Raw genomic sequence first — 56,858 nt, forward strand, 5'->3', positions numbered from 1 at the left:
CATGTATCTACCCGCTAGACCTGCAGGCCGCCCTTGAACAGGCGCGCTCTGAAGGCGCCAGTTGGTTGACGATCAGCAATATGGATGGCCATCTCATTCCCGAAAACGAGACCATCCACTGATATCGTATGAGGGCCCGCACCTGAAAAGGTAGCGGGCTTTTTTTTGGCCAAAAAGGGGTCAACGCACGGGTTCTGCGGCGTTGCGCGGGATTAATAAACGCCTGCAGTCCATAGCATTGGTACGCCAGTGCACGCTCAAATCTTTCGCAATGAATTTCATGCTTCATCGAAACGAAGCCAGTTATCGGAAGCTCCTGCGGAAGCAGGGCGTAACACTGCGCACCCCGGGTCATCGATTTACTCCGGCCAATTCCCAGGCACAGCTCTAGCGTGTCGCAAAACTAGAAGGCCACCAACGTGCAAATTGATGCTGGCCCTGAAGGAAAACCGGGCTCGGGATGGCGCAGCAGCACTGAACCGATGGCCGAGGAGTTATCGAATCTGTAATGCAAAAAGGGAACTCATCATGCAAACACTCACATCCATCCGCCACGCCCTCGGCACATCACTTGTTGGTATCCTCCTGGCGACCGGTGGCCACGCATTTGCGGCCGGTGCCGGTGCAGCTTTTATTGACATCTGTGCCAATGGTCAACAGGGGCCACACCCCTACAACTGCGAGTCTGAAACGAATGAATTGGTCAAGCAACGCGTGATCGTGTCCATCACACCGGACTCGCAGCATGGCGGTCGGATTGGTGCGTTCTATGTGGGTCTACGCACCGATGGCCAAATCCGCGGCAACTTCACCTCCAAAGGCTGGTCGGGCTGGAGTGGAGGGCTGTTCGAGCCTGTTGCCCTGTTTGAATCCATGCCGGGAAGCGCCCAACAATATGTGGTTCTTGACGGTGGCCTCTTGTGCCCTCAAATCGGCGGTGGCACCTCCGAGCTGTGGGCTGGCTATGGCATCCTCAATGACAACGGCGAAGTGATGGTCAAGAACTACAAGAACTATCTGAGCAAGGGCATCACATACGAACACCTGGTTCGCACCTATGTTCAACGAGAAATGTCTGAGAGCGAACGCGCGTGGAAAGTTTTGGAAATCACTTGTCCTGTCGGTAACAGCGCCGGCGACAATTGACGTATTGCCTCGTTCACACCTTTCACTTCAGTTCATGGACCTCTATGGGCTGCTTTCGCGCATAGGTATTGCAGGCTTGGCTGGCGTCACAGAAGAGATTTATAGTGGCAATCCCGCCACCGGTGTGCCCTCTACAAAAGCGACGTAAGATTCAAGCATGTGCAGCCGTCAGCAGGCTGAAAGTTTCTGGTGCCAGCGAATTTTTTGAGGACGACTGATGTCTGAAAAGTCTCCAGCCGAGGTCGGCTTTGATTCTGTGGTCATCCGCACCTGGATGGTTGAAGGTTCTGGCGAGGGTGGGGCCAACCCGCGCTGGTTGTCGAGCTATGCGCTCCGTGGGGCCCCTGCAGTCGACATGCGTGGCCCGGGTGTCGAATCGCAAGAGGCTGCAATGCTAGCCGCCCTCGATGCGGTCCGGGCGATCGTGCATGCGGACGAATGGAGACGTGTCTTCGAGTGGACTATCTATGACGCCGTCGGAGAAAAGTCCGATACGTCGTGGGTTTATGGGCGTGGCGCCCAATTGCAGCCGGCCAATGGTCACCGCGATGCGGCGGAGGTGGCCAGGGAAGAGATGGCGAAGCCCTCACACCACGACAGTTGAAAGTGATGAGTGCGATGGGACCCAAAACCGAAACCCATCCCGGCGAGACTCCCGAGATCATCTGGGCGGTGATTTTCGCCAACGTCTACCTTTCTCTCAGCCAAGGCGAGGGTGACATTCATCACCTTATCGATCTGGGCTACGAACTTTGGCCAATGCACGGCAACCGAGCTGCCGCTGACGTGGCGAGAGAAGAGTTCGCCAAAGCCAATTCTTGATTTTTGGGGCCTGCCATCACCCGGATGTGCCCGCGCGGTGGTGTGGGGAGGCAAATGCAAACGTCCCGCCAGCGCTGGCAAGGCAAGGGTATTCGGCGGAAGTGACCTGCCTCTGCAGCCCTACCAGAGGAATATCCCCAGTGGGCCGTTCTTCAGGTGAATGGCTCATTCAGTCGGCCATTATCTGAAAGCCTCACTCTCGAGCATGCGGCGTTTCTCGCAGCGCGTCCCAAAGGAACTGCGTAGGCGAGCTCAACGTCACATCGCGTCGGCGGATGAGGTGGACGGCGCGCTGGATGCGCGGCCCCTCGAGCGCGACGCACGCCAGGTGCTCGCCGAATGCCATGGCGAGAGCCGGCAGCACGGCGACCACGTCGCCTCCTGACGATATGTTTCTGGCCCTGCTGCACACCAGTGACTGGGCGCACTGCCTGCTGTCACCCGCCGACGACCACGCCCCGAGCATGGAGTGGCTCGATGTGGTCAAGCGCTGAAGGCGTTCACAGCCGCGTCCGTCTTGGGCATCAACCCTTTTCCCTGCAGCACGGCATTGATGCTGGCCATGATCTATTCGCATCAGTTGATGCGCTTCAAGCAACTGGTGCCCAGGGCGGCCTGCCCCAAAACAGAGATTGTTTAGGACAGGCCAAACTGGACAGCAGCCATCATTTTGACCAGCTGGAAATTGACCCTCAGAACATCCAGGGGGAGTTCGGGTTTGGTGAGATCCCGCAGGTTCAGCTCGTCCACCATACGGTTCAGGTGGCCATCGCACTCTTTACCTTCGCCCCAAAGAGACACATCAGAGCGATGGTCCAGCTTGAGTAGCTTCAACTTGAGCAGATCGCGACCTGCAGGGCTGTCCAGAAGCCAGTGGCGGTTCGGGCCATCAACAGCCATTGCTGGCTCAGGAACGTAGTTCTGGCGAAAGTCTTCTGCGGTCAGCTCTTTATCAACACGAGTAGTCATATGTACCTCTCAATTTGCGTTTGACACGTACAGAATCTCACAGAAACTGCCTACGTCAACCCCCCAAAATGCAACGGGCAAAAGAAAACCGCCTTAGGCTAATCACCCGAGGCGGCTGTCAGCCAGTCCAGATTATTTGGCAGCTTTTGCGGCTTTGCGCTGCGCTGCCTTGGGGTCCACCACTGCCTTGAACTTTGCGCCAGCCACAAACTTCGGCACCGTAGTGGCCGGGATCTTCACTGCTTCGCCCGTGCGTGGATTTTTCCCGGTGCGTGCCGCGCGTTTAGTTGACTTGAAGGTGCCAAATCCAACCAGCTGCACGCCATCACCTTTCTTCACTGCTTTCTGGATAGTCTCAAGCAGCACCTCCAGCACGCGTCCAGTGGCGGCTTTGGAAAGGTCAGTTTCTGCGGCGATGGTATCGATCAGTTCGGCACGGTTCATAGTGAGAAATTTCTTAAAGTAAAAGGAGTCGCAATTCTATAGGCGCGCGAATTTCGACATATCGCGCAGGGTACAGCTACCGTGCATAGGCCTGTCTCAGCCATGCCCGCGGCTTTCTACACCTAAAAAAAAATGGCCGGAATTATCCGGCCACTCCTGCATCTGATCTCAAACTCGCTCTAGTCAGAGTACGCGATTGGAGCACCTTCAAAGTAGCCAGCATCCAATCCAGTCATCTCTGCGAAGTCACCACCAAATGGAATATCGGCTGGGGTACCCGTCGCCGAAACCTGAGCCGGTACCGGTGCTGCCGGCGCGGGCGCCCGATTCAATGACGATGCGCCCCCATCAGAAACAATTCCAACCATTGGCAGCTTACCGTTGAGCATCATTTCCATTTGCAACCCAAGTCGCAGCAGGTGAACAATTTCGCGCGCCTGACGCTTCGAACCAGTCAACCGCGTCACCAACTCCGGGGTGTCACTATCGAGAGTCACGCGAACGCGTACTCCAGCGGGGCTTGCATCGCTCATGGCTCAACTCCCAATTAGATAGTCCTGGACTTCGACATGATTTCGCCCGCCACGTGGAAACCCTTCACGTTGGAAAAAACGGGGTCGTCATCCATGAACATGATGTTGGTCAACTTGGGGTTGCGCGACTTGAAGAAGTCGAAGTACACCTTGGCACCACCACCAGTGAACAAGATCAGGTCGAGATTGTCCAGCGAACCGAGGCGAGCAACCATCTTGTCAGTGGATTCCTTCAAGACGGCCTCGATGGCGCTGGTGTAAGGAGCCAACTCATAGGTATTGCCGGCGGTCATGAAAGACGGGGCCTTGTCACGGATTGCCTTGTCAATTCGCTCGATGATCTCGAAGTTATCACGCCAGGTGGGGTCAATCCGGTCAGCCACCGCGTAGGCGCAGGCCAGCATGCTTTTCGGATATGCACCTGAACGCTGCCAGTTCGGGAGGCGACCGCGGGCAACGTACCAGTCGAGCGTACCGCCTCCCGGATCCACCACCAACACCCACCCTTCTTTGAAAATCTCCCTATGCGTTGTACCGTAGCTCACCAATGCGCCCTGGGGTTGAACAATGACTGAGGCCTTTTCAACCGTGATCCGGCGCATGGAGCCAGGATTGGACGGATCAGGCAACAGGTGCTCACCAGTTGCGCGAGCGGCCAATCGGTCACGGTTCTCACCAAAGGTGTTCAATGGCAGACCCATAACGAGGTGTCGAATCACCAACTCGCTGGTAGCCTTGGCATCCTGGGCAATGTAGTGGAACGCACCGCGCATTAGTGCGTGGTACTTGTCGGTCATGCTGTAGTCGGCCAGCACTTCGCGGGGTTCGCGACCGCTGCTGTACAGAATGGCATCACGTCCAACAAAGTAGTTCACGTCATCCACGTCGACCACGGAGCCATCAGGCTTGCCGTGCAACGCTGTCTGCATACTCATGCTGGCAGGCAGTCGGGGTGCCAGGCTGGGGAAGAGGGCGGTAGCAATAGTGCTGGCGTTACCCACCAACTTACGGCCCAGAGTCAGTTTGGTAGAGAAATAACCAATGTCCACCGCGCGAACGTCCACCACCACAGGGGTTTCAGGTTTCATAGAAGCAATAGTGCTGGCGTTACCCTCCAGGTTACGGGCCAGAGTCAGTTTTGTAGAGAAATAGCCAACGTCCACCGCGCGAACGTCCACCATAGGGGTTTCAGGTTTCATAGAAGCTCTCCAGTTAAATGCAACACAAGGTGTGTTGATAAAAATTCTAGGTGAACAAGTAGCTTCTGTGTGGAGGTCTGGACAGAAAAGTCCATAGACAGGACATTTCTGTCCAATCAAGTAGCGCCGTCGGGAGGTTGGACAGAAATGTCCAGCTTGTGGACTTTTCTGTCCACTGAATCACGCCTGTTTTGAATCACGCAGTGAGCTATTCAGTGATTCCAAATAAGAGGGCACAAGCAGGTACTCGAATGTGCATGTGCGAGGTCCAGCATCGCAATGCCCAGCCCCACTAGCCACCTTCCAAAGCCTTGCCCTTGGCTGTATATCCACAGCTCATCTTGGAACCGAATCAAGAGGATTATTAAAGCCTGAGTGATGGGGAAACCCGCGCCACCACTGACTCTCCATTGAACCCTAAAACCCTGTAACTGCGCCTGAGAGAAAAGTTGAACCCATGGACAACACAAACACCACCACGATTTATCCACAGTCCGCTTGCAACGCAAAACACATTGCATTAAACTCGCGGCTGTGTCGGCCCCGTGCCGCTCGCAGTTCAACTGACTGCATTCAACAAGCCCAGATACGCATACGTGATTTGGCCCTTCAAACGAAGGAACTCCAGGTAGTTGAACTACCGCCGCCGTTTCGGCATGCCGCGAGGCAAAAACGCTCACAAGAGCAGTCCCTTTTTGAGTTTTGGTTGGCGTTTCGCTAATCAAAGTCACACTGAGGCATTCAGGTTATGAGTCTTGATACTCATAGAGCCGCGAAACAAGTCACCGACTCTGTTGTCGTCGGAAGTGGTGCGCCTCGTTTTGAGGTCGGCCCGTTAGCAAACTCTTTATGTGCTGGTACCCCCAGCCTGCCTGTCTTAGTTCCTCTGGTGAGGGCGAAGCGGGAGCCGCGCAAGCGGCACGCGAATAGACACCTACGTTCCATGCTTCTGCTCTTCCCCCCTCAAAGGCACTGCCTTGTAAGAAGCGGGTATGAGACAACCGATCCGCCTGTCCGCTTGAGGATGGGAGCCCACAGGGGCCTACAAAGGGATTTGGTCGTAAAACAGAAGTATTGGGGTCTCCACGTCAGAAGGAGATCAAGTAGGTGATAGACACCGGCGACGAGCCGAGTGAAGCGTGGTCCTCTTAAAGGACTCTGGAGAGATCCAGCAACCCCTTGCGCCCTCCCATCACGGGGCGCAGGAGACTCAGCAATGAGTTGCCCCCCTTCGCACGGGTCAGGCAGGAGAGTTTGCTAACGAGCCGCGACCAAACCTGACACATGCCCACCTGGGGCCGCAAAAAAACAGAAAACCAATCACCAGCGTGCCATGGGACGAAACACCGTGGAGGGACAGGTGCGCCCTTGTGAGGCCAGTGACGCCAGCACCAGAGGAATTTTGGAAGCGAGATTGAAAAGCGCGATGCCTTTGCCAGCGACCAAGACAGACAACAGCACGCTATTCCCACGCGTGGACACAGACACGGCCGCGGCCAGCTATGGAACAGCACACACCTACCTGATGGGCTTCGTGCCTTCCAACGCAAACCAATAAGTACATCTAAACCGGAACAGTAGATATGACCCAACAGCTCCAACTGCCTCTCGACGGCGGCAAAGAACCCAGCGCCCGGGAAGTCAACCGCCAGATCTCCGCAGAACTAAAGAGCGCCAAGCGCAGCGCCCAGGCCAAACGGGCAGGCACCGGTGCGGGTTTGAGCGTCCTGCAGCGCGCCCAGCAACGCCACAAAAAGAACCCCAAGGCGCAACTGGCCATGTTCCTCGGGGAATTCACCATTCGTGCCGGTACCGGCCGTGCCCGCCCCATATCCGAGCGCACCCGCACCCACTACGGCGACGAACTCATGCGCATGCTCGATGAACTGCGCGAGATCCGGGCCGGAGTTCAGAACATCGGCGAAATCGGAAAAAGCCACGCCGTCAAACTCATCAAACACTGGGGCAGTAAGGGCCAGGCCGCATCCACCATCCAGAACAAGATCAGCATCCTGCGCCGCTTCCTCACCTTCATCGGGAAAGACAGTGCCATCCCCAAGGGACAGGACCTGAAAACCTGGCTCAACCAGCAGGGCGTCACCGCACCCGTTACCCGCCAGAACATCCCCACCGAAAGCAAGGCATGGGATGAAAACCAGGTAGACCTGCACAAGGTACTGACCGAGCTGCGCAAGGAAAGCGCCATCACCGCCATGCAGTTGGAGGTACAGGCGGCATTCGGCCTGCGCATGAAGGAATCCCTGCAGCTCAATCCCCAGGCGGCGGACTGCGGAACCTTCCTGCGCGTCGTACACGGCACCAAAGGCGGCTTGCCACGCGACGTTGACTTTGAAGACGACCCCGTCATGCGCGAGTGGCAGAGAGATGTACTCGAGCGGGCAAAACTCTACGCCCAGCGAAATCGCAAGGGAACTCTGTCCATCCAGGGCAAGCGCCTCGACCAGAGCAAGGCCCACTTCTACTATCAGTGCGGCAAGGTAGGTATCACCCGCAACCAACTCGGCGTCACCGCCCACGGCCTGCGCCACCAGTACGCCGCCCGCCGGTATGCCCGACTGGCAGGGATGGGGGCGCCAGTGACCAGGAACGCCCCTCTGCACGTCACCGACGAGGTGCGCAGCGCCGATCTGGCCGCCCGGGAACAGATCAGCCGCGAACTCGGCCACTTCCGCCCCGACATTACCCAGGCTTACACCGGCTCCCTGCCCATGATGGAAAAGGGCCGCAAACAGCGTATCCGTGACTGGGTCGAACGCACAGAAGAGAACCCTGAATTCCAGACCGCCATGAAAGACGCCGGCGTTGTCTCCGTCTGGATGGGGGGACGCTTTGCCATGGGTCTGGAGGCCGAAGCCAGCGAAAAATTCCGGCTCATCGTCCGGACCGCCAGCTGCCAGCCCCTGGATGGGGATGCCCGCTTCATGCTCAAACAGCGCCTCATGGGCATGTACGACCGCGCCATCGACCTCAGCGAGCACTTTGAAGCCGGTTCGCCCGACGACACCTTTGAACTCATGGTCCGTTGATTCAGATCGACACCAGCCCCTCATCCCACATCAACCATTGAAAGGAAAACATCATGCCCAGAGTAACCGTTGCCATTGCAACAAATAGCATGCGATCCGGCTGGATTTGCTCACGGCCACAAACCGGAAATGCCTCGGTCGTTCAAGGCTGATCGCCCAATTGCTCAACCAGCCCCACGTCGTCGATCACTCGCCAATCCCGTAGACCCCACCAACCCTTCAAAAAGGAAATCACTATGAGCCTATCCGTAAATTATGTTGATCTTCAACGGCACCTTGCGCAGCGCGATGATGGCGGCGGCTATGTGGTTCAGCGCAACGAAGCTGCGTTTGAGCTTCTCGTATCGCACCAGCAGCTTGCGGAAGCGATTGAACCAGCTGTGGCAGACCTCGACCACCCAACGCCGAGCCTTCTTTGTGGGATCGCGCCGCTTGGCATCGGCCTCCTTGCCACGATCAACGACGTGAGGAATGTAGCCGTGGGACTCGATGATCTCCAACGCGCGCCGGCCTCGGTAACCGGCATCGGCGCACAGATGCTTGCTGCGCCGCGCGCCTGGTGTCTTGCGCTTGACCATGATGGTCTGCAGCACGGCATCGAGTTGCGTCACGTCATGCTCATTGGCTCCGGTCACGACGAGCGACAACGGGACGCCACGGCCGTCCACCAGCAGGTGGCGCTTGCTCCCCTTTTTTCCCCCGATCGGTCGGGTTGCGTCCGACCGCCTCTTGCGCTAATGGAGCCTTGAACATGGCCCCGTCGATACTCTGCCAACGCCAAGCGATGCCTTCCATCTGGTCGTACTCGGCAAGCCCGGCTTTCCAGATGGCCTCGAACACGCCAGCGGCCTCCCACTCCAGGAACCGCTTGTGCACCGCACTGGCACTGCCGAAGCGCTCCTTGGGCAGCGCCTTCCATTGGCAGCCCGTGCGCAACACGTACACGACCGCCTCGAACACTTGTCGTGCTGGCTTGGGTGGCCGCCCAGCTCCCGCCTTGCGCAGGTACTCCTTGTCCGCGCTGCGCTCGCGCACCGGAATCAACGGCTCGACGCGCCGCCAAAATTCATCGGTCACCACCCACGATTCGACTCGCTTGCGTGTCGCCATGCATTCGCCCCGACGCCGTGTGAACTACGGCTCAGGACCAGAGTGTACTATTTACGGATAACTTCTATGTCATCCAACACCCTGCCAGAACAAACCAGCAACCAACCTCCCGCCGGGGATGTCCGCATGGCCTTCACTGTATGCACGCATGAACTGCGCGCAGCGCGCCTCTTCATGGACTACGACGAAAAAGCTACACCTGGCCTGGTGCTCAGCGCCTGTGCCTTGAACGCCCGCATGGTCGCCCATGACAAAACCAGCATGTACTTCCAGCGGCTGTGCCCCGTCCAGATCCGCGGCTGGGATGGCCAGGACACCGTGGTGGTTGTGCCCCTGGAACTCATAGACAGGGCGCTCGCCTACGAAGACCAGTTGGGCGAGGGTGGGGACCGCTATGGCACTGTCCAGATCCTCGTCACGCCCGGCATGCCCAATCCGTTGGGGCAGGTCGACCACGCGCAGCGTCGCCAGGTGGAAATTGTTTCAGTCCACCGCACCTTTGCCGATCGGGAAACCATCTGCCGCGTACATCACTTTGAGCGCTTCCTCCCGCGTAAGGAAGAAGCAATCACACAGGCTGAGTATTCCTTTCTGCACCACAGCCGCATCCAGCAGGCCTACGAACTCTTCGCGCTCATTCCCGACCCGCCTGCCATCAAATCCCACGGCGCAAAGCCCGGAATCGTCGCGATCAACGAGAACACCCTGCTGCTGGTCATGCCCATGAGCAAGGAACTGCCTGAAGACACCCCCGATTGGGCCTACATGCAGGCCACGCCCCGATTTGAGCTCGACCCAAAGGCACCGGTGCGGTACGGCAAGCCATGGGGGCAGCCATTCGCAGACAGTACCCCCGAGGACCTGGCGGGTGAAGAAACACTCGCCCTGCGCGCGCAACAAGTGCGCGCGGAACAAGCCTCGAACGATGCCACGGCGTCCAACACCATCTTCCAATAACACAGCCCCACCAGACAAGGAAACACCGTGCCAACTTTTACCCACGCCCCCGCCGCCCAGATCGAGAAACACATCCTGGAGAACCCCGGCGCCTCCAACTGGCTGCGCTCCACCTTCGAACTCGCCATCCAGCGCGACCCGGTGGATGCCCTGCAGGATGCCGAGGTGCTGGTGACCGCGCTGCGCACGCGGTCCCTGGATGCCTACTCCGTTGGGGCACCCTTCAACGCCCAACTCACCGCCGCCTTGCTCCAGCAGCACGCCGATGCCCTGGGCCAGCTGGGCCAGCTGGGCAAGAATCCCGTTCAGGACGTGCGCCCGAGCGACAACGCCAGGCTCAAGGGAGACATCACCGTGGTGGTGATGCAGCTCGACCAGGTTGCTCGTGAACTTTGCACATCCGCCGAACCTTCGCAACCTACGGATGGGGAAACCTCTCCCCAGTCCGTGACAGGGCAGTTGTATTGATCGCCCACTGGACGGAAGCCACTAACACAGGAAATGGATAACACCATGCAAGTCCAACCTCCCTCAGCACTCGATCTGCGCTGCCCTATGGCGTTGGCAGTCTGTAGCTCGGATCACTCGGTAATGGAAATTTGGGAACGCACAATTCGATGAACGTACTCCTGATTGATGCAGAAAACCTCAACGGTGAATCTTTCGTCTTTGAGGCGTATCGCCACGTAGAACGTGCCTATGGACCAGTGCAGATGTGTGCAGCCTTTGGCGCAAAGCTCCACCTTCAATACCTCGACAAGGCAGATCGCCTGCTCGGAATTTCGCGCATTGAGACGGAGTTTGCAATAAAAAACAGAGCTGATCAGGCGCTGATACGTCATGCGAAAGCGCTCACCAATCAACCCCAAAAACCGAAGCTGATTGCAATTGCGTCTGGTGACAAGGACTTCTTGGACACGGCTTTATGGCTACGCCACAGGGGGGTAGCAACAGCATGTCTTGCCCGTGCGAACATCATGACCAAGCTCGCGGTGAGTTGCTACGACAGTTGCTATCCCATGGACCAAAGGCGCATGGCCATGCCATCGCCGCAGCATCGAACGATTGCAATCCTGGACTGTCTGCATGAATTGCATGCTGGCGAAACAATTGAACTCAATGAGGCGGTTCGTCGCTTGCGAAAGTGGCGGATAGCCGCTAAAGGCACCGCCGGAATCAATGCACTGACGGAAGTAATGGATGAGTTTGACGTATTTGAAGATCAAGGCAGGCAATGGCTCAGACTAAAAGCCACAACCACCTCACAGCGGCCTGGTGGACGCAAGGACCAGGGAAACCATTTCCGTCGGTGCATTGACAGGTAGCCAATCCGGTCTACCTTGAATCCATCCATGTAAGGCATGTCAGCAGCATGAACACCACCGCCAGCCCCGTACCCATTGGGGCCCGAGCGCGCCAGGACGTGCGATGCCCTCGCCGCCGTAGTGCGGGCCTACCGCAACGAATTTCGCCAAACCCTTCCATTGACAAACCCGCAACCCGTGTGAAGCTGGTTTCAACCCTTTAGCCATTTCATAGATTCCAACAGGAGAACCCCATATGACCCGTACCGCATCCTTGTTCAAAGCAGCCATGGTGTCCGCGCTGATGCTGGCCTGCAGCCACAGCTTCGCTTTTGACATCTCCTCCATGTTGATGAAGACCGCTGGGCACGCCATCTTCAGCGAAGGCAAGAAATTCAGCGAGGGAGTCTCCAGCAAGCCTTCCCACACCGTTGCGGCCGCCGGCACAGTCGAAGTGGCGTTTTCCCCCAACGAAGGCGCCGAAGCCCTGATTGTGAAAGTCATCGACAGCGCACAGCGCGAGATTCGCGTTCTGAGCTACAGCTTCACCAGTGCGCCAGTGACCCAGGCCCTGCTCAACGCCAAAAAGCGGGGAGTGGACATCAAACTGGTGGCCGACCACAAGAACAACGTGGCCGAAGATCGCAGCGGCAAGGCCCGTGCCGCCCTGTCTGCGCTGGTGAATGCCGGTGTGGACGTGCGCACCATCAACGTCTACGCCATCCATCACGACAAGGTGATTCTGGTGGACGGCATCACCACCGAGCTGGGCAGCTACAACTACAGCGCCGCCGCGGCCAGCAGAAACAGCGAAAACGTGCTGGTGAACTGGAACAACCCGGCCCTGGCAAAGGTGTACCTCGACCACTTCCAGCGCAATTACCGCCAGTCCACCCCGTATGAACTCCGGTACTGAAATGGAAACCTTGACCATGCAAGAAACCATCGACGCTATCGAAAAAGCAAAGTGGGAAGTCGTCGCAGCGATCCACCGGGCCGGCCGTGCGTTCGACACGCACAGCGAATACCCCGTCCTTTTGGGGCGCCTGCAGGATTGCCTGAAAACGTTGGAGGAAACGAAGAACCAAGCCGTACGCATCAAGTCGGCTGCCGATTCAGACCCCGGCGAACCTTACTTCGCGGGCCGCGACTCCGAGTTCGATGCCGCCAGCTGACGTGAAGTCCTGCCGGAAGCTGACTACCTATGCTGCTCACCGACAGCACCCACGCTAGCCTCACTGCCCAATTCGGGGGGACGCCGAACCATGGGCGACAACATCAGCCGTGCAGATTCAGTGCTCACTGACGTTGCCCATACGCCATTGACAGATGCGGGTTCCATGCGACTCTGAGTTACAACCCATATCTCAACACCCTACATGAGCAATTCCAGCCCCACAGCACACGCACGTAACCCGGATCGGCTTTCAGTGGCCGACTACCGTGTTCTGGTAGCCAAGGGCACCATCACCTTGCCCAGCTCCAGTGCATCCGAAAAGACCTCCAAAGGCGCGAAGCGCGCCAGCCCCGAGGAGGATTTGCATCGTTCCTGCTTCGAGTGGGCCGATCTGCAGACCATGCGCCATCCGATTCTCCAGTACCTGGTGCACGTCCCCAACGGCGGTGCCCGCTCCAAAGGGGAAGCCGGAAAACTCAAGGCCATGGGCACCAAACCCGGCATCCCCGATTTCGTTCTCCCGCGCGCCCGCGGCTCCTGGCGGGGCCTTGCCATTGAGCTCAAGTCCGATACAGGGCGGCTTAAGGAAGAACAGAAATTCTGGCTTCGGGGGCTGGAGGCCGAGGGCTATCTGACAAGCGTTTGCCGATCGCTGGAGGCCTTTGAAGCGCTGGTACTGGCCTTCCTGAACGGCAAACCAGAACCGGCCTGCGTGGAACGGGGCTGGAATGCGTAGCCCACGAACTTCGAACTTTGGGAGATTCCCATGAACACATCAACCGACACCACACCGGCCCCTACGAGCGAAGTTGAGGGATTGCGTGCCGAAGTGCGCCGCCTCGAACAGCTGCTGCAGGGTAAATTCAACAAGGAAACCCTGCTGACCAGCATGGAGGGAAACCGGCTGGCACTGCAGGGTGGCGCTGCGTCCCTGCTGGCTGAAATGTTCGCCGCGCAGTTTGACGGATGCACCGCTGAGAACTACCTGGAAGTGACCTTCACATCCAGCCAGATCCTGCCGGGTGAGCGCTTTGTCGTGACTGTCCAGAAATGCTCCGGGCAAACACCTCACGAGCTGCGACAGGCTGCGGAGGATCGCTGCACGGAGCTGGCCCGCCAGGTCAACCTGGGCAAGTGCATCGTGCGCGAGGACATGCAGACCGGGATGGAGCGCACACAGGAGTTGATCACGATCCGCGATCAGACTTCCAAACGCGAAATCATCGTGCCCCTGCTGATGGAACTGGATAACGAGGTCTTCACCACTGAACAGATCAATGACATTGGCCGCCACATCCGTGACAACTGCGGCCCAGCGACTTCGAGCAAGGTGAAGGCCCTGATGGGTGTGCCCGCCTTCCAATACCGCGTTCGGCCGTGGCTGCTGGAGTGCTTCGGGGCAGCGATTGCCGGAGACAAGACTGAACGGTCGAATCGGTTTCTGGAGGAGGCCATCGAGCTTTACCAGTCCGCAAACCGCACACGCAGCGACGCCCACCAGCTGGTCGACTATGTGTTCGACCGGCCGATCGGCGAAAAGCCTCAGGAAGTTGGCGGTGTCATGCTCACGCTGGCCGCGTTTTGCCTGGCCCACAAGTTGGACATGCACCAGTGCGGAGAAGTCGAGCTGGCCCGGGTCTGGACCAAAGTGGAGCAGATCCGCGTCAAACAGGCCGCAAAGCCCAAGGATTCGCCTCTCCCCGTGCACGTGGCCGCTGGAGGATGGCTATGAGCGCGAAGTTGGCCTACTCCGTGGTGCTGCCACTTGGGCCCCCATCAAGCGCATACGCCGGCTACTGCAGGCCTCCGCTCCCTGAAACCAGCCCATTCCTGAATTGAAAAACCCAATCTCAAAACCAGCAATGAACAACAGCCCGACGCCAGCAGCCGCAGACATTCCCGTCACCGACAACCTTGAAGATCTGCTGCGCGAGGTCCAGCGCCGCTACACCCGGGATGACGATCTACCGGACGACCTGCTGCAACGGATTGAGCAGCTGCTCTGCGCGCTGCAAGCCTCCGATTCCGCCGCCACGCCTCAGCCCGTGATGGAAATCACCATACGCCAGGCGTTGGAACTGGTGGGCTTCTTCGGTGGCCACCGACCCTTGCATGAACATTCAACCGTCCAGGGCTGGATTGATGGCGTGGTGCACGGAATTCCGCCGGTGATAACCGCGCCGCCCGATGGACAGGGCAAACCGGAGTAATCATGGTCAGGGCCACGGTGATCACAGAACTGGGCGAAGAGATCCAGTGCGCGAAGTGGGCTAAATGTGCCCATCGCCTCGAAAAGGTAAAACGAGCGGATTCTCACTCTGAGGCCGGGTGTCAGCCGCGGACTGAAAGCGCGTAAAACTGGCGGTTGAGGGCGGTTTTGATTTAACCGACGTGAAAATTGAAGGTCGGCAATGGTGGTAAACGTAGACCCGCAAAGCAGCGGAGGATGCCGGTCGTCAGTGTCGGCTTACCAGCACCTCAATTGACTTCCAGTCAACGGTCATTCATGACCGGCTCTTGCCGACCCTGAAGGAACTTGCAAGGCATCGAATTCGTCGCCCTAAAGCCGCCGGTCGGACATCCCCCGGTAGTCCGTAGGAGGCCAGCCCCGTCGAGAAGTGCATTACAGCCACGGCTGGAAGTGCCTGCGCCGCAGTCGCGTCCAGGTAGATATGCGCAAACCGGCCAGCCCTTTGACACGTTGTTGCTGCTCTGTCATTATCTGACCAAGGGGGTCACCACATGCCAAAGATTCGCTTCAGCAAGACCGACGCTGCAGTCCTGCAACGAATACGCAGGATCGAAAAGCTCGGCGACGAAGGAGCTCGTTTCATCCTTGGCGCATCAGTGGTTGATCTCCTATTAGCGATGGGTAACCCAGTCGAATTTACAGTCACCTTTGCCAATTCCGATTTTGACTCCATGGCTAAAGGTGCGATGAACATCCAGAAGATTGCCGCGTGTGCCTCTGCGGAGATAATTCTTTTGCATCTTGAAGTTGGTCCCAATTCTCCGACTGACGATGCCAAAGACTACTTCGAGCGCTTGCTTGATCAAGTCAATAAACGCTGCGAAAGCTCGTGAATCGCGACGCAGTGACGATCGACTTATCACAGGCTAGGTTCGAGGCGTAGCGACCATTTTTCCGCATCTTCTCGCCTGCTCGTTTCATCCGGACGTTCGTGCGATGCGTATTCTGGGACGAGGCTGGCCTTTAGCAAAATACTACGGCTTAGGGATTCGCCCGTGTTGTAAACATGGCACCATCGGCCCCACACAACGAACAAGCATGGAGAGTCCATGAGCGAAATCCACTTCGTGTCTGTAACGGTAAGCGCGGCATTGGTAATGTCCGTAGTGCTGACCTCTCCTGCTCATGCACAACGCGCAATCAACGATCTAAGGCCTATCGAGCGGGCGTATCCATTCCAAGGCGCCTACCTTGGCCAAGGGTACGATTACGTGACTGGCCGATTCCTTCCAACGATCTGCGTGACTGGTGGCGATGAAGCGCTCCCGACGCAATCAGCGTCGGCGAACTACAAGCTTCTCGAGGACAAGGAGACCCTCTTCGAGTCGATGAAGCTTAGTGCCGAGGGTAGCTACGACGCCGGCGCAGCTTCAGCAAGCATCAAGGCGGAATACGCGAAAAGTGTGACCATTGACCATGTGCGCAGAAACGTCCTCGCGAACATTGAGTCGATGAACGGCGGCAAGCAATTGATTCCAGCCGCCAGCAAGGCCAGCCTTCTAATCAACACGTTACTTGCGAACGAAATTGCGAACGACACGAAAGCGGGATCAACTACGGCCAAGTTCCGCGCGAAATGTGGTGACGGATTCGTTGCCGCAATCCGCCATGGCGTCAGGTACCACCTTGTATTTTCATACAAGCTCGATGCAGAGGAAATTCAGGAGAGCCTGAAAGTGGAGGCGTCGGGCAAGTACGGCGCCGCCAAGGCGAAGGCGTCGATGGAAAGGATCAAAACGAAGAAGGGATCGGCAGCGCAGACGGAGGTGTCGTACTTATCTGATGGCGGAGGCAAGAAAGAACTTCCGATAGACGCAGCTGGCGCAATCGAGTGGATTAAGACCTCCGTCAATGTTGGCAAGGACGACGTATCGCCATTGGAAGTGGTCGTCATGCCTTACTCGACGATCCCTGACTTCAGCGAGAAGCTGCGCTCCAGGGCTCTGCCGTCTGCGGATATGCAGTACCTCGGGTCCCATTATTGGAGAATCGTCGACCTTTTGGGTCTCTATACAGCCGCCGTCAACGCACCTGCTAGCTACTACAGACCATTCATGACGCCTCAGCAAGTCAGTGACTCCGCGGATGCATTGCGGTCGGCGGCGTTCTGCATTCCTGAGATACTCAACTACTGCGCCGCTACCGGGAAGTGTCAGTCTGACGACATCGAAAGGTGGGCGAAGTCAGAGAAGCCTGAATACTGCAGGGCCGCCATCCCAGGCGGGTCCGAGAGTGAAGAGCAAGCGCAGAGGAAAACGGAAGTCGCAAGGCTGATTTTCGGAACGCAGTACCTCCGTCGCGTTGCAAACATCGCAGCCGCAAACAGTGTCTCCCCCCCGTTCTCAGTTCAAGGACTTAAGGCGTTGCAACCAGTGACAGCCGCTCCACTGATTGCCGCAGCCGCTGCAAATGAGGCCGCCGACAAGAAGTCGCCTTTCGTATCGGCGCTGATTGTTGCAGACAAGGCTGATGAGCCGTGGGACTCCTCTCCCTACGATGTATATCTGCAATTTCTTGTGCGAGCGCCTCTCAAGCGTGATTGGACCGACAACAAACAAGGTCTCAAGCCGTCAGATGAAGTTCAGTTGATCATCGACTATTGCAAGGGACAAGATCTTGCATGCGGTTCGCTGACCTACCCCGCCTTTTCCCAGAATTCGCCCAATGCCGATACTGTCAAGCTGATCAATGAGGCAGTTGCCATGTATCTTGCCCGCGTTAAGTTGGCCAGTATTTCCAATGCAATGTGTGACATAGAACTCAGCCATCCGCTCTGCCTAACGCCTAATCAGCTTATTGGGTATGTGCAAGACGGCAACAACTTCAGGAACGTCAGGAACGGAAACGCTGGTGCTTTTGTGGCACTTGTGACGCCTCAAGCGCCTGCTAAGCCTCCAAGGAAGGAGCCGCCACCGCCGCGATGCGGTGCAAAGCCAAGTGGAGCGGCGTGTCCGCCGACGTAATCGCACCCGCCGATAAGCCGGTCTGGCACAGCAAGCTCGTCACCGACGACTGTAGCGGTTACAAGGCCTTCCTTGAGCTTGAAGTGACCGAGGTCGGCTGCATAGCACCCGCTCGGCTCAATTTCAGAACCAGGGGATACAACGACAGCCAAGTCATGAGCAGTACCTGAAGTTCTGCGTTGAGCTGCAGGACGTCGAGCGGGAGAGACGTTTCGCCAGACACGGTGGGACCGCTAAACGCTTGCGTTCATGCCGCGGTGGGCGGAGCGGTGCCGCGCGCGATTGTTACCAACTGGACGACCAGATAGCAGCCGGTCACTAGCGACTCTTAATGGCCGGGTGCGGGTGCAGCAATCCTCGAAATCGGCGCCACATTGCCGACACCCAACCTGTCGATATCAACGTCGGGTATGGAGCGAGCAGCTTGAATAAGCCTATGTCAGCAGTCAGTCTGAAGCAGCCTTCTGCTTTTCAGCGTTTGCTGCCGATCGTCGGTGTCGGCTTACCGGCAACCCAATTGATTTCCAGTCAAACGGTCGTTCATAACCGGCTCTTGACGAGACAAAGCGGAAGTCGGTGCCCCATAAATCAACACCATAAAGCGGACGTTCGCATAATCGCCCTAATGGGGAATTGGCAATCACTGCACTGCCCTCCAGAATGACCGCTATTGCAGTCATTGAAGATAGTTACCCGCTTAAGCAGGCAGTTAGTTCTTTGTGTTCCATTACCCAAAATATTCAAAGAATCTAAGAGCTATTCCGAAGTGTCTTGCAAAACTTCAATGCGTTGATTTGCCAATCGAACATTGACGCCTTCGGCTACGGCGTCAACCAGATTCTGCAACTCATCAGATATCTCGTCATATAGCGTTGCGTCAAGTAATCCATATGGCGTAGTAAGTTCAATGACAGTGCCATCGAACGGCAACCCCTGTGGACGTTCTTCGACGGCCAGGATCAATTGCTGACCGGCAGGTGTCCGCTTGACAATGAAATTCAACATCTGCGAAAGATGTTCCGCGTCCTGACCTTGCTGATTGGGCGAATCAACAACTACAGGAAAAATCTTTGCATCGCCCTTTTCCTTCGCCGTGTGCAGTACAGCGAACTGATACGCCAATAATGATCTAGGCAAGGCGCTTCCACTGGCAGTGATGCCTGCATCAGGCTTCTTCTTAACGTCGTCACGTAAGTCTTGAACGCCCAGCTCGCTGGCGAAGAGTTCAAAGCGTTCGGCATAGAAGGCATTGATTTCTTTTGTTCGTTCAGGCACGTCAAATTTGGCGGCCTTGTCCTTCAGGTCTGCAGATAATTCCTCGTGCTTTGCAAGTTGCTTTTTGAGGGAGTCCATATCCTTTGTAAATGCACCACGAACGACTTCCGAGCTTTGACTGTCCACCACATCCTGCAGGCGCAATGCGCCTTTTTTCACCTGCAAAGTCTTTTCTATCTCCAACGACTTAAGCTTCACCCTATTTAGCTTCCCCTGAATCCCGGCGAGGGATTCATCAACCTTCTGCCTTTCCGACTCCAGCTCGGCGGCAATTTTCCTGAGAGTCACCGCGTCATCTACAAGCTCTAGACGGATGGGGAATCCATTTTCATGGGTAGTACCGCAGGTAGGGCACAGCAATGTTGGATCAACTTTGCTTTCGGTGAGGTACTTCAAGTCACCTTCAAGGTCACGCAAGGCATCCTTAGCCATCGCTATTTGCGTACTCAAGGATTCCTTGACGGAGGCCAACTCAAAAGCCTTGCTTCGCAGTGACTCTTGCTCTTGTTTCAGTTGGGTTGAATTGCGCAATAGGTCGGCAATCTCCTGCTTGAATGCACCAGTATCCATGCGCACGGTTACTCGTGGCAATGCTTTTTTTACCCGAACAAGTGCGGCTTGCACAACGCCTAGTTCATGGGACACCTTACCAATTTCAGCCTTAGCCTTTGTTTCTTCAAACTTGGCAAGGTAGTAGCCGTTTGGTCGTTGCCCGGTCACGTAAGAAGTAAGCGGCTTCTGCCACGTAGAAAACTGAGTGAGCTTGTCAAAGGAGTTCCACTGCTTCTGCCAGCTACCATCCTGATCGAAATAGAACGGCAAAAAAAGAAATGGAGGCGTGGCCTGTGCCAACGTTTCCTGGTGCGTTGGCAGCATCAACCGAAAGTCGAACAGATGCGCAAGTATCTCCGACCATTCGCTGGATTTTGTTGTGACCTTCATGGTGCCCGTTGATTCATTCCTCAAGGCAAATACATTGGCGCGCCGATACGCTAGGTAATCGACCCCATCCAGATCGAAGCGAAGAACGGATATCGCCAGGTTGTCCCAGCGATCAGTCTTACCCTTGGTCTCGCACCCCAGCGTCTTGAATATGTGCTTGACCAGCGTCGATTTCCCCGTGTGATTCTTGCCCACCAGCAAGGTCATCTTCGGGTTGAATTCGACGCTGCGCGCTGCTCTCGATGCTTCTGATACTAGCCAGAGCTTTTTGAATCGCAAACTTTTCATGCTTGCCCTTCCTTAAATTTCTTACCAAGCGGAGTGCGTTCGTTAGCTTGCTCATTGATTGACCCTGTACAGGATCGCTGCAAGCAAGTAGTGCTTATCGAGCATGGTGAAAGTTGAGGCTTGCGCAGATGTTGCTATTTCGCCCTCGATCCAATTTGCGACATCCCAAGACCGTACAAGGTTGCTCGGTATCACTGGAACGAGTCGATCAATAGACTGCTCAAGCGCTGCCACAACCGCTCCACCCCTACCAGCTTTGTCAATCAGGTAGCGGCGGGCTTCATCTTTCACTTTGTTGCGGTCAACGAACGGAACGTTTTCTTGAACTAGCGCAGCGATGGCGGATTCAATGATTTCGCTATCCGGCTTTCGCGCCAGCGTGGTTGCCAACATTTCATTGAACTGACTCTTTGCGATACCCCTGATCTTGCAGAGTTCTTCAAAAGTGACTGCGTCCTGCGTTGAGGTAGCCCGAATCTTCAGTTCGCCGTAGAGGGCCTTACAAAATACATCAGCCCGAGCGCTGTGCGTTGGGAACTTCTGTCCCAAATATGACGATACTTTCCCAATGGCGTGATTTTCCAAATCATCCATAGCCAGAGGGCTTTTGATGAACGTCAGTGACCCAAATTCAATTTCCTGCTCAGTGCAACTGAGTTCGCCAGCAATCGACTTCTGCAGTGACTCTTTCAAGTCCTTTTCTATTTCGCTGGCACTGAACTGTTCATGATCGGTGGATGCCTTCCCGTCATGCAGAGTCAAGTCAACCGGCGCATTGCTCACGAAAGCAATTGACGCGCTCGAATCGGGCGATATGCGTTTAGATTCATAAAGCTTCGCAAGAATGGACATCCCGTCTTTGGGGGGCTTTGACAAGGTTGTCTTCGTCCACTTGACGCCGGTAGCACCTTCCTTCTTCTTGATCTGGAAAAGGTCGAGTTCCGTAGGTGTGCTGGCAGCATTGAGCACCGCAACATCTTCGATGAACTCAATGAGCAGGAGGTAGTCATCTTGTTCGAGGTCAAGCTTGAGTAAATGGCAAAGTGCCCAGTAGCGCTGAAACTCATGGCCTTTGCCGCCATGCCGCCCACCGCGCTCCTTTGTGAGCGAATCATTTAGATTTTCATGAAATGGCATCCACTCCCCTTTTTCTTCTGACGACTACTCAATCCAGCTTTCACACGGCACACAGGATGATTCATTGATGATGGTACGTTATCGTATTGGTGACCGCAAATTTGTCCCCCAAAATGAGTGGTTCTGTGAATGCTCGCTTCCACCACAAGCGGGACACTGAGCACGCCGCCTAAACGCAGACATTAGCCAATTACTGCTTCTGGCCGGGTGCAGGTGCAGCGAACATCTATATCGACGCCACATTGCTGACGGTCACGCTGCTGATGTGTCAATGTCGGGTATGGAGCGAGCATTTCGGGTAGCCCTAAGTCGGCAGTCAGTCTGTACCTGGCATTCAAGCGAAATCTTGCACAACACCCCGCCCACTGACTCTTGAAGACTGACTCCAGACATTCGGGGCGGCCGACAGCAGTCGTTCAACGTCGGAGATGACCGGCGTCCTATAGGCGGGCGAAGCCCGCCTATAGGACGTCCGCGTCGATCGACCTGTTATGCCTCAGCGCGGAGTTCTGCGACATGGCCATTGTCACTCACGAGAAAAATTCGCTTAAAGCAATGCTGAAGCCGGAGCGCCCTGAATGCAAGCTGGTATGAGTCCGCATCCGCCAACCAGTAGTCATTGAAGAGTGCCAGCCAAATCGAACCAGGAAGGTCTTTGCAGATATCGTGCTTCGTATGGATCCTGTCCTCCAAGAGCAGTCGCGCATTGAATCCAACGTCGGGAGAAGAATGGTCATTCCCAACAAGACCAACGATTCTCTTCTCCGAGAGCCGCCGTCGAATGACCCGGATGCGTACATACGCACCTTCGATGCGCCGTTCAGCTTCGAATCCGAGTTCGGGCGCGGCAACGATCTCTTGGATCCAGGAAAAGAGCCTTGTCCTGAATCGGCCGCCGCTATCAGCGGGCATCTCCAAGTGAACGAACACGTCTACATCATCGGGCAAGAGCGGGCCGAGTCTGCTATTCAGGTCGTCAACCACCCTCAGCCCGAAGCTGTCGTCTGTGGCCCGGTTGCCCAAAGATCCGTCGGGGCGGACGGTGAACTGAGCTAGTCGAGTGACCTCTACCCCGACGCGCTGCCCATCAATCACGAGCACCAAGTCGGGCGGATCCTCTCCGTCTTCGAGTCGTACGCGATTCGCGCCGCCTAGGTGACACACGAGAGAGCGCCCGACGAAAGCCTCATCCTCACGCATCCTGCGCTGCTCCCCCTGAAGCGTGACGTTGGAGGTCACCGAGCGACCTGTTATGCCTCATGGAAGAAGGCCTCCGCTTGCGCCTCGCCAACCCGGGCAGGAAGTCCCAGTAAAGGGTTAGGTCGCATTCTGTGCGCTCCAGCCAGTTGGCGTTGCCTGGCGCCAGAGCACTACAAGCTCCATTCGATCGGCCGGCCCGGTGTCATATTGCTTCGCACCGGCTGGAATGGTCACCCACGGCAATGCGCTTCGCGTCCATAGATGAGCGACAGGCTCGAACTCCCGATGGTTGTGGAGAGTGCCAGGCAGAAGAATCGCCAGTTCAGGCTTGTCCTCAGGCTCGGCCCACAGGCGAGTGTCGCAATCAACGCAGATCTTGGCTCGGCGGTGGCGCCCCTCACCAAACGAGAAAGTCCGTAGCTCCGGCGACCCTTGCTTCACCGTCAAGGCACTACGCTCCACCCACATGGCCAGACGCATGGCTGCACCGGACCGACGCTGGCAATCTGTGCAGTGGCACGCGTAGTAGGTGATGGGCCAACCCGTGAGCTCGTATTGCACCTTGCCGCACAGGCAGGCACCTGTGTACGGTGGTGGGGTGCTTGGAACTCGCATATGCGACCTAACGAATAGCGTTTATCTGCCGCAAGGCGATGCGGTATAACGTGGCAACTTCAACTACAAAAACTGGCATTTAGGTTTGTCTCACTTGGATTGTTTGCTCCATTAAAAATAGCGACAAACCCGTCAACTGTTAAGAAATGGCTCGCTCCACATTTGGAACGATTCTCGACCAAACGTTGTGGTTTGAACATCCCCCAATTGAGGGGACTGCCGACAGACCGCTCTCGCTGCATAGCGCTGTTGGTGGATTCAGAGTTCATTGCCACCAACCTGGTTAAAACAGGCTGGAACTGCGAACAGTATTTTCCAGCGTACGCATCTGACCATTGGTGACAACTTTTGTTATTAGAAAAACACGGGAATCACTCTTCTTCAAAAAATGACATGATTTCGAAAAATTGTCATCCCTATGGAATTTTTGACAGCTTTTATTTATACGATCATGGTGCACTCATTACGGGAACTCCTTTGTGCCGGCCGCAGCTGGTGCCGACAGGACTGTCAAATCCTTTCGTTCCAGCCAGGCGCTCTGCACGAACGGGTCTGTGACCGCATAGACGCCATGACCCTTGCGCATGATGATATTCGCATCACGCAGTTCCTCCGCAACGCGCTGCACTTGGTCAGCGGTCACCTCGCGGCGGACGACATTCGCGTACTCTGCGAGGGCTTCCCCAGCAAACAGGCCGGTTGCATCACCGCCGGCGCGGGCGATCCGGTCGAAGATGGCGGCCGCCAGCGTCCCGAGGTCTTCCACCTTGCGCAGTTCGACGTCGGCGGCCGCACTCTTTAGGGTGGTTGCGATCACGGGCAGCAACTTGTCGGCATCTTCTTGTGCGTGCTGTTGCAGCTGCCGCAGGGCCCGGTTCATTTCTTCCGGCCGGCACCCGAGCGTCCTGAACGCTTCGACGGCCACAGCCAGGCTCGGAACCGTCTTGGCGCCTTCGGCAGTGATGCCCATGAGCACGTACTCGACGTAGTCGTTGCCCAGGGTGGGGTAGTCCACCGACGTCGCGCCCACGAAGGCTTGGTTGCGCTGGCGCGTCATCTCGGCGACCTGGGCCCGGTGCGACCCCGTCCCAATGAAGAGGAAGTGCCCCGGCGTTTTTGGCCGCGGGTTGATAGCGTCGCGTGCGGCTTTAATGGCGAGCAGCATCTGGCTGCCATCGTCGCCGGCAAGCGCCTGCTGAACCTCGTCCACAATCAGCACAACGTCCGTCTTGGCTAGGTCGACGACTTCGGTCAGGGCCTGCGCCAGGGTTGGCCCGTTTTTTCCACCGACGTCGTGCAGCTGGAAGCCAAACTTAAGCCCCACACCGCCCAGCTCGAGTCCCTTGAGCCGCTTAAGGCGAACGAGCACGCTCGAGGTGGGCCTTTGCAGGTCTTCCAGGCTCTTGCGGATCGCAGCGTGGATGAGGGTGGCGGGGTCCGCCTTCGTATCTGCCCACAGGTCCACGTAGATCACCACGGCACCCATGGCCTCCAGCGCGGGAATCAGGTCCTGCTGCAGAAAGGTCGTCTTGCCGGTGCGTCGTTGCCCGGAAAGGAAGAGCCCAGAGCGTAGCCCCTGGTCCAGCATGCCAGGCTGCAGTAGTTGCTTGGCCATACCCTCGGCGAGGGCGGTGCGTTGGTAGTAGTCCATTTACTGTGATTTAGTCAAATATGATAATTAGCAGTATTGACTAAAATGCGCAAAAGTCAACTCGTGAAGCGAGATCCCCCCACCACCAGGGTAGGTAGGAATTTTCAGTGAAAATCGTATACTGGATGGATGTACAGTACAGTTGCACCAATGACGCCAGTAGCGGCATCGCATGCGCCGATGCCGGTCAAGCGCATCCGGGGCACAGTCAAGGCGGGCTTCCCATCACCAGCTGAGGATCTGGGCGCCGAGCGCCTGAACTTGGCCAGCCTGCTCGGGAGCGACAAGGAAGACGCCTTTTTTATGATGGCCAGCGGCCACTCCATGGTCAAGTTCGGCATCTTCGACGGCGACCTGCTGCTAATCCGCAAGCGCAAACGCCCTCGGGATGGCCATATCGTGATCGCCGACGTTGACGGCGAGTTTTTGGTCAAGATGCTCTACAAGCGCGCCGGCCAGGTCAAGCTCGTGTCAGGCAACCCAGAAATCCCGGATCTCGAGCCAAAAGACGGTCAGACCATTCGCGTCTGGGGAGTGGTCACCAGCAGCATCAAGACGTTCACAGCGTGAGGTATCCGCTGTGTATGCATTGGTGGATGGGAACAACTTCTACGTGAGCTGTGAGCGCGTATTCCAGCCCAGGCTGGAGGGCGTGCCAGTCGTCGTCTTGAGCAACAACGACGGATGTGCGGTGGCCAGAAGCAACGAAGCCAAGGCCTTGGGCATCGCCATGGGAGCTCCCTGGTTCAAGATCAAGCACTTTGCCGATGAAGCGGGGCTGGTCGCCCATTCGGCAAATTTCGCGCTCTACGGAGACATGTCAGATCGCATGATGCGTCTGGCCGCCGGCATGGGGCCCCGGCAGGAGATTTACTCCATCGATGAGTCCTTTATCGAACTCGGCGGCGTCCAGGGTGACCTGGTGGAACGAGGCCACAAAATTCGTGACCGCATCCTCCAGGGCATAGGCATACCGTGCGGTATTGGCATTGGTGCCACCAAGACACTTGCAAAGCTCGCAAATCACGTCGCCAAGACCGCGGAGCGCAAGCCGGGCAGCTACCCGGATCACTTGGCCCAGGTGTGCAACCTTGAGGCGTTAAGCAAGGGTGAGCTTGAGGCGGTCATGGCCAGAACGGACGTGGGGGAGGTTTGGGGAGTGGGTCGTCAGATCGGCAAGCAGCTGGTCGCCGGCGGCATCAAGAGCGTGCTGGATCTGGTGCGCATGGATTCAGGGACGGTTCGGCGCAGATGGTCCGTGGTACTGGAACGCACAGTGCTGGAGCTGCAGGGGGTCTCATGCATCGAACTGGAAAATGCCCCGGCCCCAAAACAGGAAATCGCGTGCACGCGCTCGTTTGGGCATCCGGTCACCAGTCAGCATCACCTTGCCGAGGCGGTAACCGACTTTGCGTCCAGAGCGGCCGAAAAGCTGCGCAAGCAGCACAGCCTGGCTGGCCAAGTGCTGGTCTTCATCCGTACGAGCCCGTTCCGGCAGTGCACGCAGTACAGCCGATCGGTGACCGTACCCATGCGCCGCCCCAGCTGCGACAGCGCCGTGATCGTGAATGCAGCCTTGCTGGGCCTGCAGGCCATTTACCGCGAGGGGTTCAACTATGCCAAAGCCGGGATCATGCTGCTGGACCTGCAAGGGAACACAAACCGGCAAGGTGAGCTGGACTTGGAGGGCGACGAAGCACAAGACCGCTCCACATTGATGCTGGCCATGGATGAACTCAATAAGCGCTTTGGCAAGGGAACGGTGCTTCTGGGTTGCGCGGGGCTGGGCGGCAACCGGCGCGCATGGTCAATGAAACAGGAACGCCGCACGCCGGGGTACACCACTTGTTGGGAAGACATACCCGTTGCGAAAAGCTGACGAGACTATCGTGGCCAGGTCGAAATGGGTGATGAAGCTCACACCGCAATCCTTGGCAAGCCAGGATTGCTGTTGACCCGTAAAGTCCAAACTTTCTGGCATTGCAAATTCGACAGGTGGCGATCGGCTTGAAGTAAGTAGAGTCCGTGGTAATTTCAATACACGAACTTTCTTCACAACAAGAGCTCATGCATTCAATCAACCCATCAGACGGCGCCCAAGCGATAGCGGCAACCGCCACCGGCAACACGGCAAAGCTGCTCGCAATTGTCGAGGTAGAAGAAGGGCAAAAGGTTCAGTGTCAGGAGCCTGGTTGCGGCCACGGTGTCTACAAACGCATCCATGTTGTGGCCACTGGCGGCAACATCATGGTGATGGGTTCTACTTGCTTCGAAAAGCGTTTCGGTTCCGCGCAACACCTACAACCCGAATACTCAGGGAATGGGGCAGGGCGCCGGCTCACTGAAGAGCAACGCCAGATGCTGCTGCAAAACACTGCTCATCTGATCGCCCTTTTCGATGAGGAGGCAACAGCCAACCGGGCAAGGCAGCTTGAGGCCCTGGAACGCAGCCGCAAAGCGCTTGCGGATCGTCAAGCCCTGTTTGATGCAAGAAGCGCAGCCCTGCGCCAGATGCGCGCGGCCGAGATGCCGTCGCAGATAACTATGCCGACCATGCCGTGGCGATGGGTGAAGCCCATGTCCTCCATGGCATATTTCCACTTGCCAGATGGGCAGGGGTGGATTCGAGTGATGCATGGCACCGGTACCCATTATTTGATGCCATGGCCAGCGTCGGAAGGATGGGATGAGGCGCTCCCGCCCACAGTAGGTAGCCCAGACTTGGAGCTGGGTGGCTATCGAGTCAACAACATTGTTGCCTGCGTCGGATTCCTGCGTAAACACGCCCTATGGGAGCAGGTTGGCATATGGCGCGACATCATGGACGCTATATCCAAGCACAATAAAAGGCTCATAACCTAGCAATCACCAAGATCATCGTTGCCTGGGAAACGAATGTCTCTTTCTCAAAGCAATGACAAGCTCCGCGCTGATGGCTAGAATGAATCCACTTTGGCTAACTGCCAATTTGCTGGTCATGTGCCAGCCTTCAACTTTGTTTTTAGTTTTCACCCATTGGGCACCGTCCCAATGGGGATGTGCCCTTAACCAATAGGACACATCATGAAGATCATCAACAGCCCCGTACGTAATGTTAGTCCCGACATCGAGTCCTCCAATGACCCTCGATCCAGGGGCTGGGCTTCCAAGCCGAAAGCAATTGCCCAAGCGAAGAAGATCGCGCGTAAGCGTGAACGTGCCATGCTGCGTCCTTTGGCAACAAAGGAGCTGCTGCGAGAGCATTTGGTCACCGTCGCTGAACAGCGGGCGGCGGCCCGTTTTGAGCGTGAATACGCTTACTACGATTTGATGCGCAAACTGACCAGGCAGAGCCGCAAGCACGCATCGCGTGCAAAGCAGCACAAACCGGAATGTGGCGTCGAACTTCCGATTGGAGAAATCCGCGTGGAAATTCGTATTGAGTACGTGGTAGCTGGTGAGCGTCGCGAGTCTGCGCTCCTGGCGTCATGTGCAATTGACGATTGAAAGTCACCTCAACGGTGACGTTCCGAAAGGCCCTCGAACTGTTCAAGTTCGGGGGCTTTTTCATTGGATAAATCGAACGGACCGACTGCGCAACAACGACGAAACGTTGGTCATAAATGCGTTGCCTACGCATTGCGCGCTATGAGCGAATGGAAAGCGGATGGTGAACTGTGACCCGGCAACACAGTCCGATACTGCCTCGGAGCCGCCGGCCACTGCCTAGAATGGGCTGCGAGCAGCAGAATTCCACAGGCCCCATAGAGAGCCACTTAACTTTTCAGGGACGACATGCCTCACCAGCTCCGGCGGATCATCGCCATCAATATCAGGAATCCAAACGGAGGATTGCCGTCCGGCCGTATCGCGGAGCTTGACCCCCGTGGTGGCGTCCTTGCAGTCGGCGACAACGGGGTAGGCAAGACGACGTTCCTGCGGCTGATGCCAATCTTCTATGGAGCCACCCCAACCCAGGTGCTCAAGGGTACCGGCCGCTCCAGCATGATCACCTACACCCTGCCAGACCCAAGCAGCGCCGTAGCCTATGAGTACGAGCGGGAAAGTGCCACTGACCTGCGCACGGTAGTGATGCATGCCCGCGCTGGTGAAGAAGCTCCCCAGTTCCACATCATCCACGGCGGCTACCAGGAAACCTACTTCTACGACGAAAACAATCAGTACGTGGGGCGGGATGAATTCAAGGCCCGCGTCGAAGCCATGGGTGTGGAAGTCACCCGCCGGCTCAGCCTGCATCAGTACCGGGCCGTGATCCTCAATGAGCGCCTGTCCACCAAGGAAGGGATTGAGCTCCGCCGCCTGGCGGCACTGCATTCCCTCGGGCCCCGCGCGCTGTACAACCTGGACCAGATTTCAGCGGCCATGGCCAATGAAAGGATCAACTTCCGCGACCTGCAAAACATCGTCCTGGAGCGTGTGTCCGATGCCCACACGGTAGGGGTCAAGCCCACCAACGTGCGCGAACTCAAGCAGAACAAGGAATCCGTGTCCCGCTGGATGGAAGCCCGCGCCCATCTGGCCGACATTCTCAAACGCAAGCCTGATGCCCAGCGCATCAAGGAACGGGTGGCAAGGATCAAAGGACTGCACCTGGAGCTGTGTTCCCTGCACGTGGCCGTCAAAAGCGCCTTGGGGCAAGCCAACATCGAGCATGAGCAGCTGCTTGCCCAGCACAAGGACCACACCAACCGGTTCAAGGAACAGGACGATGCCATTCAGGAATCGATTCGGGGGCTGGTAAACACCAAGGAACAGGCAGATAGCGCGTTTCAGGCTAAACGCGCCATGGTGGCCAGCGCGGTGGACCGGCAAACTCATTTCGAGCGCATTGACGTTCCAACGATGGCCGTTCTGGACGACACCGAGGCCGACCTGCAGGCGCAGAAGGCCTCCAAGGAAAGTGAGCGCGACACACTGACCAAAGCCGCGGGCGACATCACCAGGAAGCGGGATGAACGCAAGGGCATCATCGAGCAGGGCGCTTCTACCCAGATTGCGGACATCGACGCACGTAGCCAGCAGTCATTGCGCGACTCGATGGTCAGCTTGAAAGCCCTGAATCAGGCGCAGGAAGATGCACTACTGGCGCTGGCCACGCCTGCTAGGTTGGCTGAAATTGCGGCCGATCGGGTCAAGATCGGCATCGCCGAAGGCGAAGTAAGACAAAAGCTCCAGAACCCAGTGGCCACGGCACAAACCCGGGCTGATCGCAAAGCTGCAGACGAAGATGCCACCCGCTGGGCCGACGAGCTCACAAAGGCACAACGTGAAGTCAACAAGACGCGGGACGGCCATGACACCGCGCGCCGTGCCACTGACCAGTCTCTTGCCCAGCTACGGCTGTTGGAACAGGAAGCCCAGGACCTGACCGGTCATATGGAGCAGCTGCAGGCCTCGTTGACCCCGGAGGCAGGCTCCCTGCTGGAGTTCATCCGAGGGGGTGACCCGTCCATGTGGGCCAATACCGCAAAACTGCTGGAACCCGCCTTGCTGGCGCGTACCGACCTTTACCCCACGCTGGCGCCAGATGCCCTGGATGGCGTATCCACCGATGGATCGGTCACAGTAGGACCTGTCAGCATCCGTGTGCAGGAGCTGGACGTGCCGGCATGGTTTGACATGCAGGAAGTGCGCGATGCACTGGAGCGCAAACAAGCCCAGGCCAACCAGGTCGCGGACGCACTCAAGCAGGCCACGGAGACGGCGAGGAAGCTCGGCGCCCAGGCCAAGCAGGCTGAAACAGCCTATGAAGGCGCCAAAGCCCACGAATCCCTGACCCAGGCCGCTTTGGATTCGGCACGCCAGAAGAAAGGGCGGCTGGACAAGGTGGTACTGGAAGAAGAACGCGCATTCAAGGAATCCGCGACGGCCGAACGCAGCACCTTGCAGGAGCGCAGCCGGTCATTGGACGCCGAGGAAAAGCGCATTTCGCAGGGCATTGAGGCAGCCCGTCAGGCCATACGAGACGACTTCAAGGCCCAGCGTGATCGCCAGGACCAAGCCGACCAGAATGCCGAGTTGCGATTCAAAACCGAGAAGCAGGCAGTGCAGTCCCGCAAAGACGATGACTTGGCACGCCTGCAGGACGACTATGAGCGCAGTCTGGCCGGCATGGGACTCGACCCGCGCCGGGTTTCAGATCTGGAAACCGCAATTCAGAAGCTGGGGGCCCAGCTCGACAGCATTGCACGCAATCGCCATGAGGTGAGCGCGTGGCGGGAGTTCTGCCGCGAGCAGCTTCCTTCGCTGGAATCCGACAAACTGGAGCGCGACCGCCTGGAACAGCGCGCGCGCGATGTGGGCAAGCAGCTGCAGGGGGAGCGTGAGCGATCTGATGCTTTGGCGGCACAGGTGAAGCAAACATTGGATGACATTGACCGCAGCATAGAAGTCCGTAAGCGGGAAGCCCAGCGCCTGGAAGACTTACTGACACATGGTCTCAAGGACTTCCTGGACCACGTGCCGGCACATTTGCATGTGGACTGGAGCGTGCCTGACCTCGAAAACTCCATCAAGTCCCGGCGCAGCGCAATGGAAACCGAGGCAGACGAGCTGCAAAAGGACAACCGTTCTCTGCGCAATGAGTTGGTCAAGCATCCCGGCGGCCCAGCTGACTGGCTGGACCACAAGGAACGGGACTTGCCGGACCGCCAGATCCTGTTGCCCCATCAGTACCTGTGTGCCCAGGCGGAGGTGTTGTGCGACTGGTTTGAGCCCATGGAGAGTGGCCCCTATATCGACCAATTGAACAAGGAAATGCAGGGCTTCTTCAGCCTGGCGGGCGAGTTCGTCCGTGTTCTGGATCTGTTTGAGCGCCGTGTTCAGACCTTCAACAGCGATTTGAGCAAAGCCCTGTCTGCGACCAAGCGCTTTGAACGCTTCCGGGACTTGTCCGTGACGGTCAGCTCCAGCGTGAGCCAGCTGGACTACATCAAGGTATTGCGCCAGATGCAGGACAAGGGCAATCGCAATCCCATGGCCTACCGTTCGGTCATGCGTACTGAGCAGGATCTGCCATCCGACGGAGATGCAGTCCTGGTGCGAACATTTAGGGACATCCTGCAGAACGATGGTGGTTTCAAGATCAACCTCAATGAGCAGGTAAAGCTGGAGTGCACTCTGTACGAGAATGGGCAACGCCGCACCATCAGCAATGAAGAAGAATTCCGATCGGTGTCGTCCAATGGGAACTCCGCGCTCATCACGGCCATGTTTCTCATGGGATTCGTGCAGATGATCCGCGGGGACTCCCCGGTACGTCTCACCTGGGTCACAGATGAAGTTTCTCGCTTCGACCCTAAAAATTTGGGCGCGTTTCTCCAGACGCTGGACCAGCACAAGATCGATGTCATCAGCGCATGCCCGAGCATCGACCCCGCTTTAGCGCGCTTCTTCCCCCGCCTGTCCATCTTTGAAGGCAATGGCGCCATCTATACGACAGAGCAACAATTCGCGGGAGCCACACATGGCCAAGATTGAATCAGCCCTCAAGCACCTTGCCAAAGGTGACTTCATCTGCCCCGTGCACTACCCGGAAGAGTTCGACGCTCTCCAGGACCCCATCGGTCGGAACAAGGCTACGGAGTGGCTGCAGACCATTGGATACCGGCTGGCCCGGTTGAGCGATGACGGCGCCTTCTTCATGGCTTACGAGGTGCCAACGGTTGAAATGCGCAACCGCTTCCGTGAAGACCTCAAAACCATCCGCAACCGCCTGGAGCCCTATGTGGGGTTCATGGAAACTTTGCGTCAGGCCCAGGGCCGCAATCCCCAGATCCATGCAGGCGACATGGTGTGGCTCACTGAAATCAGCGAACAGGTGCGCGGCTCAGCGCTGCTGGACCGCCGCCTGTCAGACATGCGGGAATTAGCCGATGCACGGGTGGCAGACGGTGGGGCGACCATCCACCGCGTTCAGCGCATGTTCAACTTGCTGGAAAACGAAGGCTACCTGGTGGAAACAAACACGACCAGCAAAGGCTACACGTTCACGGGCAAAGTCGAGTATTTGTACCAGCTCATAGCCTTCATAGCTGAAAACACACCGCACCTCTCCGATGACGAGGTTGTAGACCAACTCGACAGCCAGACGCGGATCGACACATCGGGCCCTGCCGCTGGGGGAGCGCCCCAGTCATGAGTTCGCCCATCAAGGATGTGCTGAAAGCGCTTCACCACAACGCGGACGTGGTGGAGCAGGCCTTACATGGGGTCATCGAATCCGAAGGCACGAACAGCAACCCATCCATTGCCGCACTTCGACAGGCAAGCGCCCTGCGTGCCGCCGGCGAAGATGGCTACCGCTTACACCCGCGCCTGCGCGAATACCTTCACGATCATCTGCAGCTCTTTCCAGCGTTCCAGAGCTTGGCTGAAATCGGCTCTCGTATCTCGCAGGTCAACAATCTGTGGATGGAGGTGGACGATGTACGCCGTTCCGCTGACACCGAGACAGTGAACACCATCGTGGACACTATTCAGACCACGGTCTTCGACATTGCCGATAGCGTGGACCGCAACATGCTGTTCCTGCAGACCCTGATGTCCACCAGGTATGGCAACGTGCGCTCGCTGGAAGCCAAGAAAAGCCAAAACCGGTTCTACCAGCAGCAGACCAACACCTTGGCCGATGATCTGACGCGCTTGTCCAGGGTGTGCGACAAGGTGGAACACGAAGCCAGCACGCGGGGGATGGAAGACCTGGCACGTTTCATACGGCGAAACCTGCTTTCCCGCATCCTGGTTTGGCAACAGTCCATGTCCGAAATGCAGACCCATCTCAGCAAAGAGATATACCGAATGCGGGAGGTCGAGCGCAACCACAAGCTGCTCGCACGCATGGATATGCTTCTCCGGCAACAGCCAGGATGGCGTGGATTTGAGGCCGATTTGGGAGGTGACATACCCGATTTCCTGATGGCTGCGTCGTTGCCTGCGATCGGGGCCCATGTAGAGCCTTTGGACACGGACGCCCAGATCTTCGATGAGATGCAAAAGCTCGCCGCCTCGCTGCCAGCCAAGCAGATTGAGCCTGAACCATTGGAAGTGAAACGCTATACCCGCGTGATCGACCCACCCTATGAGCAGGAGCAATCGGACGCCGCCGTAGCACTTGAGCGCCTGATTCAGACAGTCCAAACATCTACCTCAGAAATGTCCCTGATGGACTGGCGGCTGACCGACGACAAGGCCCAGAGCGTGGAGCCTCATATTTGGCTCGTGTTCGCTGTGATGGGGCTGCGCGGCCGGAAGTTGCCGGTGAGCCTGGTCAACAACGGCGCGAGGCCTGGAGAGCGGTTCTCGCACTCCTTTGGCGATGCCATTGCGCACCCAGCAACCGCAGCGCGAGCTAATGCATGAATCCACGAATAGTCGATTACCTCAGGAGACTCGTTGCCGACAGCGCACCCGAGCGGCGCCACGGTGAAATAGCGGACAGATTGGCCGGCGCGGAAGGAATCGGCAAAATCAAAGGTGCGCGGGTGCTCTACACCGATGACGACTTCGCGAAAGCTCGGAACCTGCTCACCTCGCGGGGATTTGACATCAGTGCACCAGCGGGTGACTTTTCCCGTAGCAACGCACCGCGGGGAAGTTCCGAAAAGTCCGGCGCGCTGCGTGTCACCGACGATCTGGTCGCAGTGGTCCCAATAGGGATGCCAGCCCTTCAACACCTTCCAGGGAGCGTACTCACACTTGGTTCGCATGCCGCGCAGGCCTTGCCCTACGAGGTCTTGCTTGTCAGCGAAAACCTGGAACCCATGCTCCAAATGCATACCTACAGTTGGATGGGGACCTACACAAGAGGACGGCCAACACTGGCCTTGTTTCGCGGAGCACCAGGTTACTTCCGCACCGATGTAGCTGCAGGCTTCATTCAGCGAGACACGCGCCCCACACTAGCCTTCTTCGACTTTGACCCCAAAGGACTGTCTATGGCGGCTTCTCTCCCACGACGGGAAGCTCTATGCATGCCATCTTGGCCGGAGTTGCAGGCTGCAACGCTGCGGAACAGGCGCACCAATCTGTTCACGCAATCACTACACACCAGTCGGCCGCACCTCGATCGTCCTGGCCACGATCAGGACATTGCACTGGCGTGGAGCCGGCTCAAGGAGTTGGCCCTTGGCTTGGATCAGGAACACTTCCCTCGCTGATTGGCCGGGCAAAAATGGGGCTGGGCCAGGCCAACAGCCGGCGTGGGCATGGACGCAAGCCCAGCAGGTCCCCAGAACGACACTTGACTTGGCCGAAGCCTAATTACGACGACCCCAAGGGCACACAGAGAGGTGTTCTCTTACGAACTCGGAGTCCTTGTGGAAATCTCAGCCGCCCGCTGCAGCAGGCCCTGGCAGTAGGCTTGGGGGTAGTGCGACTGACAGGCCTTCCAAAAGGCGTTACGGTGCTCTACAGCAGCCTCCGCTACCGCCTGCGCGGCTACCTCCTGCACAAGCTTGCCACGCAAGCCCACGCAATCATCCACGCTGGCCACTCCGACCAACCGACAGCTGCGCAAAGCTGCCACAAGCAGGGATGCGGAGACGGAAGCGTGAGTCGACACTTCACGCTCGATGACCTCGGCCGAAGGCTTGCATCCAGCTACCAGCAGCGCAAGGGCTACCACCCCGAAAGCGAACTTAGGCATACGGCCCCCTTTTTCCGCAATCTTAGCTGCCTGGCAGTGTCAGTTCATTGAGTGGTGGGGACCTGACCAATGGTCCGAAAGCAACAATCTGCCAAATTATTTGTAGGCGTGGGCATTTCCACGGCTCAATGCACTACTTTCCGTCCGTTGACTGGCAGCCATTAGACAAGTTCGTGCCTTACAGTTCCTCCATCACTCACTAGGAGTCTGCTGTGGCCAGTGCCACCCAATCAAAACTTACCGCGGCTCAATCTAAATCCGTTCGCATCCTTGCGAGCGGTGAGCAATTCGACTTGAAACGGTTGAGCGATCCATCGCAGGCCGAGAACTTTCAAGCCGCGCTCGACGAAGCACGTCACAAATTCGGCCACGCCCTGTGCATGTGCCGCCCCACTCCCCTGAAATTGCAGGTACGCCTCAGAGAAGGAAAGTACCACCTGGCTGTTTGGCCAGAGCAGGGGCCAATGCATGATAGCTCTTGCATTTTCTTCCGCGAAGACGAAGCTGGCCCTGAAACAGAGATCACCACTCAGGTGAAAGAAAACGAGGATGGAAGCCGGGAAATCCGCCTGACCTTCACTCTGGACCGTACGACCCTTGCGAGCACGCCACGGCCACAAACTGCCTCCCGCTTGAGCGTTGACGATCACAAGCTGCCCGAACAGGCATCGCTGCGTGGCCTGTTGCATTTGCTGTGGGCAGAAGCGAACCTCACGCGCTGGCATCCGAGCTGGGAGCGTGACTGGGGCCGCGCGCGCTACGAACTCATCCAGGCCGCCAGTCACCTCACCATCAAAGGCGCACCGCTTAGTGAGCGCCTGTACGTGCCACGGCCCTACCGTGAGTCGATGAAGGATGAAATTAACCGCGAGTGGGACAGGTTTACCCGCAGTCTTGCCCGTGGACAGGTTGAAGTCATCAAAAGCGCCCTGATTGTGGCCCCAGTTCGAAAGTTCGTTGAGCATCCTGCCCAGGAGGGCGGAAAATCAACGGCCCTCATGCACCTGCGTCATATGCGCAGTCCAATTGGCCTGAATGAGGCGACTTACGCATTCCTGCAAAACCAGTGCAAAACCGCGGTACGTCGTGTCTTCGTCAATGCAGAGGAACACGAGCGCGAGAATGAACCGCGCCCGGCGGGCTGGATCCATCTGCCGCAGCCGGAGGTCATTGCCATTGCCCACGTCGAAGCGAACACCCGGGGCGCAATTTGGGCTCGCGGCGTTTGGCTGTTGTCCGTGCACCCGCGAGTGTTCATCCCGGCCGGAAACACCGATGACATCCTTCTGATTGACGCATTGATGCGTGGTGGCCACCAGTTCAGCCGCCTGCTTACCTCGCAGCAGCCGATGGCCCGCACCCGGCCCGAGTGGACGCTGCGACACGTGTATGACCCCAATGGGGTGCCGGTGCCACGGGCAGCGCTTGAGATCTTGAGCAATGGCGCGATGCCGGAGTTCGTGAGCAAGCGTGCTGAACTCGCGGACGCACTGGCCGCCAAAGGCATGCCGGTGTGGACGTGGACGCCAATGGGGCGCCAGCTCGATCGGGTGGTTCCACCCCTTCCCCCGCCAGAAGGCATGCAAAAGAGTAGCGCCTTGCAAACGCTTCGTGCAATTGCTTCTGCACCAGGCACTTTTTATGCCTACGGCTCAGGCAATGAGCGCCAATTTAACCGTTAAAGGAGAGCTACATGATGACAACCGCAACCACCCCAGGATCCGAGGCCCAAGGCGTAGCCACGCTTCACCCGCCCCTGTCCCGAATCCCCGACATGCTGAGAGCCGAAGTCGCGGCTGTTGCACCGGCACTGCCCGATCCAGCGTCTACGCCACTGGTGGCGACAGCAGCACAAATACTGCGCCCCGCAACTGAACCTTTGCGCTTTGTCCAGAAGGTCAGCGAGTCCCGCCATGCATCCGTACAGCAGGCCTCCGACCAGGTCCGTGAAGACCGTATTTGTGTCCTGCCCAAAGGGCTGACATTTACTGGAGAAGCACACTACCCATGCGACGTGCGAATTGACGGCATCGTGGATGGCACGGTGACTGCCGAACCAAACCGCACGATCACGGTCGAAAGTGAGGGTAAGTTCAAGGGTTCGCTCAAGGCAACCCATGTCCGCATCAATGGCGAAGCCGATGGCGACATTGCCGCTACTGGTGGGCTTGCCAGTTTTGGCCAGAAATCGGTTTTCAAGGGTCACATTACCTATGGCCGCCTGACGATTGCCGAAGGTGCCGATGTCGAAGCTTCCATGAAGAAGCTCGCCGCCTGATCCAGCCCCACAGCCAACGAATTAAAGGAATTTGATCATGAACACATTGGCCACGCTTGCGAAGTCACCCGAGCCCCGCCTCTTCCCGGCAACAATCCTTCAAACCCAATTCACGGTGCTGCCCAAGTCAGCGACCATGACAGGCGACATGGCGGCCTCCGAAGACCTTGGCATTCGTCTCGACGGTGAGTACACCGGCAAGATCGAGCTGGGAAAGGCGGGGTCCATCCATATCGCCGGCGGCGCAACTGTTACCACCGAGCTGATCATTGCGGATTACATCTACGTAGAAGGCACGGTGAACGGCAAGCTCCACGCCCGAAAAGGCATGGAGCTCAGCCCCACGGCCAAAGTCAAGGGCAGCATCCAGTACGACGCCGATCTGGACATGCACCCTGGTGCCCGCATTTCCGGCCAAATCAACGGCCCTGAGACCAACCTGTAATGCCAAGGGCTGCATGAAAAGAAACGAAGAGCAGTTCTGGGCAAACTTGTTGGTGGGCAGCAAGCCGGGATGGTCGGTGAGCATGGCCGAATGTTGGGGCGAGAGCAGCGCAGCCCCGGCGCATCTATCAGCCAATGTCTACACCTTCGACACCAGCACCGGCTGGAGCGGAACCTGCGCGGTCACCCCTGACGACTTGATTCAGGCGGCGGACATTCTGGAAGGCTCCCCTATTAGGCGAAATGCGGCCATCGGCTACGCTCACCGTGAACTGGTCCGTGCAGCAGACGGGAAAGCCACTGCCAGGGAGGATGTCACTCGGCGCGCCATGGTGCTGAATATGTATTACATAGCCCAGTCACAAACACTGAAGGTGGTTCGTACGCGTTATGGCTCGGTGAGAGGGCACTGGCTGTGCTTGCTCTACCGCTTCACGCTGGGACAGAGCATGATTCGACCTGTTTTTCGAAGCAACGTTATCGGCCCCAAGTCAATGTCACAGGACATGCTTGCCCAGTGGGCCGGCGAAGTGATGCATGAGGACCGGAACGCCCAGGACTCTGGGCTGCAGCGCCAGCTGCGCGCCGGCAATGAACTGCTGCTTAAAGATCCCACAGCAGTCGTTCAACATTCGAGGTGAGGCGAGGGGTTAGCCGTCACTCGCTGGAGCGCTTCTTGCGCTCATACACCTGCTCATGCGACGGCACAAGTGTGAGTTCGACCAACTCCGACAGGCCCTGCTCTAGGTTACCCGGTATGACTTTGCTGTCGACGATCTTGAGTGCTCCGCTGAGCAACTTGGACAGCATCTGATCCGGTGGATCGCCCGGCATGGAGCACGCGCTAGTCAAGCTTCCTCGCCCTGCAAGAATGTCTACCAATTGAGATCCTGGAATGCTTATCTTCACGGCGCCTGTTCCTTGAAGCCGAATTATCAGCCGGTTAGTCGTTCGAATCATGTGCTTCGGAGGATCTTCGGTCCAACGATCCAGCGTGAAAGCGTAGGCCCAGCGATTGAAGTTCAGCCGGCCCAGTTTCTGGATCTCATCTTGTGAGAGAGGGCTGCGACAGTGCCTGTCAGAAACCGGATAGAACGTTGCCTTCGCAATTCTGCTCCAACCGTGAACGAAGTCTTGCACGTCGGAGATCTGGGCCACAAATACACCAGATATTGCGCCCGCCTTGGACAGGGCCGCGCTCAATGCGTCCTCTAGTCGGAAAGGCTGCGTACTCGATGTAGGAGATACGGCGCGGCTGGTATCGCTTCCCATGCAGACAACGCGTGGGCCGTCGACCTTGTGCTGCCGTCGCTTTCCAAGGAGCGCGCGGTAGGCGGCATGTTCCTCGATGGTTTTCGGTGACTCTTGGACCAAACCACCGCCCGATTGAAATCTGGACCTCTTCGGCGTTGCGCTCAAAGTGACCGTCCACCTTGTCAATGTCGTCTTGTGTTCAGCAAACTGTCGTGATTTGAGTACGTTGAAGAAGGCAGCGACCTCGGGGTCACGCAAGAAGACCTTCCTTTTATCCATAGGCGGAACAGTGCGCACAGGCCCGGCTAGATTATTGACATCACCAAAGAAGTCGCAGCGAACATCTCCATCAAACCCGATGCGTTGGGCCTCTTCATGCACCCAGTCCGACACGGCACGGCTGCGGCGCTCCTCTTCCGCAAACCGTTCGTGCAGGTATGTGACCTCGATCCAGACGAAGCGCTCGTCTGAGAAATACAGTTTGATGTCTGGACCTCCCTTCGGGTCTTCGTACTCGATTCGGCCAAGCTGGCTTGCAGCCTCGACCACAATCATTTCCCACACTGCGGCGACCCGCGTGCTGCTTCGCCTCAAGTTACCGCGTAGCATCGGCAGCGTTCTACCTGCGATCGCTTCACAGCGTCGCAGTAGCTCAGCCGCCTGCTCTTCCTTCAGCACTGCTCTCGCCTGCGTGGTCGCTCGGATGCGGGAGCGTCCAGGTAAGTGCGCATCTGACAGCTCACGGCGGGGCCTTTGGTGACGGCTAACGTAAAGGGAACCGGCGCATTGGGCCAAGGGACCGCGTAGCGGCCCGACGGCCCAAGGCGTCCATATACAAAATTAGACGGCTCTGTGAAATTCACCCGTGGCCTCCCAGAACCTGAGTTGCTTGCTTGAGTACGCCTTTCCGTTCGCACCCTTTACACATATTCGCACAGGATGCATCAAGGAAAAGCTGCGGTCGTCGTACTTTGGCGGAGTCTCAATATGCAGCTCCTTCATAAAGGTCGTTAGGGGGATTCCGATCGTGTGAGAGTCATTGGGCTTCAGGAGTACCTCGCGCACTTCCGGTCCCCAAAAGTCCTGTCGCCACGCATCCAGCACGTTGCCGCTAGAGATGACTTCTAGACTTCTCATATCTAGCAGCACCGACCTCGCTCCCAAATTCGAGATGGTGAGGTTGACAATGCTCATCGGCTGGTCGCTTTCGTCCCGGAAGTCCGCCGAGGTCCCGGCGTCCAATCCGAAGTCCACCAAGATTCGACGTTCCCAGCGAGTCAGCGCAAAGGTTGCTAGGCTCATGAAGAATCCGAGCACACCCGCAACCTTCGAGAGCTCGTCGATCGTCATACCTGATGTCTAACGAATGAAGGGGCTTCCCCGTCACAAGTGAGCCGCGCGCAGTGATGGTTTCTGTTTGAAAAAGGTGGAGAAGCCATACCGTGGCGACATTGCCTAAATCTTGAGCCGAATCTAACTGCTATCGTGCAACCGCGACTAATACGCCAATCACTATTTGCACGCCTATCGTTCCAAGATAGAGAATGCCTCGCTGTTTCTGCGAGCGGGCGAAATTATAAATTGCGAGAAGAATAGGAAGTACGATTGGGAGCACGAAACATAGTGCAGCCATAACCCAGTCGCCTGCAGAAAGTGCATCCTTCTTTTCTGTGATTTCAATTGTCGTCATTGGTTGGGATCTCCTTGCTTGAGGGAACGCTGGAATATACGTGCCTAACGTAAAGATGACCTGACCACCAACATTTGCGGCGAAGCCGCCTCCTGCTGTTGTGGGTCCAGTTGAGTGAGGGGTTAGGCATCAGTCGAGCAGCTCGGCTACTTGATGACCAAAGTTGCTAGGCGATTCGAAACCTTCTCCGCCAGTTCATTTAGCCCCTGTTCATTGGGAAGGTATTTGATGTGTCGAATATGCCGAAGATCGAATGGGATGTCGGATTCGTGCTGCGCTATTAGGATGACGTCTTGGCCCATGGTGTGCGCGATCCCGGCCTCATAGAAGACGTTGGCGTTCTTGCCGGTCAGGTCGCAGATCACGGCCCGTGCAGTGCCGATGAGCTTCACCACGTCCTGGATGATTACGTCATCATCCCAGATGTTGTCGGCACGCAAACACCGCATGCCGGCGGCGCCGACTGCGGCTTGAAGGGCGGTGTGCACGCCAGTGAACTCCGCATTGAATGGCATCATCACCGCTACGAGCTTTGGGTCAACTGGCCCTTCGGGCAGTTTGAATATCGTCGGTTTGATACGACCGATGCTTTCCGTGAAAAGCACGCGGAACAAGTCGGCGTCCTTGACTGCCCAGTGATTTGTTTGGAAATCATCGAAGAACCGTTTGCTGATGACAAAGTGAAGCGGCGCCGCGAGCGACTCGAGCACAGAGTTGGCGATCGGTGGCACATCGGCACTGAGTTCGTACTCGACTTGGTACTCCGCCGACCCGCGTCTGATCTTGGTGATCTTGCCAACTCTTGCCATCACGGGGAAGTCCGGATCGCTGCTTGATTCGTTCGTGAGGATGGTAGGCAGCGCCATCAATGCGGCGGTGTCAAGCACGCCGCCCGGAGCATATCGATTCTCCAGATCCTTATCCGTGTGCTGGAAAACCCGGCCATGTTGCATCGTCAATGAGCCGCGTGGCGCGGCGACGTCCATACCAGTGACTATGAGATTGAACATCAACTCCCCGTTGAAGTGCGTGTTTTCTGATGCCTAACGAAGGTATAACGCAAGGTGCTGCGGTATAACGTGGCAACTTGAACTATAAGAACTGACATTTAGGCTCGTCCCACTTGGATAGTTTGCTACATTAAAAATAGCGACAAACCCGGCACCTGGTAAGAAGTGGCTCGCTCCACATTTGGAGCGATTCTCAACCAACCGTTGTGGTTTGAACATCCCCCATTTGAGGGGGCTACCGATAGACCGCTCTCGCCGGGAAGCGGTTGACCGGGTCAATGGTGATCGCCAGCAATCTGCTCAACGAATACAGGTACGGTGGTCAGTTCGCATGGGCATTCGCAATCAGCGGTCGGGCTCTATCGAATCCAGCCGCCACGCCATCCAGGCATCGAAATTCTTGTCTTCGGGGTTTGTAAGGATCCGGTCCAACACATCGGGCCGGTCCGTTGCTAGCCATCCCCGTAGGATGCTCAGCGCCCCAACACTCTTGGGACTCCATCCATTTTTGATCAGAAGCTGGGCCTTTGCCGCCGCCGGGCTGCCCTCAAATGACCTGATGATTTCGTCCCGGTCCACCTCGTCCAAGTCGTAGAGCTTGGCCGCAAACACATCGGACACGTGCTTTGAAAACTCTTCCTTTCGGCGTGCATGCCGCAAGTCGGCCGCGCGCTGCGCTTCCTGCGCCTTCGCCTCGGCCTCGATCTTTTCATGGTCCAGATCATCTCCCACGGCACCAGAAGCAATATTGGCCAGGATGCCGCTGAAGTAGGACTTCTTGGAGGTGATGGGCCGGCCAGCAGCTTTCAGCCTGCCTTCGGCCGCCTTGAGTCGCAGGATGGAATCAGCCACTTCCTCATAGGAGTGGGCCTGACTCAGGTTTTCAATTTCTGTCTGGGTGAAGCCCAGGCGCTCCAGGACGCGTAACACGTCGTCCGGCCAGGTGAGGGGCAGCCCGAGTGAAGGTTGCTTTTTCGGGATGAACTTGAACTGGAGCTTTGATACTCTGGTGCCGGAACGATATTCCTTGAGCTCAAGCGTGTAGCTCAATGCCTGGATGTCGTTGACCCGGCGAATGGCATCCATCAGCACGCGCCTTTTGAAATCGCCGTAGTTGACCACTCGCTTGCCCTGCTCGGGATCCTCGACCACATACCTGGACTGGCCCATCAGCAGCTCAACCCATGTAGCCGTCGGCAGGACCGCAGTGACCTTGGCATGGGTGTTCACATACCTCCAGGCGTTTTGATAAAGCGCGTAGCTGGCGGCCGTCCCAAGGCCTTCCATGGCCTGAAGCGACAGGGTGGCCCAATTGCTGGGCTCCAGCACGATCTCCAGGATCGAGGGATCAATCGAAAAGCGGATGAGCCCGCGCCTATGCCCGCGCCCGTAGCCCAATGAAGCGAGGAAGTGGCTCTTCATCTCCCACTCAACCTCAGAGTCTTCTCCCACGATGTTCCAACGCAGGCTCATTTCAAAGAGCTGGTCCAGCTCCTCATAGATGCGCTCATAGTTCTTGCCAGGGATTCCGGCCAACCGCGCCAGATCAGTCACCCGAGTTTCAAACATCGGCGACAGGCGCTCGGTTCGAACTCGATCGAGCATTTGCTTGTCGCGCTTGCGGAAGTCAATCTGGGCCACCAGGATGCAAGCATCGAACAGGCGCCGGCTATTGAGGCTTTGGCTGTGCTCCGGGCGCAACGGGGTAGCATGGATGGCACTCACCGCCTTGCGGATGCTCCTGATCGTCTCTGGGATGATCAGATCCTCGGTCGGGAATAGCGACGGCTGGTCAGGCTCCCGCCGCCGCATGTCGAAGCCGCGGTCCTCAGGATCGATGGCAGTTGGCTCGGTGGTGCTCACATGGACATCTTAATCGATGGCAACAAGGGGGCACTCGTTGCCATCGATCGAGCATACGGTGCGCAAGTATGCAGTTCTGCCATGGATCGACTGCCCATCTGCCATGCCTGGTATGCAGTTTTGCTGCTTTACGCTGGCCCGTGCCATCGGTAGTATGCAGATCCACCATGGACAACGAGCTAAGTCCTTGATTTTGCTTGTGATTCTCAAATGGAACATTCAGAATGTTTTTTGCGATCCTGAAACAAACTGGAAGCGATCCCCGCCATGACGATGGGAGTGGGGCGCTGCTGGTTGTCGGTTTTGATGAGATTCAACTCAAAAACCGGGCGATTCGCCCTATTTAAGGCCGATTTTCTGACCATTGCCAGAAGGGGAAGCCAAACAATCATGGCAGATTCGCATACTTTTCCTAGGTATGCGTGATATGCGCGCGCAGCAGAACACCGCTTAACAAGTAAATACACATCGTTTTGCGATATGCGGCAGTATGTCCAGTATTCCAAACCGCTACACTTCAGACTGTGCAAGACGACAGTGAAACCCGAAAACTCGATGCCATCGTTGGGGCTGCCATCAAGGCATTGGCCGAGAGCGGTGCCGCGGATGAGTTTGTCGGTGCATTTGCCGCGTCTCACCGTGCCAAGGTGGCCAGCGTCCTTGGGGCCTCAGAACCCGCGCAAGATTCACAAGACTTGCTGACCATCGTGACGAAAGCAGTAGGCTTGGCCATGGAGCAGGCCGGGATAGGCAAGCGCAAGGAACCAATCACGAAACGGGTCAACGTCGAAATTGCGGGACGCCGGACCTCATTGACACTCAGCCGCGCAGTCCTGGACAAGCTCTCCCAAGCCAAAGGAACCAAACAGCAAGCCAAGGCCGTGATTCAGGATCTGGCCAACACGGCGCCTATCGGCGTGGAAAACCGCTCCGGTTGGGTTGAGGAACGCCTGCTTGGAGTTTTGACGCTCGCCGACCAGGACGGCGCATCAGCTGCGCGGCATTGACGGGGAACACGGCCAAGGGCACCGTCGGCACTGCTGCAAGCTCATAAACAACAATCAGCCGACTGAACCGGCACTTCAGTGCGCCAAAAGTTCGTTCCAGTGGAAATCTTGTCGTCATAGCGGTGTGAGGGCCAGCCAGCCACGTGACCCAGCCTTAGAATTTATTCACTTTTGGCGCAGTCCAAATTTGCCGGTCAGTTGGGTAACACCAGCCAGTGCCAGCCTTACACCACGGCCTCCTTGCGGGGTCGAAACATCGTCAATGCCCAGCAGGGGACTACGTCCTGAGGGCGTATTCCTATGGGCCTCACCACGGGAACCTCATGACCTTCAATATCAAATCAAGCATCAAGCAATTGGTGCGCACTTTCGCCATGTTTGTGACTCTGGCCGCTGCTTTGACTTGCTCCATGCATGCCACTGCCAACCAGGACGATCAACAGGCAACTCAGTCCCTGCAGGTGTTCTTTGTCTCTGCCATTTTGCAACGTGCCGATGACGCGACCACGATGAAGCTTGTCCATGGTGTGCAGAGTGCACCGACAAGCGCAGAGGCAGAACTGTCGTTTGTGAAGCTGATCAAAAGTGACTTTCCAGGCTATTCGGTATTCACCATGCTCACCTCCTCGGCGAATTCATTCAAGCCAGCAGCCTACGGAAAAAAGGGAAAGAAGTCACTCGCGGTCAGCATCTGAATGCAGGTCCAGCCGGCCGCCTGGGTTGACGATCCTCAGGAAGTCTGTTTAAATTAATTCGCTTTCGGACATTCCGAATTCGCTGACACATGTCAGCCTTCAACAACCCCCGACGGGAACCAAGGTTCCCATGGGGGAAATCTCTTGGAACTCGTCAATCCCTTTAATGGAGATTGAAATGAAGAGCCAAGCAGTTTATGAAACCAAGTACAACGCTTTTTCTGCCCACGTGGACTTCCTCGTGTTGGCCATGTCGGAAGAAGCTGGCACCACTGTCAACAGTGCTGCTAAGGCTGGTGGCGAAGATGGCGTGCAAGCGCTGTTTGATGCCGTCATGGATGCCGGTCACCGCATGGTGCTGGTGAAAGCTCTCAATTCGCCCGCCATTTCTGGATGGGTGCGTGAGAGGCTGGAAGTGTTCTTGTACGGTCAGCACAAGCAGCAACCACTGCTGTTCAAGCGGACCTACCACTGACCAATGGAGAATGGCTGGAAATATGCCATGGCGAGGAAAGCTCACGCTATCCGCAGAGAAATCTGCACTCGTTGAAAGCCACTGACTACGGTGGCAATTTCATCCTGATCAAGCCCACAAGGCTTGGTCAGACCCTTTTCCAAGAGGCAGCGCACGCTGCATCTTCAACGAAGCGCCGCCGCAACTGAGGTTGCCGTGTGGCACCGTGCAGACACCAAGCCTGTGACGCCTTTAGCACCCCCGGGGACTCAACCCCGAGGGGCGGGGTCTCCAAAAAATCAGGAGAAAAAGACCCATGCAAATCATCCTTACTGTTCCGCTGATTGTTGAGACAGTCCTGCAGGGAAAACTGGAGTTGCTGCCCGTGCACATGACATCTCGCCCGAGCACCAGTCCGGCAAAGAGGAGCGCATTCTTGAAGCCGCAAGGCCAGTGCATTCCGCTTGCCCCCAAGGAGGTCGAGCGCTGCAAAGCCTACATGCTTAAGCATGAAACCGAGGCATTGAGCGAAGATGCCTCCACCGCCTTCACGATCGACGGGAATGCGCTGCAGGAATGCCAGCCAGACGTCATGGACGTTGATCACCAGCCGGAGGATTGAGCTCATGGCCACAATCCAACAGACTGTGAGTACAGCGCAAGAGTACCGATCCAAGCTTGTCTGCGGGGACTGGATCAGGGACCAGAGCAAGCGCTATCAGGCCTTCACCAGCGGGCAGCGCTGGAACGGCTGGGAGTGCCCTTACTTCGTCTTTGAAGTGGCAAAGCAGCTTGCCCAGGACATGCCGGGCCTGCAATACGACCCCGAAACCGATGAGTTTGTGAGGGAGGACCACAGTGGCCCTGAATACGAAAGCCTTGAGCGGTTCTCCCCATCAGTGATCGACATCGATGGCGTGCCTACCAAGGTCTATGCGATTGGCGCCTGGTCCTGGTGCTGGGCGCCATTCGATGAAACGATGGCGGCCGCTACTTGATCGGCGATAAATGGTGAGCCTCTTCCCGCAAGGGTGGAGGCTTTTCCTATTTCTGGGCTTAGATGAACTTGGCATGCAGCACCAGAGCAGCTAGAATAAATCCGTCTTTGGCCTCGCGCCATTTTCGTCGTCCATGTGACGACCTTCATCTCATTGGCCATAAACGGCCGTACCTCACGGGAACCAAGCTTCCCGCAGGGCAGTGTGGTTCCCATTTCTTTTGGAGAAACCACATGAAAACCAGCACCGCGCCCTTGCAAAAACCCATTGCAGACGTGTTCCCCTTCGCCTTGCATGAGACCAGCGATGTGCTCGGCAAACCGATGGCCGGATTCGTTCACCAGGGCGTAGTGATCCACGACCCCACGGTGACAGAATGCGGCCGGTTTGCTGCCACCCCTGACCTCTACGGGATGACAGATGCGCAAGTGCTTGCCCTGGAGCGTCTGAACTCCACGCTTGATGAAGCAACGGAAGCGGCCATCAACGCCGGCGCTAACGTGATTCAAAAGGACCTGGGAATCACCACTGGTGATACCGCGGGGACCTATTTCACCGGTGAAAGTCAGGAGAATATCGCGCGCGTGTTTCTTCGCTACGCGCTTACCGAGATTGCACTCCTGCAGGCTGCATAAGCAGCCAGTCGACTGCAACCAATTAACCCCGGATGGGCACCACGCCCTGATGGGGCAGTGCCCTCCAAAAACTGGAGATTTTCAAATGAACTCTGTGCAAACAACACAGGCCCAAACTGCTCCCGCCAGCTCTTCTCTTGAGCAGCTGCAAGTTCTGGGTTTCACGGATGAGCTCGACTACCAGCAACACCAGAAAGTGATGCAGGCAAGCCAGGAGCTGGCAGCGCAGCAGTTGGCCACGATGGTTACTGAGGGCGAAAGCCCCAGCAGTGACGCGTTCGTGATCAATGCTGACCTTAACGACCGCTATGCCGATGTCATCATTGGTGACCGAGCTGAAGCTTACGATGCCATTGAGATTCAAGGTGTACGAAACCTCAATGAGGAAGGCGACCCGATGGGAACCTGCATCGAGGTGGACACCGAGAATCCGCAGTTCTATTCCGTGTACGTCCGGATCAAGAGCGGCGGGGCCGAATGCGTTGGCGATATGGGAACTCATGCACTGGCGCAGGCCTATGCCAATGAACTCCATGTCAAATATGGCTGGCCAGTCAACGACTTCACACTGAAGCGACAACATCAAGCCTTGAACATGATTGTCAAAGTGCGACTGGGTTTCCAATCCGCATACGCGTGCATCAAGACCGATACAACGAATCTGGACGTTCGCCTTTCGCCAGGAAAGTCTGCCAAGACATCTCTCGGTGAAACAGTGAAAGAAATGCGCGAGAAGGCCGAAAGCATCCTCAAGCGTGCCGACCTGATCGAAGCTGCAGCACAGCAGCTGTAGAACCTGAACCAATTCCCCGGCTTACGCGGAATTTGAAAACCCTGACGGGCACCAATAGCCCGAACGGGTAGGGTGTCCGTCCTTTTTGAAGGATGTGAATCTTGTCTACCCAACGTGTACTCGCGGGCGAAAAACGACAGCGCTTCTTTGGCCATCTCCGTGCGACAGAAGTCTTGCCCGTCCACCACCTGGTCCGCATATCGCGGTCAAGTGCAAACTACAAGCCATCCGTGCGCGCAGCAGCCTTGCGGCAGCTAGTTGCACGGGCGCCAATCGAAGTAACCCAAGGGCGCCCGTTCCCAGAACGGCGACGCCTCGTCAGAGCCCATTACGGGATCTGAAATCAACCACCCGGAGGGCGCTGCCCAGCTGGGTCGGTGCTCTCCAATCAACAGGAGATGGAAAAATTGTGAAAAACGAAAAGGCCACACGATTCCTCAAGTTCGTTTTGTTCGTCGCTGCAGCGACCATATCAATGCTGTGGGCAGGCTTTGTCGTCTCCCAGTTATGGAAATGGTTCTTTGTCCCGATGGGATGGCGCTCAATGACCGCAGTCCAGGGAACTGGGCTGTACATCATTGGGCAAATACTCAATAGCCAAAGAAGTGAACTGATGCCAGCTGACTGGAAGCGCTGGATCTACGCTATAGGAGTGCCAATTGCAGGACTCATCATCGGATGGGCGATCAAGTCGATTGCCTAGCCGGCGCAAACCGCAACTCGGTACTGTCATAACCACCAAGCCCTGTGCTCGTCCTCGTGACAGCCAGGGCTTTTTTCATGGGCGTCTGGTTTCCTATTTGAACCTCACCCCGATCACGATAGCCTGACAGCAGGACCAAAAATGGCTAGAATTCAGATACTTTAGCCGCGCGCTAATTTGCTGGTCGAGTGCCAGCCATTCAACTGACCACCAGCTGGTCACAACCAATCAACTGCCCAGGGCGAACACCGCCCACAAGGGTACGTTCATCTTCCTTGGGCTCAATTCAAACGGAGTCAAGGAAAATGAGCAAAAAACAAAAGCGTGTTAGCAAAAAGTCCATGCCGAAGGGATCGTCCCAAACTGAGCTGGCTCTTAACGCGCTCTTGGCCGGACTGGAAGATCTTGGTTTCGGGACGGATAAAGAGATCAACGGCGCTGATGCCGTGGATGCCATCGCTGAGTTGTATGAAGATGTGACTCAGCGTATTCTTGGCTGACTTTCGCCATGTTCTTTGGCTTAAGTAGTGGCCCGAGGTGAATCGCTCTGGCTTGGTCGCCTACCGCGATCAATCGGCTGTCACTTCTTGGCAGTCAATCTAAAAAAACAACCCTGATGGGCACCAATTGCTCTCCAGGGCAGGTGCCTGTTCTTTTTGAAAGGATAGGAAAATGGCCAAAAGACGCAGAAAGTCGTCTCGGATGGCGAATCTCATCATTCGCATCAACAGTATTGCCAACGGTATGGCACAGTCCGGGCCAAAAAGCCCGGTCTTCATTGTGAAAAACAAGAAAATAATCAAACTCAAGCGAAATGAGTACGACCGTTTAGTGGAGGAAGCCGACTCGCTTTCCTACTTTGCCGGCTACCAGATCCGTCCAGAGCAACTCATCAAATAGCAACCAGTGATGCCGGTCCAAACGCAGTTTGTCGGCACAACTTAACAACCCGGACGGGCACCTTTGACGACATGTGGCTCGAGTGTTGGGAGAGCCGCATGAACCTAGATTTCAACCGCCTGCTGCAGGGGAATGCCACGTCCAGGCAGCGCCCGAAAGTGGGCGCGTCGGCATGCATTCTCCCTACGTCGCACCGATCGCCACTTCAGGCATCCCACAAAAAACGACAGGCTGTGATTGAGGATGAACAAGGGCTTCGCTCCATTGTGTCCCACCACATGGATCGCGTGTCCAAGGATGCCGGAACACGTCAATACAAGTGCAAGGACAGCTGCGGCACCGGCCAGCCTGCCGGGGCGCCCGTAGCGGCCCCTGACAGCTGACCACACGCACTAATTCTGGTCAGCCCTTTTTAACGAGCGACAAGCCTGAGCGTTGTGGGATAACTTCCCGGTTGAAGGCCTCCAGCTGCTCTGGAGTAGGCGAGTGGCCATACTTTTCGACATAGGCCAGCCTGCGTTTGTCCGCGGGGAAGTTCGCCTGGCCATCCGGGCCAAATTTGATGCGCTGGGTGTTCTGCGCGAACACTTCACCGACGGTCTCGGTATCTTCGGCGCGGTGCATCGCTGATCCGAGGTCGCACATGGCATTGAATTCGTCGACGGTGCGCGGCCGCCACGGTGCCCGTGTCATGGCCTGGAATTGCTGCCACTCGGAATCGGACATTGTGACCAGGTGATCGATAACCAACATTTAATGCTCCTTGCCGCCTGCCGGCACGTTGCCGGGGTTTCTTGGTTCTACTTTCTCACGAAATTCAGCTTGCGCAAGTGGGTTAGATAAATTTGCAGGCCTTGACGAACAGCCATCCTGATGTAGCTTGGTTGCATGACAAATGTTGAAATCACATCAAAGCCAAAGGGGCAATCACTGCCATCACAAAAATTCCTGAAACCTCCAACTGAAGCGGATCGTCGCACGGAGGACGCCCTGGTAAGGCTGGGCCAGCGCGTGTCACATGCAAGGCGAGTCCGCAACTGGACCCAGACCGAGCTGGCAGGGTTGGCAGACATGGGCTTGAGCACAGTGGTGGCTATCGAGTCTGGTAAGGCGGGTGTTGGCATGCGCAACTTCCTCCGGGTATTGGATGCCTTGGGCATGCTGGATCATTTCGATTCGGTCCTAGATCCAGCGCGTGACGAAATGCTCGTCCAGCACGGGATTGATTCACTTCCGAAACGGGCAAAGGCCAACAGGCGCAGGAGATAGCTTGCTCATTGCGGCCACGGCCCCGCCACTTTGACATTCTCCCCGCCCTACGACTGATAAAATGAAAGCGTTCTTGGCCTCGGCCATTTTCGCCGTCCGTGTGACGGCCATCAACACACCGGCCCTTCGCGGCCAACACCCAACGGGAACCATTTTTCCCGATTGGGGCATGTGGTTCCCATTACTTTTTGGAGAACTACATGAAACTCATAACCACAGACGAGGATGGTTTGCACAAGCAGACTATCCGTGGCCATGGATGATTTCGGCACAGATACCGACCCTTTCTGGGTCGAGATCGCCAACAGTCGCACATTCAGTGCGCCGGTCTTCCTTGATCCTTGGGTGCTGCCGAAAGGCGCATTCGGGGATTCGTGTGGACCCACTTAACGCGGTATAAACCGCATCACTACAACCCCAATGGGAGCTCATCTTCCATTGGGGGAGGTGGGCTCCACAATATCGGAGTCAATTCATGACAGAAAGTACAAATCACATGGCGCACATCGTGGTAGTCCAGTTCCTGGTTGAGCACGTCGAAGGTGAAGTGGCGACTGAAACCATCAATCGCAAACTTCGCACTGTCGTCTCCCCAATTGGCAGCGGTGAAGATGAAGGATCGCCTTTGCTGGATTTCAAGATCGCCGGCGCTGTGCCGGCCGACGAGAAGACCACGCTGGCGGTTGCGAACCAGTCCTACCGAGAGTGGGAAGTGTTCAACGACGGCAAAGATACTGATCACTACCTGGTGGTGATTGAGGGCGATGTCTCACCGGTGGTGAGCGGGCGTTACGAGTCCGATCCCAAGCGGGTCCAGGCGGCGCAGGCCTACCGCACCAAACACGGCAACGACGATGGTCTCTACCGCCTCGATGTACCCAAGGGCACGCCTGTGGCGCTGGGGGCGTTCGCTGGGGCTGAAGTCGAAGGCGGCGAAGTGGATGAGTTAACGAACTTTGTGGTCAGCGAGATTCTGGAAGGGCGCTGCCCCATCGAGCGCATCAATGTGCCCGGCAGCAAATACTTCACGGTGCTCATTGCCGGCGATGAGCTGGTGGTGGACAAAGTCCTCCTGGCGGCGCTTGAGGAGCGGTTCTCCAACGAGTTGGTTGAGTTTTCCAACGGGGTGTCGGACTTCATCCTCCCCAGTGGAAACGTCGAAAGCGCCATGCAGATTCAGTGGGCCGAAAACACTGCAGCAGGGCACTCCAACCTGTCCCTTGAACAGTGGAAGAAGAAGCATCTGAAAGGGGCCTACAAATAGGTCGAAGAGATCTCAAGAGAACGTCTGGTGGACGCAAAGCACCGAAAGCCTCAACTGCATCGCGCGGTTGAGGTTTTTTTTTGGCCTGATGGCCGGTAGACGGGGAGGGAAGGGGAGGAGGGGGAGTAGAAATGCAAACAGGAGGCGCAGAGGCCTCCTGTTGCTGTACGAACAATGGTGTTTCGCTTAGGCTGCAGTCACGGAAGAGTTCAGCAGCTGCCGGGTTTGAAACGCATTCACTTGCGCGCGAACCCGTTCCCGGATTTTGCGATACAAGGGTGCGTTACGCACTTCCGAGTTGCGAACAACCCTGAGGGTGGTGATGTCGGCGGGCGAAACACCTGCTTTGACCATACTAGATGCAGTCATGGAGCTCTCCTATCTGAAATCCGGGCAAGACGCCCCTTCTGTGTTCTGGTCAGAAAACACACAAAGGACGCCTCGCACGGCTCGCCAGGAGGCCCATGCTGCCGATTTCTCGGCACGGCGATTGGAGAGCTCCCCCTATGCCCTGAAACCAAGGACAGAGAAAACGTCTAAAGCGCCGAGAAGCCGCTGACTACATCCAAGGATGCAGCCGCCAATACACCGGGTTAGCGGTGCCGATTGGATATACCGAAGTAACACCAACCATTGGTAAATGCGTACACAAGGTACGCGAATGGTCACAGGGACCAAACGAGCTTTCAGTGTATTCGATTTCAGGGGAAAAATCGACCTCGAAGCTGTTTGCGGCTGGCTGCCGAAGCCTAAAAGTTAGGCACGTTTCAGCAGGAGGAACTATGACGCTCACTGCAGCTGCCCAGGCGATCACAGGATTTCTAAAAGTAGCCGGCCTCAGCATTCACAGTCAGTTTGTCCGGTGCACCGCGGAAGCCAGATCCCGAATGCCCCATGTCCGATCGGGCAGCGATGCAGTTCGGGCTGGTGGTTATGAGGACGGAATCACCATTGGTGGCGGAGATGGTGATCGAGCGTCGCTACGTCGTTCGCGGTTTAAAAACACATCGCTGTTGTTAAAATGGCTGCACTTTGGCTCCGTCCAATTTGCTGGTCATCTGCCAGCCTTTTTGAAGACCACTCGCTGGTCAAAAAACATCAACTGCCCAGGGCGAACATCGCCCAACCGGGCACGTTCACTTACCTTGGGCTTCATCAACTGGAGTAATGGAAAGTGAACAATCAAGAATGGAAACCTGAGTACTCAAAGTGGAGACACGGCGGCTGGTATGTCCATAACGTGCAGTACCCCAGCGGTGCATGTGGATGTGTGAGCAACAATTTCCCTGACAAACAGTGGCGAATCGTCTGCGATGAGCGTCGCAAGGAGTTGGGGGAGAGCGGGGACTTTACGTTTGAGACCCGCGATCTTGCTGCCCGCGCAGAGCTGGAACTCGCAAGTGCCCTGGCTGCAAAAGAAGTGAGTTCCGCAACGGCAGCTAGCCAATAGCGAAACCCCTAACAAAGCCTCATAACCGGCGCATTGGTATGGGGCTGCCTTTGGCCTTCAGCTCGTGGCGTGAAAACGTACTTGCAGTTGTTAAAGGCGCAATCGAAGAGTTCTAACTAGGACTCTGTCTCAACGACGTGTTCCGTCGTTGAGAAAACATTATTCAACCCACGCGGGGCACACCACCCCGCAGGGGATCGGTGCGTTCTCGCGATTTCAAAAGAGAGATCACGATGGACAGGCAGTTCTATCCAACGCCCAAAGCACTGGGCAGAAAACTATGGGCCAAATTCAAGAACCGTGAATTCCGCCGAGTACTGGAACCCAGTGCCGGCAACGGGGACTTGGCCAAAGCCGCACCATGGGATGCAGAGCGCTATACGAGCCGCTGCCCCATTGACTGCTGCGAAATCGACATCACCAAACACGGCCGACTGCGCGAGCTGGGGCTGAACGTGGTGGGTACAGACTTCATGGAGTTCGGAAGTGCTGCGATCTATTCACACGTGATCCTCAACCCACCATTCTTGAACGGTGCAGAGCACGTCCTCAAAGCATGGGACTTGCTCTGGAATGGAGAGATCGGCGCGATCATCAATGCCGAGAGCTTGCGGAACCCATTCTCTGTCCAGCGAAGACAGCTTCTGCGCCTGATTCACCAGTATGGTGAGGTCGAGTTTGTGGAAAACGCCTTCATGGTTGAAGATGCCGAGCGTAAAACGCCGGTCGATATAGCGCTGGTTTACCTCTGCAAAAAAGCAGACACGCAGGCAGAAATATTCGGAACATTGCTCGATGATCTGGCGGCCGACAGGCAAACAGCAGAAAGCTTGGCCGGGGGTTACCAGAAGGCGCAGGAGGTAATGCTCCCAAACAACTTCATCGAGAACAGCGTGCTGGCTTTCGATGCAGCCGTTATTGCGATGCGGCAAGCTGTAGTGACAATGGCAAAGGCCAACCATTACGAAGCCTATTTGGGCAGAACGATGGCGGAACTCAACGGGGGCGGGAAGGAAATTCCACCAGATACAAGCGTCAAGTTTGTCCAGGAAGAAATTGGCATGCGCTATGAAAAGCTCAAGGACAAGGCTTGGACGCTGATTCTGCGATCTTCAAACGTCACGTCAAAGCTGTCATCTGCAGCCCAAAAGCGCGTTGAAAGCGACTTCAAAGACATTGCAAAACTGGAGTTTACGGTTAAGAATATCTATGGCTTCCTTTGCGGAATCCTGGACAACGCGGGTGCGATCCAGTTGGGCATGATGTGCGATGTCTTTGACACCATCAGTCGGTATCACGAAGAAAACACTGTTTTCTATCGGGGTTGGAAATCGAACACCAAGCACCGAACGTGCGGCATGCGTTTGAAGACCACCCGGTTCATACTGCCCGGGTTCAAGACATCCTCTTTCCGGGGTAGTTTGGAATGGGACTCGGAACGCCTGCTGGCGGACTTCGACAAGGTCTTCAGCATGATCGATGGCAAATCAGCGCCGGAAGTCAGCCTGGTCAGTGTGTTCAATACGCACTACAACGATCTGGCAAGAGGCGGGAAACGTGTGAGCAGCAGCTACTTTGACGTTCGCCTGTATCCAGGCGTTGGCACCATCCATTTCTACCCTCGTAGCAAGGAACTGATGGATCGACTGAACCGCATGGTTGGCAAGGAACGGGCCTGGCTCCCACCTGATGTGAATCAGGCGGGGCCGGGATTCTGGGCCCAGTACGAAAAGGCGGAAAAATTCGATGCCGAACTTCGGCAGGAAGTGCGAAAAAATGGTGGCGCAAGCTACTACCGAGACCACTTCTCAACGCTGTTCTACAGCGGTGCGGATTCCAAGGAAGCGCTACGGGCGCAGGATGCCATCGATGCGGCAGCAGCTCGTGTTCATGAGCGCCATGGAATCGACATTGATGCGATGATCGAGGTGAAGCCTTCTGACACGCTGTTGCTTGAAGCAACGAATGTTGGAGAGTTTGAACAAGCTGCGTGACTCTGGCAATCACTTAAACATTTGGGCCACTCCTTCGGGGGTGGCCTTTTTTGTTGCCTGTATGGATCTGCAGGCAAAAAAAGGCGATACAAAACCTGACGATCATGAGCAATCGAAGCGATTCGAGAAATCTGCACGTGAGCTTGAGGCTGATGAGACTGGCGCAGTGTTCACGCGGGCGCTCGAACGGGTAGCTGCGCCCGGCAAGTGTACGCAGAGCACTAAGCCCGCCCGAAAGGCTACCGAATAGTTATCTTGCTCTTGGCGATCTTCTTCCACAAACGGCGAAGTCCGAGTCGCTCCAACAGCTGCTTCAAGATTCTCAGGTAACGGGCTCGGCGAGCCATCGCTTCAAACGCAGGGACCACCCTCTCAGGCGGTAGGCCTGTGATCAATTTAGCGACCGAATGCTCGATCGACCTGTCTCTAACTTCTTGTAAACCAGGAACTTTTGAGAATTTCACTGCCCACGAGGCCACTAA

At 56.7% G+C, this 56,858-nt stretch carries 61 protein-coding genes (2 of these 61 cut by a window edge); 43 read left to right on the forward strand and 18 right to left on the reverse strand.

The genetic code is table 11. The features are described from left to right. The 5 genes from BPRO_RS24810 to BPRO_RS29855 form a co-directional block, all read left to right on the forward strand. Positions 1 to 122, forward strand: the end of a protein-coding gene (locus BPRO_RS24810; protein WP_011485809.1) for a hypothetical protein. The gene continues 151 nt to the left of window position 1, outside the view; only the last 122 of its 273 coding nucleotides appear in the window; the start codon falls outside the window, past its left edge; its stop codon occupies positions 120 to 122. A gap of 406 nt (positions 123 to 528) precedes the next feature. Then, positions 529 to 1,146 (forward strand): hypothetical protein, encoded by a 618-nt coding sequence (locus BPRO_RS24815; RefSeq protein ID WP_011485810.1) that lies wholly within the window; start codon positions 529 to 531, stop codon positions 1,144 to 1,146. A gap of 217 nt (positions 1,147 to 1,363) precedes the next feature. After that, complete coding sequence (locus BPRO_RS24820) at positions 1,364 to 1,750, forward strand: hypothetical protein (protein ID WP_011485811.1); 387 nt, start codon at positions 1,364 to 1,366, stop codon at positions 1,748 to 1,750. A gap of 14 nt (positions 1,751 to 1,764) precedes the next feature. Further along, entirely contained in the window at positions 1,765 to 1,968 is a 204-nt protein-coding gene (locus BPRO_RS29850; RefSeq protein ID WP_157045998.1) for a hypothetical protein, read from the forward strand. Positions 1,969 to 2,312: 344 nt separating this feature from the next. Then, the gene (locus tag BPRO_RS29855; protein ID WP_157045999.1) at positions 2,313 to 2,462 is read left to right on the forward strand and encodes a hypothetical protein; all 150 of its coding nucleotides are present in this window, start codon (positions 2,313 to 2,315) and stop codon (positions 2,460 to 2,462) included. 142 nt (positions 2,463 to 2,604) lie between these two features. Here BPRO_RS29855 and BPRO_RS24835 read toward each other — a convergent pair whose 3' ends face one another. From BPRO_RS24835 to BPRO_RS24845, 4 genes are all read right to left on the reverse strand, one after another. After that, a complete protein-coding gene (locus BPRO_RS24835) occupies positions 2,605 to 2,937 on the reverse strand; it encodes a hypothetical protein (protein ID WP_011485814.1) in 333 nt (110 codons plus the stop codon). A gap of 132 nt (positions 2,938 to 3,069) precedes the next feature. Next, on the reverse strand, positions 3,070 to 3,381 hold the full coding sequence (locus tag BPRO_RS24840) for an HU family DNA-binding protein (RefSeq protein WP_011485815.1): 312 nt from the start codon (positions 3,379 to 3,381) through the stop codon (positions 3,070 to 3,072). Positions 3,382 to 3,560: 179 nt separating this feature from the next. After that, entirely contained in the window at positions 3,561 to 3,914 is a 354-nt protein-coding gene (locus tag BPRO_RS28855) for a hypothetical protein (protein ID WP_011485816.1), read from the reverse strand. 14 nt (positions 3,915 to 3,928) lie between these two features. After that, entirely contained in the window at positions 3,929 to 5,113 is a 1,185-nt protein-coding gene (locus BPRO_RS24845) for a hypothetical protein (protein WP_011485817.1), read from the reverse strand. Between the two features lie 1,583 nt (positions 5,114 to 6,696). On the opposite strand from BPRO_RS24845, the gene BPRO_RS24850 reads away from it, so the two are divergent. Next, positions 6,697 to 8,160: an integrase domain-containing protein gene (locus BPRO_RS24850; protein WP_011485819.1), complete on the forward strand. Its 1,464-nt coding sequence runs from the start codon at positions 6,697 to 6,699 to the stop codon at positions 8,158 to 8,160. A gap of 242 nt (positions 8,161 to 8,402) precedes the next feature. On the opposite strand, the gene BPRO_RS28865 is transcribed toward BPRO_RS24850, so the two are convergent. Beyond that, positions 8,403 to 9,270 (reverse strand): IS5 family transposase gene (locus BPRO_RS28865; RefSeq protein ID WP_086003133.1). Its coding sequence is split into 2 segments (ribosomal slippage): positions 8,403 to 8,850 and positions 8,849 to 9,270, totalling 870 coding nucleotides; the frame shifts between segments, so codons are not numbered across the junction. A gap of 126 nt (positions 9,271 to 9,396) precedes the next feature. Here BPRO_RS28865 and BPRO_RS24865 point away from each other — a divergent pair. The 10 genes from BPRO_RS24865 (at position 9,397) to BPRO_RS24910 (ending at position 17,922) form a co-directional block, all read left to right on the forward strand. After that, a complete protein-coding gene (locus BPRO_RS24865) occupies positions 9,397 to 10,227 on the forward strand; it encodes a hypothetical protein (RefSeq protein ID WP_011485820.1) in 831 nt (276 codons plus the stop codon). Positions 10,228 to 10,254: 27 nt separating this feature from the next. Continuing rightward, on the forward strand, positions 10,255 to 10,695 hold the full coding sequence (locus BPRO_RS24870) for a hypothetical protein (RefSeq protein ID WP_011485821.1): 441 nt from the start codon (positions 10,255 to 10,257) through the stop codon (positions 10,693 to 10,695). Between the two features lie 149 nt (positions 10,696 to 10,844). Beyond that, the gene (locus BPRO_RS24875) at positions 10,845 to 11,552 is read left to right on the forward strand and encodes an NYN domain-containing protein (RefSeq protein WP_011485822.1); all 708 of its coding nucleotides are present in this window, start codon (positions 10,845 to 10,847) and stop codon (positions 11,550 to 11,552) included. Positions 11,553 to 11,787: 235 nt separating this feature from the next. Beyond that, positions 11,788 to 12,447 (forward strand): phospholipase D family protein, encoded by a 660-nt coding sequence (locus tag BPRO_RS24880; protein ID WP_011485823.1) that lies wholly within the window; start codon positions 11,788 to 11,790, stop codon positions 12,445 to 12,447. Between the two features lie 16 nt (positions 12,448 to 12,463). Beyond that, entirely contained in the window at positions 12,464 to 12,706 is a 243-nt protein-coding gene (locus BPRO_RS24885) for a hypothetical protein (protein WP_157046000.1), read from the forward strand. Between the two features lie 204 nt (positions 12,707 to 12,910). Continuing rightward, positions 12,911 to 13,444, forward strand: coding sequence for a VRR-NUC domain-containing protein (locus tag BPRO_RS28175; protein WP_011485825.1), 534 nt, complete (start codon positions 12,911 to 12,913; stop codon positions 13,442 to 13,444). A 30-nt stretch (positions 13,445 to 13,474) separates the two neighbouring features. Next, entirely contained in the window at positions 13,475 to 14,440 is a 966-nt protein-coding gene (locus tag BPRO_RS30620) for a hypothetical protein (RefSeq protein WP_011485826.1), read from the forward strand. 130 nt (positions 14,441 to 14,570) lie between these two features. Next, on the forward strand, positions 14,571 to 14,918 hold the full coding sequence (locus BPRO_RS24900; RefSeq protein ID WP_011485827.1) for a hypothetical protein: 348 nt from the start codon (positions 14,571 to 14,573) through the stop codon (positions 14,916 to 14,918). Between the two features lie 532 nt (positions 14,919 to 15,450). Further along, positions 15,451 to 15,792: a hypothetical protein gene (locus BPRO_RS24905; RefSeq protein ID WP_011485828.1), complete on the forward strand. Its 342-nt coding sequence runs from the start codon at positions 15,451 to 15,453 to the stop codon at positions 15,790 to 15,792. A 216-nt stretch (positions 15,793 to 16,008) separates the two neighbouring features. Further along, positions 16,009 to 17,922 (forward strand): hypothetical protein, encoded by a 1,914-nt coding sequence (locus tag BPRO_RS24910; RefSeq protein ID WP_011485829.1) that lies wholly within the window; start codon positions 16,009 to 16,011, stop codon positions 17,920 to 17,922. A 756-nt stretch (positions 17,923 to 18,678) separates the two neighbouring features. Here the strand turns inward: BPRO_RS24910 and BPRO_RS24920 are convergent. The 5 genes from BPRO_RS24920 to BPRO_RS24940 all read right to left on the reverse strand — a co-directional run bounded on the left by BPRO_RS24920 (position 18,679) and on the right by BPRO_RS24940 (position 25,030). Then, entirely contained in the window at positions 18,679 to 20,427 is a 1,749-nt protein-coding gene (locus BPRO_RS24920; protein WP_011485831.1) for a hypothetical protein, read from the reverse strand. Positions 20,428 to 20,478: 51 nt separating this feature from the next. Then, a complete protein-coding gene (locus BPRO_RS24925) occupies positions 20,479 to 21,564 on the reverse strand; it encodes a DUF4297 domain-containing protein (RefSeq protein ID WP_011485832.1) in 1,086 nt (361 codons plus the stop codon). 489 nt (positions 21,565 to 22,053) lie between these two features. After that, a complete protein-coding gene (locus BPRO_RS24930; protein ID WP_011485833.1) occupies positions 22,054 to 22,803 on the reverse strand; it encodes a hypothetical protein in 750 nt (249 codons plus the stop codon). Positions 22,804 to 22,881: 78 nt separating this feature from the next. Continuing rightward, positions 22,882 to 23,379, reverse strand: coding sequence for a GFA family protein (locus BPRO_RS30980; RefSeq protein WP_011485834.1), 498 nt, complete (start codon positions 23,377 to 23,379; stop codon positions 22,882 to 22,884). A 463-nt stretch (positions 23,380 to 23,842) separates the two neighbouring features. Then, positions 23,843 to 25,030 (reverse strand): ATP-binding protein, encoded by a 1,188-nt coding sequence (locus tag BPRO_RS24940; RefSeq protein WP_011485836.1) that lies wholly within the window; start codon positions 25,028 to 25,030, stop codon positions 23,843 to 23,845. A 150-nt stretch (positions 25,031 to 25,180) separates the two neighbouring features. Between BPRO_RS24940 and BPRO_RS24945 the strand changes: the two genes are divergently transcribed. The 12 genes from BPRO_RS24945 to BPRO_RS25010 all read left to right on the forward strand — a co-directional run bounded on the left by BPRO_RS24945 (position 25,181) and on the right by BPRO_RS25010 (position 39,038). Then, positions 25,181 to 25,600: a LexA family protein gene (locus tag BPRO_RS24945; protein WP_232291602.1), complete on the forward strand. Its 420-nt coding sequence runs from the start codon at positions 25,181 to 25,183 to the stop codon at positions 25,598 to 25,600. A 10-nt stretch (positions 25,601 to 25,610) separates the two neighbouring features. Next, the gene (locus tag BPRO_RS24950; RefSeq protein ID WP_011485838.1) at positions 25,611 to 26,909 is read left to right on the forward strand and encodes a Y-family DNA polymerase; all 1,299 of its coding nucleotides are present in this window, start codon (positions 25,611 to 25,613) and stop codon (positions 26,907 to 26,909) included. Between the two features lie 188 nt (positions 26,910 to 27,097). Continuing rightward, a complete protein-coding gene (locus BPRO_RS24955; protein WP_011485839.1) occupies positions 27,098 to 27,892 on the forward strand; it encodes a hypothetical protein in 795 nt (264 codons plus the stop codon). Between the two features lie 201 nt (positions 27,893 to 28,093). Continuing rightward, on the forward strand, positions 28,094 to 28,516 hold the full coding sequence (locus BPRO_RS24960) for a hypothetical protein (RefSeq protein ID WP_011485840.1): 423 nt from the start codon (positions 28,094 to 28,096) through the stop codon (positions 28,514 to 28,516). Between the two features lie 288 nt (positions 28,517 to 28,804). Beyond that, a complete protein-coding gene (locus BPRO_RS24965; protein ID WP_011485841.1) occupies positions 28,805 to 32,509 on the forward strand; it encodes an ATP-binding protein in 3,705 nt (1,234 codons plus the stop codon). After that, positions 32,496 to 33,170 carry a hypothetical protein gene (locus tag BPRO_RS24970; protein ID WP_011485842.1) on the forward strand — a complete coding sequence of 225 codons (675 nt, stop codon included), beginning with the start codon at positions 32,496 to 32,498 and terminating at the stop codon, positions 33,168 to 33,170. Before BPRO_RS24965 ends, BPRO_RS24970 begins: the two co-directional genes overlap by 14 nt. Then, positions 33,167 to 34,390, forward strand: coding sequence for a hypothetical protein (locus BPRO_RS24975; RefSeq protein WP_011485843.1), 1,224 nt, complete (start codon positions 33,167 to 33,169; stop codon positions 34,388 to 34,390). The genes BPRO_RS24970 and BPRO_RS24975 overlap by 4 nt, the downstream gene beginning before the upstream one ends. After that, positions 34,387 to 35,187, forward strand: coding sequence for a DUF7281 domain-containing protein (locus BPRO_RS24980; RefSeq protein WP_011485844.1), 801 nt, complete (start codon positions 34,387 to 34,389; stop codon positions 35,185 to 35,187). Before BPRO_RS24975 ends, BPRO_RS24980 begins: the two co-directional genes overlap by 4 nt. 700 nt (positions 35,188 to 35,887) lie before the next feature. After that, positions 35,888 to 37,357 (forward strand): DUF1173 family protein, encoded by a 1,470-nt coding sequence (locus BPRO_RS24995; RefSeq protein ID WP_011485846.1) that lies wholly within the window; start codon positions 35,888 to 35,890, stop codon positions 37,355 to 37,357. 11 nt (positions 37,358 to 37,368) lie between these two features. Then, complete coding sequence (locus BPRO_RS25000) at positions 37,369 to 37,953, forward strand: bactofilin family protein (RefSeq protein ID WP_157046001.1); 585 nt, start codon at positions 37,369 to 37,371, stop codon at positions 37,951 to 37,953. 37 nt (positions 37,954 to 37,990) lie between these two features. Next, positions 37,991 to 38,398 (forward strand): bactofilin family protein, encoded by a 408-nt coding sequence (locus BPRO_RS25005; RefSeq protein WP_011485848.1) that lies wholly within the window; start codon positions 37,991 to 37,993, stop codon positions 38,396 to 38,398. 13 nt (positions 38,399 to 38,411) lie between these two features. After that, positions 38,412 to 39,038, forward strand: coding sequence for a hypothetical protein (locus BPRO_RS25010; RefSeq protein WP_041390408.1), 627 nt, complete (start codon positions 38,412 to 38,414; stop codon positions 39,036 to 39,038). 16 nt (positions 39,039 to 39,054) lie between these two features. On the opposite strand, the gene BPRO_RS25015 is transcribed toward BPRO_RS25010, so the two are convergent. The 5 genes from BPRO_RS25015 to BPRO_RS25035 form a co-directional block, all read right to left on the reverse strand. After that, on the reverse strand, positions 39,055 to 40,329 hold the full coding sequence (locus tag BPRO_RS25015) for a hypothetical protein (RefSeq protein ID WP_041390409.1): 1,275 nt from the start codon (positions 40,327 to 40,329) through the stop codon (positions 39,055 to 39,057). A gap of 162 nt (positions 40,330 to 40,491) precedes the next feature. After that, positions 40,492 to 41,001, reverse strand: coding sequence for a hypothetical protein (locus BPRO_RS25020; protein WP_011485851.1), 510 nt, complete (start codon positions 40,999 to 41,001; stop codon positions 40,492 to 40,494). Positions 41,002 to 41,131: 130 nt separating this feature from the next. Further along, on the reverse strand, positions 41,132 to 41,341 hold the full coding sequence (locus BPRO_RS25025; RefSeq protein WP_041390410.1) for a hypothetical protein: 210 nt from the start codon (positions 41,339 to 41,341) through the stop codon (positions 41,132 to 41,134). Positions 41,342 to 41,487: 146 nt separating this feature from the next. Further along, positions 41,488 to 42,351 carry a hypothetical protein gene (locus BPRO_RS25030; protein ID WP_011485852.1) on the reverse strand — a complete coding sequence of 288 codons (864 nt, stop codon included), beginning with the start codon at positions 42,349 to 42,351 and terminating at the stop codon, positions 41,488 to 41,490. Positions 42,352 to 42,696: 345 nt separating this feature from the next. Further along, positions 42,697 to 44,214: a RepB family plasmid replication initiator protein gene (locus tag BPRO_RS25035; protein WP_041390412.1), complete on the reverse strand. Its 1,518-nt coding sequence runs from the start codon at positions 44,212 to 44,214 to the stop codon at positions 42,697 to 42,699. Positions 44,215 to 44,438: 224 nt separating this feature from the next. Between BPRO_RS25035 and BPRO_RS30755 the strand changes: the two genes are divergently transcribed. From BPRO_RS30755 to BPRO_RS25085, 11 genes are all read left to right on the forward strand, one after another. Continuing rightward, entirely contained in the window at positions 44,439 to 44,561 is a 123-nt protein-coding gene (locus tag BPRO_RS30755; RefSeq protein WP_255349059.1) for a hypothetical protein, read from the forward strand. Positions 44,562 to 44,909: 348 nt separating this feature from the next. Further along, a complete protein-coding gene (locus tag BPRO_RS29865; RefSeq protein ID WP_157046002.1) occupies positions 44,910 to 45,221 on the forward strand; it encodes a hypothetical protein in 312 nt (103 codons plus the stop codon). 323 nt (positions 45,222 to 45,544) lie between these two features. Continuing rightward, the gene (locus tag BPRO_RS25045; protein ID WP_011485855.1) at positions 45,545 to 45,916 is read left to right on the forward strand and encodes a hypothetical protein; all 372 of its coding nucleotides are present in this window, start codon (positions 45,545 to 45,547) and stop codon (positions 45,914 to 45,916) included. A 178-nt stretch (positions 45,917 to 46,094) separates the two neighbouring features. Continuing rightward, positions 46,095 to 46,391: a hypothetical protein gene (locus tag BPRO_RS25050; RefSeq protein ID WP_011485856.1), complete on the forward strand. Its 297-nt coding sequence runs from the start codon at positions 46,095 to 46,097 to the stop codon at positions 46,389 to 46,391. A 295-nt stretch (positions 46,392 to 46,686) separates the two neighbouring features. After that, a complete protein-coding gene (locus BPRO_RS25055) occupies positions 46,687 to 46,992 on the forward strand; it encodes a hypothetical protein (protein ID WP_011485857.1) in 306 nt (101 codons plus the stop codon). A gap of 4 nt (positions 46,993 to 46,996) precedes the next feature. Further along, a complete protein-coding gene (locus tag BPRO_RS25060) occupies positions 46,997 to 47,368 on the forward strand; it encodes a hypothetical protein (protein ID WP_011485858.1) in 372 nt (123 codons plus the stop codon). 233 nt (positions 47,369 to 47,601) lie between these two features. Then, positions 47,602 to 48,003 (forward strand): hypothetical protein, encoded by a 402-nt coding sequence (locus tag BPRO_RS25065; protein ID WP_011485859.1) that lies wholly within the window; start codon positions 47,602 to 47,604, stop codon positions 48,001 to 48,003. Positions 48,004 to 48,088: 85 nt separating this feature from the next. Next, positions 48,089 to 48,796, forward strand: a complete 708-nt coding sequence (locus BPRO_RS28180; RefSeq protein WP_011485860.1) for a hypothetical protein — start codon at positions 48,089 to 48,091, stop codon at positions 48,794 to 48,796. A 409-nt stretch (positions 48,797 to 49,205) separates the two neighbouring features. Beyond that, the gene (locus tag BPRO_RS29870; protein ID WP_041390419.1) at positions 49,206 to 49,499 is read left to right on the forward strand and encodes a hypothetical protein; all 294 of its coding nucleotides are present in this window, start codon (positions 49,206 to 49,208) and stop codon (positions 49,497 to 49,499) included. A 305-nt stretch (positions 49,500 to 49,804) separates the two neighbouring features. Further along, positions 49,805 to 49,999 carry a hypothetical protein gene (locus tag BPRO_RS29875; protein WP_041390421.1) on the forward strand — a complete coding sequence of 65 codons (195 nt, stop codon included), beginning with the start codon at positions 49,805 to 49,807 and terminating at the stop codon, positions 49,997 to 49,999. A gap of 172 nt (positions 50,000 to 50,171) precedes the next feature. Beyond that, complete coding sequence (locus tag BPRO_RS25085) at positions 50,172 to 50,399, forward strand: hypothetical protein (RefSeq protein ID WP_011485863.1); 228 nt, start codon at positions 50,172 to 50,174, stop codon at positions 50,397 to 50,399. Between the two features lie 402 nt (positions 50,400 to 50,801). Here BPRO_RS25085 and BPRO_RS25090 read toward each other — a convergent pair whose 3' ends face one another. Then, positions 50,802 to 51,152: a hypothetical protein gene (locus BPRO_RS25090; protein WP_011485865.1), complete on the reverse strand. Its 351-nt coding sequence runs from the start codon at positions 51,150 to 51,152 to the stop codon at positions 50,802 to 50,804. Positions 51,153 to 51,287: 135 nt separating this feature from the next. On the opposite strand from BPRO_RS25090, the gene BPRO_RS28900 reads away from it, so the two are divergent. Together BPRO_RS28900 and BPRO_RS25100 are read left to right on the forward strand one after the other, a co-directional pair. Beyond that, entirely contained in the window at positions 51,288 to 51,668 is a 381-nt protein-coding gene (locus tag BPRO_RS28900; RefSeq protein WP_011485866.1) for a helix-turn-helix domain-containing protein, read from the forward strand. A gap of 496 nt (positions 51,669 to 52,164) precedes the next feature. Continuing rightward, on the forward strand, positions 52,165 to 52,932 hold the full coding sequence (locus BPRO_RS25100; protein WP_041390424.1) for a hypothetical protein: 768 nt from the start codon (positions 52,165 to 52,167) through the stop codon (positions 52,930 to 52,932). 186 nt (positions 52,933 to 53,118) lie between these two features. Here BPRO_RS25100 and BPRO_RS29880 read toward each other — a convergent pair whose 3' ends face one another. After that, complete coding sequence (locus tag BPRO_RS29880) at positions 53,119 to 53,301, reverse strand: hypothetical protein (RefSeq protein WP_157046003.1); 183 nt, start codon at positions 53,299 to 53,301, stop codon at positions 53,119 to 53,121. A gap of 413 nt (positions 53,302 to 53,714) precedes the next feature. Here BPRO_RS29880 and BPRO_RS28905 point away from each other — a divergent pair, with 413 nt between their 5' ends. Next, a complete protein-coding gene (locus BPRO_RS28905; protein ID WP_157046004.1) occupies positions 53,715 to 54,110 on the forward strand; it encodes a hypothetical protein in 396 nt (131 codons plus the stop codon). A 505-nt stretch (positions 54,111 to 54,615) separates the two neighbouring features. Then, entirely contained in the window at positions 54,616 to 56,376 is a 1,761-nt protein-coding gene (locus BPRO_RS25105) for a DUF4942 domain-containing protein (protein WP_049764305.1), read from the forward strand. A 239-nt stretch (positions 56,377 to 56,615) separates the two neighbouring features. On the opposite strand, the gene BPRO_RS25110 is transcribed toward BPRO_RS25105, so the two are convergent. Continuing rightward, positions 56,616 to 56,858, reverse strand: the final stretch of a protein-coding gene (locus BPRO_RS25110) for a DUF3800 domain-containing protein (protein WP_198141062.1). The gene runs 660 nt beyond the window's last position; the window shows 243 of its 903 coding nt (coding positions 661-903); its start codon lies beyond the right edge, outside the window; it ends in the stop codon at positions 56,616 to 56,618.

Origin of the sequence: Polaromonas sp. JS666, from assembly GCF_000013865.1 — a bacterium.
GTDB lineage: Bacteria > Pseudomonadota > Gammaproteobacteria > Burkholderiales > Burkholderiaceae_C > Polaromonas.

Coding starts and splice junctions, on each gene's coding strand:
- BPRO_RS24815 (WP_011485810.1), top strand. CDS start 529: ATGCAAACACTCACATCCATCCGCCACGCCCTCGGCACATCACTTGTT.
- BPRO_RS24820 (WP_011485811.1), top strand. CDS start 1,364: ATGTCTGAAAAGTCTCCAGCCGAGGTCGGCTTTGATTCTGTGGTCATC.
- BPRO_RS29850 (WP_157045998.1), top strand. CDS start 1,765: ATGGGACCCAAAACCGAAACCCATCCCGGCGAGACTCCCGAGATCATC.
- BPRO_RS29855 (WP_157045999.1), top strand. CDS start 2,313: ATGGCGAGAGCCGGCAGCACGGCGACCACGTCGCCTCCTGACGATATG.
- BPRO_RS24835 (WP_011485814.1), bottom strand. CDS start 2,937: ATGACTACTCGTGTTGATAAAGAGCTGACCGCAGAAGACTTTCGCCAG.
- BPRO_RS24840 (WP_011485815.1), bottom strand. CDS start 3,381: ATGAACCGTGCCGAACTGATCGATACCATCGCCGCAGAAACTGACCTT.
- BPRO_RS28855 (WP_011485816.1), bottom strand. CDS start 3,914: ATGAGCGATGCAAGCCCCGCTGGAGTACGCGTTCGCGTGACTCTCGAT.
- BPRO_RS24845 (WP_011485817.1), bottom strand. CDS start 5,113: ATGAAACCTGAAACCCCTATGGTGGACGTTCGCGCGGTGGACGTTGGC.
- BPRO_RS24850 (WP_011485819.1), top strand. CDS start 6,697: ATGACCCAACAGCTCCAACTGCCTCTCGACGGCGGCAAAGAACCCAGC.
- BPRO_RS24865 (WP_011485820.1), top strand. CDS start 9,397: ATGGCCTTCACTGTATGCACGCATGAACTGCGCGCAGCGCGCCTCTTC.
- BPRO_RS24875 (WP_011485822.1), top strand. CDS start 10,845: ATGAACGTACTCCTGATTGATGCAGAAAACCTCAACGGTGAATCTTTC.
- BPRO_RS24880 (WP_011485823.1), top strand. CDS start 11,788: ATGACCCGTACCGCATCCTTGTTCAAAGCAGCCATGGTGTCCGCGCTG.
- BPRO_RS24885 (WP_157046000.1), top strand. CDS start 12,464: ATGCAAGAAACCATCGACGCTATCGAAAAAGCAAAGTGGGAAGTCGTC.
- BPRO_RS28175 (WP_011485825.1), top strand. CDS start 12,911: ATGAGCAATTCCAGCCCCACAGCACACGCACGTAACCCGGATCGGCTT.
- BPRO_RS30620 (WP_011485826.1), top strand. CDS start 13,475: ATGAACACATCAACCGACACCACACCGGCCCCTACGAGCGAAGTTGAG.
- BPRO_RS24900 (WP_011485827.1), top strand. CDS start 14,571: ATGAACAACAGCCCGACGCCAGCAGCCGCAGACATTCCCGTCACCGAC.
- BPRO_RS24905 (WP_011485828.1), top strand. CDS start 15,451: ATGCCAAAGATTCGCTTCAGCAAGACCGACGCTGCAGTCCTGCAACGA.
- BPRO_RS24910 (WP_011485829.1), top strand. CDS start 16,009: ATGAGCGAAATCCACTTCGTGTCTGTAACGGTAAGCGCGGCATTGGTA.
- BPRO_RS24920 (WP_011485831.1), bottom strand. CDS start 20,427: ATGAAAAGTTTGCGATTCAAAAAGCTCTGGCTAGTATCAGAAGCATCG.
- BPRO_RS24925 (WP_011485832.1), bottom strand. CDS start 21,564: ATGCCATTTCATGAAAATCTAAATGATTCGCTCACAAAGGAGCGCGGT.
- BPRO_RS30980 (WP_011485834.1), bottom strand. CDS start 23,379: ATGCGAGTTCCAAGCACCCCACCACCGTACACAGGTGCCTGCCTGTGC.
- BPRO_RS24940 (WP_011485836.1), bottom strand. CDS start 25,030: ATGGACTACTACCAACGCACCGCCCTCGCCGAGGGTATGGCCAAGCAA.
- BPRO_RS24945 (WP_232291602.1), top strand. CDS start 25,181: ATGACGCCAGTAGCGGCATCGCATGCGCCGATGCCGGTCAAGCGCATC.
- BPRO_RS24955 (WP_011485839.1), top strand. CDS start 27,098: ATGCATTCAATCAACCCATCAGACGGCGCCCAAGCGATAGCGGCAACC.
- BPRO_RS24960 (WP_011485840.1), top strand. CDS start 28,094: ATGAAGATCATCAACAGCCCCGTACGTAATGTTAGTCCCGACATCGAG.
- BPRO_RS24965 (WP_011485841.1), top strand. CDS start 28,805: ATGCCTCACCAGCTCCGGCGGATCATCGCCATCAATATCAGGAATCCA.
- BPRO_RS24970 (WP_011485842.1), top strand. CDS start 32,496: ATGGCCAAGATTGAATCAGCCCTCAAGCACCTTGCCAAAGGTGACTTC.
- BPRO_RS24975 (WP_011485843.1), top strand. CDS start 33,167: ATGAGTTCGCCCATCAAGGATGTGCTGAAAGCGCTTCACCACAACGCG.
- BPRO_RS24980 (WP_011485844.1), top strand. CDS start 34,387: ATGAATCCACGAATAGTCGATTACCTCAGGAGACTCGTTGCCGACAGC.
- BPRO_RS25000 (WP_157046001.1), top strand. CDS start 37,369: ATGATGACAACCGCAACCACCCCAGGATCCGAGGCCCAAGGCGTAGCC.
- BPRO_RS25005 (WP_011485848.1), top strand. CDS start 37,991: ATGAACACATTGGCCACGCTTGCGAAGTCACCCGAGCCCCGCCTCTTC.
- BPRO_RS25010 (WP_041390408.1), top strand. CDS start 38,412: ATGAAAAGAAACGAAGAGCAGTTCTGGGCAAACTTGTTGGTGGGCAGC.
- BPRO_RS25020 (WP_011485851.1), bottom strand. CDS start 41,001: ATGACGATCGACGAGCTCTCGAAGGTTGCGGGTGTGCTCGGATTCTTC.
- BPRO_RS25025 (WP_041390410.1), bottom strand. CDS start 41,341: ATGACGACAATTGAAATCACAGAAAAGAAGGATGCACTTTCTGCAGGC.
- BPRO_RS25030 (WP_011485852.1), bottom strand. CDS start 42,351: ATGTTCAATCTCATAGTCACTGGTATGGACGTCGCCGCGCCACGCGGC.
- BPRO_RS30755 (WP_255349059.1), top strand. CDS start 44,439: ATGTTTTTTGCGATCCTGAAACAAACTGGAAGCGATCCCCGCCATGAC.
- BPRO_RS25045 (WP_011485855.1), top strand. CDS start 45,545: ATGACCTTCAATATCAAATCAAGCATCAAGCAATTGGTGCGCACTTTC.
- BPRO_RS25050 (WP_011485856.1), top strand. CDS start 46,095: ATGAAGAGCCAAGCAGTTTATGAAACCAAGTACAACGCTTTTTCTGCC.
- BPRO_RS25055 (WP_011485857.1), top strand. CDS start 46,687: ATGCAAATCATCCTTACTGTTCCGCTGATTGTTGAGACAGTCCTGCAG.
- BPRO_RS25060 (WP_011485858.1), top strand. CDS start 46,997: ATGGCCACAATCCAACAGACTGTGAGTACAGCGCAAGAGTACCGATCC.
- BPRO_RS25065 (WP_011485859.1), top strand. CDS start 47,602: ATGAAAACCAGCACCGCGCCCTTGCAAAAACCCATTGCAGACGTGTTC.
- BPRO_RS28180 (WP_011485860.1), top strand. CDS start 48,089: ATGAACTCTGTGCAAACAACACAGGCCCAAACTGCTCCCGCCAGCTCT.
- BPRO_RS29875 (WP_041390421.1), top strand. CDS start 49,805: ATGAGCAAAAAACAAAAGCGTGTTAGCAAAAAGTCCATGCCGAAGGGA.
- BPRO_RS25085 (WP_011485863.1), top strand. CDS start 50,172: ATGGCCAAAAGACGCAGAAAGTCGTCTCGGATGGCGAATCTCATCATT.
- BPRO_RS25090 (WP_011485865.1), bottom strand. CDS start 51,152: ATGTTGGTTATCGATCACCTGGTCACAATGTCCGATTCCGAGTGGCAG.
- BPRO_RS28900 (WP_011485866.1), top strand. CDS start 51,288: ATGACAAATGTTGAAATCACATCAAAGCCAAAGGGGCAATCACTGCCA.
- BPRO_RS25100 (WP_041390424.1), top strand. CDS start 52,165: ATGGCGCACATCGTGGTAGTCCAGTTCCTGGTTGAGCACGTCGAAGGT.
- BPRO_RS29880 (WP_157046003.1), bottom strand. CDS start 53,301: ATGACTGCATCTAGTATGGTCAAAGCAGGTGTTTCGCCCGCCGACATC.
- BPRO_RS28905 (WP_157046004.1), top strand. CDS start 53,715: ATGACGCTCACTGCAGCTGCCCAGGCGATCACAGGATTTCTAAAAGTA.
- BPRO_RS25105 (WP_049764305.1), top strand. CDS start 54,616: ATGGACAGGCAGTTCTATCCAACGCCCAAAGCACTGGGCAGAAAACTA.